This is a genomic window from Microbacterium sp. (genome assembly GCF_031180975.1).
In the GTDB taxonomy this organism is placed as follows: domain Bacteria; phylum Actinomycetota; class Actinomycetes; order Actinomycetales; family Microbacteriaceae; genus Microbacterium.
In genome coordinates this window covers 55,384-111,692 of record NZ_JAPSLI010000002.1, presented here as the reverse complement: position 1 = coordinate 111,692, position 56,309 = coordinate 55,384, and the positions used below count along the sequence as shown (strand labels likewise).

Annotated in this window: 57 protein-coding genes, 2 tRNA genes and 1 pseudogene (2 of these 60 only partly in view); 19 read left to right on the top strand and 41 right to left on the bottom strand. The window is 70.0% G+C overall.

Annotated elements, in window-relative coordinates; genetic code table 11:
• The 5 genes from ettA to RIF65_RS03635 form a co-directional block, all read right to left on the bottom strand.
• Positions 1 to 903: the 5' portion of an energy-dependent translational throttle protein EttA gene (gene ettA, locus RIF65_RS03655; RefSeq protein ID WP_309064386.1), read on the bottom strand. It extends 777 nt beyond the left edge of the window; only the first 903 of its 1,680 coding nucleotides appear in the window; it begins with the start codon at positions 901 to 903; its stop codon lies off the left edge, out of view.
• Between the two features lie 129 nt (positions 904 to 1,032).
• Entirely contained in the window at positions 1,033 to 2,025 is a 993-nt protein-coding gene (locus RIF65_RS03650; RefSeq protein WP_309064387.1) for a bile acid:sodium symporter family protein, read from the bottom strand.
• 192 nt (positions 2,026 to 2,217) lie between these two features.
• Positions 2,218 to 2,805 (bottom strand): single-stranded DNA-binding protein, encoded by a 588-nt coding sequence (locus tag RIF65_RS03645; protein WP_309064388.1) that lies wholly within the window; start codon positions 2,803 to 2,805, stop codon positions 2,218 to 2,220.
• A 157-nt stretch (positions 2,806 to 2,962) separates the two neighbouring features.
• Entirely contained in the window at positions 2,963 to 3,484 is a 522-nt protein-coding gene (gene msrA, locus RIF65_RS03640) for a peptide-methionine (S)-S-oxide reductase MsrA (protein WP_309064389.1), read from the bottom strand.
• 51 nt (positions 3,485 to 3,535) lie between these two features.
• The gene (locus RIF65_RS03635) at positions 3,536 to 4,159 is read right to left on the bottom strand and encodes a LysE family translocator (protein WP_309064390.1); all 624 of its coding nucleotides are present in this window, start codon (positions 4,157 to 4,159) and stop codon (positions 3,536 to 3,538) included.
• 84 nt (positions 4,160 to 4,243) lie between these two features.
• On the opposite strand from RIF65_RS03635, the gene RIF65_RS03630 reads away from it, so the two are divergent.
• Positions 4,244 to 4,507, top strand: coding sequence for a hypothetical protein (locus RIF65_RS03630; protein ID WP_309064391.1), 264 nt, complete (start codon positions 4,244 to 4,246; stop codon positions 4,505 to 4,507).
• A 21-nt stretch (positions 4,508 to 4,528) separates the two neighbouring features.
• On the opposite strand, the gene RIF65_RS03625 is transcribed toward RIF65_RS03630, so the two are convergent.
• Positions 4,529 to 4,601: transfer RNA gene (locus tag RIF65_RS03625), tRNA-Arg, on the bottom strand.
• A 58-nt stretch (positions 4,602 to 4,659) separates the two neighbouring features.
• On the opposite strand from RIF65_RS03625, the gene orn reads away from it, so the two are divergent.
• From orn to RIF65_RS03595, 6 genes and pseudogenes are all read left to right on the top strand, one after another.
• The gene (orn, locus tag RIF65_RS03620) at positions 4,660 to 5,286 is read left to right on the top strand and encodes an oligoribonuclease (RefSeq protein ID WP_309064392.1); all 627 of its coding nucleotides are present in this window, start codon (positions 4,660 to 4,662) and stop codon (positions 5,284 to 5,286) included.
• 36 nt (positions 5,287 to 5,322) lie between these two features.
• Positions 5,323 to 5,398, top strand: a tRNA-His gene (locus RIF65_RS03615).
• 122 nt (positions 5,399 to 5,520) lie between these two features.
• Positions 5,521 to 5,913, top strand: a pseudogene (locus RIF65_RS03610) (GNAT family N-acetyltransferase); the annotation flags it as partial.
• Positions 5,914 to 6,033: 120 nt separating this feature from the next.
• On the top strand, positions 6,034 to 6,378 hold the full coding sequence (locus RIF65_RS03605; RefSeq protein WP_309064502.1) for a metallopeptidase family protein: 345 nt from the start codon (positions 6,034 to 6,036) through the stop codon (positions 6,376 to 6,378).
• On the top strand, positions 6,375 to 6,665 hold the full coding sequence (clpS, locus tag RIF65_RS03600; protein WP_309064393.1) for an ATP-dependent Clp protease adapter ClpS: 291 nt from the start codon (positions 6,375 to 6,377) through the stop codon (positions 6,663 to 6,665). The genes RIF65_RS03605 and clpS overlap by 4 nt, the downstream gene beginning before the upstream one ends.
• A complete protein-coding gene (locus RIF65_RS03595) occupies positions 6,635 to 7,177 on the top strand; it encodes a DUF2017 family protein (RefSeq protein ID WP_309064394.1) in 543 nt (180 codons plus the stop codon). The genes clpS and RIF65_RS03595 overlap by 31 nt, the downstream gene beginning before the upstream one ends.
• Before the next feature lie 11 nt (positions 7,178 to 7,188).
• On the opposite strand, the gene RIF65_RS03590 is transcribed toward RIF65_RS03595, so the two are convergent.
• From RIF65_RS03590 to gatC, 6 genes are all read right to left on the bottom strand, one after another.
• Positions 7,189 to 7,770, bottom strand: coding sequence for a hypothetical protein (locus RIF65_RS03590; RefSeq protein ID WP_309064395.1), 582 nt, complete (start codon positions 7,768 to 7,770; stop codon positions 7,189 to 7,191).
• 12 nt (positions 7,771 to 7,782) lie between these two features.
• Positions 7,783 to 8,073 (bottom strand): hypothetical protein, encoded by a 291-nt coding sequence (locus tag RIF65_RS03585; protein WP_375142121.1) that lies wholly within the window; start codon positions 8,071 to 8,073, stop codon positions 7,783 to 7,785.
• A gap of 4 nt (positions 8,074 to 8,077) precedes the next feature.
• Positions 8,078 to 9,310, bottom strand: a complete 1,233-nt coding sequence (gene dinB, locus RIF65_RS03580; protein WP_309064396.1) for a DNA polymerase IV — start codon at positions 9,308 to 9,310, stop codon at positions 8,078 to 8,080.
• Between the two features lie 153 nt (positions 9,311 to 9,463).
• Positions 9,464 to 10,978, bottom strand: a complete 1,515-nt coding sequence (gatB, locus tag RIF65_RS03575; protein WP_309064397.1) for an Asp-tRNA(Asn)/Glu-tRNA(Gln) amidotransferase subunit GatB — start codon at positions 10,976 to 10,978, stop codon at positions 9,464 to 9,466.
• Positions 10,978 to 12,492, bottom strand: coding sequence for an Asp-tRNA(Asn)/Glu-tRNA(Gln) amidotransferase subunit GatA (gene gatA, locus RIF65_RS03570; protein WP_309064398.1), 1,515 nt, complete (start codon positions 12,490 to 12,492; stop codon positions 10,978 to 10,980). Before gatA ends, gatB begins: the two co-directional genes overlap by 1 nt.
• Complete coding sequence (gatC, locus tag RIF65_RS03565) at positions 12,489 to 12,788, bottom strand: Asp-tRNA(Asn)/Glu-tRNA(Gln) amidotransferase subunit GatC (RefSeq protein ID WP_309064399.1); 300 nt, start codon at positions 12,786 to 12,788, stop codon at positions 12,489 to 12,491. The genes gatA and gatC overlap by 4 nt, the downstream gene beginning before the upstream one ends.
• A gap of 57 nt (positions 12,789 to 12,845) precedes the next feature.
• On the opposite strand from gatC, the gene RIF65_RS03560 reads away from it, so the two are divergent.
• Both RIF65_RS03560 and RIF65_RS03555 read left to right on the top strand, forming a co-directional pair.
• Positions 12,846 to 14,546 carry a long-chain-fatty-acid--CoA ligase gene (locus tag RIF65_RS03560; protein ID WP_309064400.1) on the top strand — a complete coding sequence of 567 codons (1,701 nt, stop codon included), beginning with the start codon at positions 12,846 to 12,848 and terminating at the stop codon, positions 14,544 to 14,546.
• 43 nt (positions 14,547 to 14,589) lie between these two features.
• A complete protein-coding gene (locus RIF65_RS03555) occupies positions 14,590 to 16,431 on the top strand; it encodes a DEAD/DEAH box helicase (RefSeq protein WP_309064401.1) in 1,842 nt (613 codons plus the stop codon).
• Here RIF65_RS03555 and RIF65_RS03550 read toward each other — a convergent pair.
• The 4 genes from RIF65_RS03550 to RIF65_RS03535 form a co-directional block, all read right to left on the bottom strand.
• Positions 16,350 to 17,216, bottom strand: coding sequence for an ABC transporter permease (locus RIF65_RS03550; RefSeq protein ID WP_309064402.1), 867 nt, complete (start codon positions 17,214 to 17,216; stop codon positions 16,350 to 16,352). The genes RIF65_RS03555 and RIF65_RS03550 overlap by 82 nt on opposite strands.
• Positions 17,213 to 19,528 (bottom strand): NAD-dependent DNA ligase LigA, encoded by a 2,316-nt coding sequence (ligA, locus tag RIF65_RS03545; RefSeq protein ID WP_309064403.1) that lies wholly within the window; start codon positions 19,526 to 19,528, stop codon positions 17,213 to 17,215. Before ligA ends, RIF65_RS03550 begins: the two co-directional genes overlap by 4 nt.
• A 9-nt stretch (positions 19,529 to 19,537) precedes the next feature.
• Positions 19,538 to 20,641 carry a tRNA 2-thiouridine(34) synthase MnmA gene (gene mnmA, locus RIF65_RS03540; protein ID WP_309064404.1) on the bottom strand — a complete coding sequence of 368 codons (1,104 nt, stop codon included), beginning with the start codon at positions 20,639 to 20,641 and terminating at the stop codon, positions 19,538 to 19,540.
• 144 nt (positions 20,642 to 20,785) lie between these two features.
• On the bottom strand, positions 20,786 to 21,955 hold the full coding sequence (locus RIF65_RS03535; protein WP_309064405.1) for a cysteine desulfurase family protein: 1,170 nt from the start codon (positions 21,953 to 21,955) through the stop codon (positions 20,786 to 20,788).
• A 115-nt stretch (positions 21,956 to 22,070) separates the two neighbouring features.
• Here RIF65_RS03535 and glgX point away from each other — a divergent pair, with 115 nt between their 5' ends.
• The 3 genes from glgX (at position 22,071) to glgB (ending at position 28,486) form a co-directional block, all read left to right on the top strand.
• Positions 22,071 to 24,140 carry a glycogen debranching protein GlgX gene (glgX, locus tag RIF65_RS03530; RefSeq protein ID WP_309064406.1) on the top strand — a complete coding sequence of 690 codons (2,070 nt, stop codon included), beginning with the start codon at positions 22,071 to 22,073 and terminating at the stop codon, positions 24,138 to 24,140.
• A gap of 75 nt (positions 24,141 to 24,215) precedes the next feature.
• Positions 24,216 to 26,282: an alpha-1,4-glucan--maltose-1-phosphate maltosyltransferase gene (locus RIF65_RS03525; RefSeq protein ID WP_309064407.1), complete on the top strand. Its 2,067-nt coding sequence runs from the start codon at positions 24,216 to 24,218 to the stop codon at positions 26,280 to 26,282.
• Positions 26,279 to 28,486, top strand: coding sequence for a 1,4-alpha-glucan branching protein GlgB (gene glgB, locus RIF65_RS03520; protein ID WP_309064408.1), 2,208 nt, complete (start codon positions 26,279 to 26,281; stop codon positions 28,484 to 28,486). The genes RIF65_RS03525 and glgB overlap by 4 nt, the downstream gene beginning before the upstream one ends.
• A 43-nt stretch (positions 28,487 to 28,529) precedes the next feature.
• Here the strand turns inward: glgB and RIF65_RS03515 are convergent, their stop codons facing one another.
• Positions 28,530 to 29,471, bottom strand: coding sequence for a tetratricopeptide repeat protein (locus RIF65_RS03515; RefSeq protein ID WP_309064409.1), 942 nt, complete (start codon positions 29,469 to 29,471; stop codon positions 28,530 to 28,532).
• A complete protein-coding gene (locus RIF65_RS03510; RefSeq protein WP_309064410.1) occupies positions 29,468 to 31,291 on the bottom strand; it encodes a glycosyl transferase in 1,824 nt (607 codons plus the stop codon). Before RIF65_RS03510 ends, RIF65_RS03515 begins: the two co-directional genes overlap by 4 nt.
• Positions 31,292 to 31,474: 183 nt before the next feature.
• Between RIF65_RS03510 and RIF65_RS03505 the strand changes: the two genes are divergently transcribed.
• Positions 31,475 to 32,530 (top strand): AI-2E family transporter, encoded by a 1,056-nt coding sequence (locus RIF65_RS03505; RefSeq protein WP_309064411.1) that lies wholly within the window; start codon positions 31,475 to 31,477, stop codon positions 32,528 to 32,530.
• A gap of 2 nt (positions 32,531 to 32,532) precedes the next feature.
• Here RIF65_RS03505 and RIF65_RS03500 read toward each other — a convergent pair whose 3' ends face one another.
• The 9 genes from RIF65_RS03500 to rpsB all read right to left on the bottom strand — a co-directional run bounded on the left by RIF65_RS03500 (position 32,533) and on the right by rpsB (position 39,333).
• Positions 32,533 to 33,249, bottom strand: a complete 717-nt coding sequence (locus tag RIF65_RS03500) for an alpha/beta hydrolase (RefSeq protein WP_309064412.1) — start codon at positions 33,247 to 33,249, stop codon at positions 32,533 to 32,535.
• Positions 33,246 to 33,533, bottom strand: coding sequence for a hypothetical protein (locus RIF65_RS03495; protein ID WP_309064413.1), 288 nt, complete (start codon positions 33,531 to 33,533; stop codon positions 33,246 to 33,248). Before RIF65_RS03495 ends, RIF65_RS03500 begins: the two co-directional genes overlap by 4 nt.
• Positions 33,534 to 33,542: 9 nt before the next feature.
• Positions 33,543 to 34,211 (bottom strand): transglycosylase SLT domain-containing protein, encoded by a 669-nt coding sequence (locus RIF65_RS03490; RefSeq protein ID WP_309064414.1) that lies wholly within the window; start codon positions 34,209 to 34,211, stop codon positions 33,543 to 33,545.
• A 70-nt stretch (positions 34,212 to 34,281) separates the two neighbouring features.
• Entirely contained in the window at positions 34,282 to 34,863 is a 582-nt protein-coding gene (locus RIF65_RS03485) for a DivIVA domain-containing protein (protein WP_309064415.1), read from the bottom strand.
• Positions 34,863 to 36,152: a phosphatidate cytidylyltransferase gene (locus RIF65_RS03480; protein WP_309064416.1), complete on the bottom strand. Its 1,290-nt coding sequence runs from the start codon at positions 36,150 to 36,152 to the stop codon at positions 34,863 to 34,865. The genes RIF65_RS03485 and RIF65_RS03480 overlap by 1 nt, the downstream gene beginning before the upstream one ends.
• Before the next feature lie 4 nt (positions 36,153 to 36,156).
• Positions 36,157 to 36,711 carry a ribosome recycling factor gene (frr, locus tag RIF65_RS03475; protein WP_309064417.1) on the bottom strand — a complete coding sequence of 185 codons (555 nt, stop codon included), beginning with the start codon at positions 36,709 to 36,711 and terminating at the stop codon, positions 36,157 to 36,159.
• 74 nt (positions 36,712 to 36,785) lie between these two features.
• A complete protein-coding gene (gene pyrH / locus RIF65_RS03470) occupies positions 36,786 to 37,502 on the bottom strand; it encodes a UMP kinase (protein ID WP_309064418.1) in 717 nt (238 codons plus the stop codon).
• 91 nt (positions 37,503 to 37,593) lie between these two features.
• Entirely contained in the window at positions 37,594 to 38,421 is an 828-nt protein-coding gene (gene tsf, locus RIF65_RS03465) for a translation elongation factor Ts (RefSeq protein WP_309064419.1), read from the bottom strand.
• 45 nt (positions 38,422 to 38,466) lie between these two features.
• Positions 38,467 to 39,333 (bottom strand): 30S ribosomal protein S2, encoded by an 867-nt coding sequence (gene rpsB, locus RIF65_RS03460; RefSeq protein ID WP_309064420.1) that lies wholly within the window; start codon positions 39,331 to 39,333, stop codon positions 38,467 to 38,469.
• 327 nt (positions 39,334 to 39,660) lie between these two features.
• Between rpsB and RIF65_RS03455 the strand changes: the two genes are divergently transcribed.
• Complete coding sequence (locus tag RIF65_RS03455; protein ID WP_309064421.1) at positions 39,661 to 40,293, top strand: murein hydrolase activator EnvC family protein; 633 nt, start codon at positions 39,661 to 39,663, stop codon at positions 40,291 to 40,293.
• A 6-nt stretch (positions 40,294 to 40,299) separates the two neighbouring features.
• Here the strand turns inward: RIF65_RS03455 and RIF65_RS03450 are convergent, their stop codons facing one another.
• The 9 genes from RIF65_RS03450 to RIF65_RS03410 all read right to left on the bottom strand — a co-directional run bounded on the left by RIF65_RS03450 (position 40,300) and on the right by RIF65_RS03410 (position 47,350).
• Positions 40,300 to 41,202, bottom strand: coding sequence for a tyrosine recombinase XerC (locus RIF65_RS03450; protein WP_309064422.1), 903 nt, complete (start codon positions 41,200 to 41,202; stop codon positions 40,300 to 40,302).
• Positions 41,203 to 41,238: 36 nt separating this feature from the next.
• On the bottom strand, positions 41,239 to 42,414 hold the full coding sequence (gene dprA, locus RIF65_RS03445; protein WP_309064423.1) for a DNA-processing protein DprA: 1,176 nt from the start codon (positions 42,412 to 42,414) through the stop codon (positions 41,239 to 41,241).
• Positions 42,411 to 43,940: a YifB family Mg chelatase-like AAA ATPase gene (locus tag RIF65_RS03440; protein ID WP_309064424.1), complete on the bottom strand. Its 1,530-nt coding sequence runs from the start codon at positions 43,938 to 43,940 to the stop codon at positions 42,411 to 42,413. The genes dprA and RIF65_RS03440 overlap by 4 nt, the downstream gene beginning before the upstream one ends.
• Positions 43,937 to 44,299, bottom strand: a complete 363-nt coding sequence (locus RIF65_RS03435) for a YraN family protein (protein ID WP_309064425.1) — start codon at positions 44,297 to 44,299, stop codon at positions 43,937 to 43,939. Before RIF65_RS03435 ends, RIF65_RS03440 begins: the two co-directional genes overlap by 4 nt.
• Before the next feature lie 122 nt (positions 44,300 to 44,421).
• Positions 44,422 to 44,748, bottom strand: a complete 327-nt coding sequence (locus tag RIF65_RS03430) for a DUF2469 family protein (RefSeq protein ID WP_309064426.1) — start codon at positions 44,746 to 44,748, stop codon at positions 44,422 to 44,424.
• A 68-nt stretch (positions 44,749 to 44,816) separates the two neighbouring features.
• Entirely contained in the window at positions 44,817 to 45,476 is a 660-nt protein-coding gene (locus RIF65_RS03425; RefSeq protein ID WP_309064427.1) for a ribonuclease HII, read from the bottom strand.
• Positions 45,473 to 46,204 (bottom strand): signal peptidase I, encoded by a 732-nt coding sequence (gene lepB, locus RIF65_RS03420; protein WP_309064428.1) that lies wholly within the window; start codon positions 46,202 to 46,204, stop codon positions 45,473 to 45,475. Before lepB ends, RIF65_RS03425 begins: the two co-directional genes overlap by 4 nt.
• Positions 46,205 to 46,329: 125 nt before the next feature.
• A complete protein-coding gene (gene rplS / locus RIF65_RS03415; RefSeq protein ID WP_309064429.1) occupies positions 46,330 to 46,677 on the bottom strand; it encodes a 50S ribosomal protein L19 in 348 nt (115 codons plus the stop codon).
• 181 nt (positions 46,678 to 46,858) lie between these two features.
• Complete coding sequence (locus RIF65_RS03410; protein ID WP_309064430.1) at positions 46,859 to 47,350, bottom strand: MFS transporter permease; 492 nt, start codon at positions 47,348 to 47,350, stop codon at positions 46,859 to 46,861.
• 103 nt (positions 47,351 to 47,453) lie between these two features.
• Between RIF65_RS03410 and map the strand changes: the two genes are divergently transcribed.
• Positions 47,454 to 48,236, top strand: a complete 783-nt coding sequence (gene map / locus RIF65_RS03405; RefSeq protein ID WP_309064431.1) for a type I methionyl aminopeptidase — start codon at positions 47,454 to 47,456, stop codon at positions 48,234 to 48,236.
• Positions 48,237 to 48,365: 129 nt separating this feature from the next.
• Here map and trmD read toward each other — a convergent pair whose 3' ends face one another.
• Genes trmD through rpsP form a run of 4 tightly spaced genes read right to left on the bottom strand, consistent with a single transcriptional unit; the run spans position 48,366 to position 50,384 of the window.
• On the bottom strand, positions 48,366 to 49,076 hold the full coding sequence (gene trmD / locus RIF65_RS03400) for a tRNA (guanosine(37)-N1)-methyltransferase TrmD (protein ID WP_309064432.1): 711 nt from the start codon (positions 49,074 to 49,076) through the stop codon (positions 48,366 to 48,368).
• A gap of 11 nt (positions 49,077 to 49,087) precedes the next feature.
• Positions 49,088 to 49,750: a ribosome maturation factor RimM gene (gene rimM / locus RIF65_RS03395; RefSeq protein ID WP_309064433.1), complete on the bottom strand. Its 663-nt coding sequence runs from the start codon at positions 49,748 to 49,750 to the stop codon at positions 49,088 to 49,090.
• Entirely contained in the window at positions 49,713 to 49,943 is a 231-nt protein-coding gene (locus RIF65_RS03390) for an RNA-binding protein (protein WP_309064434.1), read from the bottom strand. The genes rimM and RIF65_RS03390 overlap by 38 nt, the downstream gene beginning before the upstream one ends.
• A gap of 6 nt (positions 49,944 to 49,949) precedes the next feature.
• On the bottom strand, positions 49,950 to 50,384 hold the full coding sequence (gene rpsP / locus RIF65_RS03385) for a 30S ribosomal protein S16 (RefSeq protein ID WP_309064435.1): 435 nt from the start codon (positions 50,382 to 50,384) through the stop codon (positions 49,950 to 49,952).
• 205 nt (positions 50,385 to 50,589) lie between these two features.
• Here rpsP and RIF65_RS03380 point away from each other — a divergent pair, with 205 nt between their 5' ends.
• On the top strand, positions 50,590 to 51,735 hold the full coding sequence (locus RIF65_RS03380; RefSeq protein ID WP_309064436.1) for a glutamate--cysteine ligase: 1,146 nt from the start codon (positions 50,590 to 50,592) through the stop codon (positions 51,733 to 51,735).
• Between the two features lie 26 nt (positions 51,736 to 51,761).
• On the opposite strand, the gene RIF65_RS03375 is transcribed toward RIF65_RS03380, so the two are convergent.
• Positions 51,762 to 52,739, bottom strand: a complete 978-nt coding sequence (locus tag RIF65_RS03375; protein WP_309064437.1) for a sugar-binding transcriptional regulator — start codon at positions 52,737 to 52,739, stop codon at positions 51,762 to 51,764.
• A gap of 105 nt (positions 52,740 to 52,844) precedes the next feature.
• Here RIF65_RS03375 and RIF65_RS03370 point away from each other — a divergent pair, with 105 nt between their 5' ends.
• The 3 genes from RIF65_RS03370 to glpK all read left to right on the top strand — a co-directional run.
• Complete coding sequence (locus tag RIF65_RS03370) at positions 52,845 to 54,554, top strand: glycerol-3-phosphate dehydrogenase/oxidase (RefSeq protein WP_309064438.1); 1,710 nt, start codon at positions 52,845 to 52,847, stop codon at positions 54,552 to 54,554.
• 84 nt (positions 54,555 to 54,638) lie between these two features.
• The gene (locus RIF65_RS03365) at positions 54,639 to 55,391 is read left to right on the top strand and encodes an MIP/aquaporin family protein (protein ID WP_309064439.1); all 753 of its coding nucleotides are present in this window, start codon (positions 54,639 to 54,641) and stop codon (positions 55,389 to 55,391) included.
• 33 nt (positions 55,392 to 55,424) lie between these two features.
• Positions 55,425 to 56,309, top strand: partial view of a glycerol kinase GlpK gene (gene glpK, locus RIF65_RS03360; RefSeq protein ID WP_309064440.1) — the 5' portion only. The gene runs 630 nt beyond the window's last position; only the first 885 of its 1,515 coding nucleotides appear in the window; the start codon lies at positions 55,425 to 55,427; the stop codon falls past the right edge of the window.

Genomic DNA, 56,309 nt, shown 5'->3' with positions numbered 1-56,309 from the left:
GCGCTCCGCCTCCGCCGCCATCTCCTCGTAGCGGGCCAGACGCGCCTTCGACTTGGTCTGACGGCCCTTGGCGCTGGAGCGCACCCACTCCAGCTCGTCCTTCAGCCGCTTGGCGAGCTTGGCGTCCTTCTTGCCCTGGATGTCGAGGCGCTCGGCCTTCTTCTCCAGGTACGTGGAGTAATTGCCCTCATAGCCGATCAGGCGGCCGCGGTCGACCTCGGCGATCCACTCGGCGACGTTGTCGAGGAAGTACCGGTCGTGGGTGATCGCGATGACCGCACCCTTGTACGACTGGAGGTGCTGCTCCAGCCACAGCACGCTCTCTGCGTCGAGGTGGTTGGTGGGCTCGTCGAGCAGCAGCAGGTCGGGCTTCTGCAGCAGCAGCTTCGCAAGCGCCACACGGCGGCGCTCGCCACCGGACAGGGGCCCGATCTCGGCATCCGCGGGCGGGGTGCGCAGCGCATCCATGGCCTGCTCGAGCTGCGAGTCGAGGTCCCACCCGTCGGCGGCGTCGATCTCCTCCTGCAGCACGCCCATCTCGGCGAGCAGGCTGTCGAAGTCGGCGTCGGGGTCGGCCATCAGCGCCGAGATCTCGTTGAACCGGTCGACCTTGGCCTTGATGGCGACGCCCTCCTGGATGTTCTCGAGCACCGTCTTCGACTCGTCCAGCTCGGGCTCCTGCATGAGGATGCCGACGCTGTAGCCGGGGGTGAGCTTCGCCTCGCCGTTGGACGGCTGGTCGAGACCGGCCATGATCTTCAGGATCGTGGACTTTCCCGCACCGTTCGGCCCGACCATGCCGATCTTCGCGCCGGGCAGGAACGCCATCGTGACGTCGTCGAGGATGAGCTTGTCGCCCACCGCCTTGCGGGCTCGCACCATGGAATAGATGTACTCGGCCACGAAGCAGCTCTCCTTCAGTCAGCAGATCAGCGATGCGGCTCCGCACGGGAGCCGACTCTCCAGCCTACCGGGATCGGCGACGGCGCCAGGCCGCGCTCGCCCCGCGACCCGACGCCGCGCGGATGCCGGTCAGGCGGCGTCGACGGACGCGGGATGACGCTCGTCGACGGGAGGACGTCGCGACCACAGGCCGGCGAGCAGCGAGCCGGAGACGTTGTGCCAGACCGAGAAGATCGCCGCGGGCAGCGCGGCCTCCGGAGTGAAGTGCACTCGGGCGAGGCCTGCGGCGAGACCGGAGTTCTGCATGCCGACTTCGATGCTGACCGCGCGGCGGGACGACTCGTCGAGTCCGACCGCCCTGGCGGCGCCGTAGCCGAGCAGCAGCCCGACGCCGTTCAGCGCGATGACGACGGCGAAGATGAGCAGGCCCGAGCTGAGGATGGTGGCGGCGCTGCCGGCGACGACCGCGAGGACGACCAGGGTGATGCCGACGACCGAGACCAGCGGCATCCATTCCACGAGCACCTCGACCACGCGCGGGAGGAACCGGCGCAGCAGCAGGCCGACCGCGATCGGAATGAGCACGATCTGCACGATCGACAGGAACAGTCCGGCGGCGTCCACCGGGAGGTAGGAGCCCGCGAGGAACAGGACGAGCAGCGGGGTGAGGATCGGTGCGAGCAGCGTCGACACGGTCGTCATCGCTACGGACAGCGCGACGTCGCCCTTGGCCAGGTAGGTCATCACGTTCGAGGCCGTGCCGCCCGGCGCGGCCGCGACGAGGATCACGCCGACGGCGATCGCGGGGTCGAGCTGCAGCAGCGTTACCAGCAGCCAGCCGGTCGCGGGCATGACGATGTACTGCGCGAGGACGCCGATCAGGAGGGCGACGGGGCGGCGGGCGACGATCGCGAAGTCCGCCCCGCGCAGGGTCATGCCCATGCCGAGCATGATGATCATCAGCAGCGGCGTGATCCAGGGTCCGAGAACGAGGAACGGCGTCGGCACGAACACCGCGAAGGCCCCCGCGGCGAGCACGATGAGCGGGAACCAGGCTCCGGCGATGCGGCCGATGCGGGCGGCGGTGGTCTCGGGCGGCGAGGTCGTTTCGTCGTTGTTCACCCCGACAGACTATCGATTGCGCGGGGCCAGGACCGGCGCGCTGCGTCCCCTGAGCTCACCGGTCCAGGCGCGGGATGTCCTCCCTGCACGGCGGCGACGGGCTCGCCGAGGGGCACGATCCGCAGTCCGGGTCGCCCCTCATCGCAGCCCGCCGCCCACCGTGGGCGCCGTCCGATGGGCGGTCGACGTGGTTCAGCGCGCGGCGAGTGCGACATCCCCCGACTCGTCCGAGTAGGAGTCGACGTCACGCGCCTCCAGCCCCGCCGCGTCCCAACCGTCGCGCTCCGCATCGGTCACCGGCACGTCGGGCAGCCCGTCCTCGACCTGCTCCTCTTCGCTCTGCGCATACGACGGCGGACGACTCTCGTCCGTGAAGGATGACTGCTCGCCCCGACCGTGGGTCGGCAGCGCCTGCATGGGCGCACGGGGCGTCCGCACGAAGGCGCTGGTGCCCCGGCGCAGGTCGTGTCCGATGGACTCAGCCGTGATCTCGGCGCTCATCCCGCGTCGGCCGTTGCTCTCCCATTCCTTGAGACGCAACGAGCCGGTGATGATCACGGGGTCGCCGCTGTGCAGCGACGCCTTGGCGTGGTCTGCGAGCTGACGGAACGCCGCGACGTCGTACCAGCTGGTGCCGGTGTCGACCCAGCTGCCGGTGCGGCGGTCCCAGTACCCCGAACTGCAGGCGACCCGGAAGTTGACCACGGACGCTCCCGCCGTGGTGGTGTTCTTCACCGGCTCGCCGCCGAGGTTCCCGTGGATGGTCACGGTGTCATGCATGTTGGTGCTCCTCTGTCCCCGGGTCCGCGCCCGGATGAGAACAGAGTGCACGCGTCCTCCCCCGCCGGAACCCGCTCGACCCAGGCAGAGTGGACAACTCGGCTGGACGCCGAATTGTGCAGGGCGAACGACGCCGAAGCGCCGGCCGTGACGACAGTCAGGCCAGGTACTCGGCGAACTTCGCCCGGACCTTGTTCACCTTCGGCACGGCGACGGCCAGGCAGTAGCCCTGGGTGGGGTTCTTCGCGAAGAAGTCCTGGTGGTAGTCCTCGGCCTCGTAGAACTCACCGAGCGGCTCGATCGTCGTCACGGGCTCACCGTCCCAGATCGTCGCCGCCCTCTGCCGTGCCTGCTCGAACAGCTCGCGCTGCCGGTCGTCGGCGGGGAACATTGCGCTGCGGTACTGCGTGCCGATGTCGTTGCCCTGGCGGTTCAGCTGGCGCGGGTCGTGCATCGTGAAGAAGGCGTCCAGGATCACGTCGGCGGGGATGACCTCCGGATCGAACGTGACGGCGACCGCCTCCGCGTGACCCGTCGCGCCGGTGCAGACCTGCTCGTAGCTGGGGTGCGGCGTGGTGCCGCCGGTGTAGCCGGAGGTCACGGCGGAGACGCCGCGGAGGGGGCGATACGCGGCGTCCAGGCACCAGAAGCAGCCGCCGGCGAGCACGAAGGTTTCCATGCCTCCACGCTACGCCCTCCGTGGCACGGCGGCTCTCAGAGTGACGATGCATCAGTGCACGAACAGCAGCAGAGCGGCCACAGCGATGAACAGCCCTCCGAACACCAGGTTCAGCACACGCTGGCCGCGCACGGTGCGCGTGAAGCGCCGGAACGACTTCGCGGCCGCGGCGAAGAAGAACCACATCACGATCACATCGACCACCACGACGGTCGCGATGAGGATGACGTACTGCGGAAGCGGGTCGCGATCGAGCCGGATGAACTGCGGCACGAAGGCGAGGAAGAAGACGACCGCCTTCGGGTTGAGCAGGTTGACCCAGAAGCCGCGCCGGAACATGCTCCATCGGGACTCGCCCACCACGGCGTCCGGGTCGTCGGCCGGTGGTTGTGGTCGGGTCAGCATCAGACGGATGCCGAGATACACCAGGTACGCCGCGCCGAGGTAGCGGATGGCGTTGAACAGCAGCGGTGAGCGCGACACCAGCAGCCCCACGCCCGCCGCCACGATGACGATGTGGACGATCAGCGCCGCCTGCTGACCGAGCACGCCCCACAACGACCGCCGCCATCCCTGTACGAGCGCGTTGCTCATCGTGTTGATGGCGCCCGCGCCTGGGGTGAGGCTGATCACCACGCAGGCCGCGAACAGGGAGAGCCAGATCGTCCAGGGCACCAGGACAGTGTAGGGAGCGCGGCGCCGGCTCCCGGCATCCGATGTCGATGGTCGTCTCTATGTTCGAACCAGGAAGGAGACGACATGACCGCACTCACCGGCACACTGCCCACGGTCCTGTGGGAGACCCCCGTCCTGCGCAGCCGCCGCGAGCACCTGGAGCGCGCCGCCGATCATCTCTGGAGGGTGATCGACGATCGCGGCAGCATCCGCGGGCATCTCCGTGTGGTGGCCGACCCGCTCGGCATCCGTTACCGCGCGGAGCGACTCCACCTGCCCTCGGGCGGCTTCCGACTCGTCGGCGAGTTCTGGGACCCCGACGATGCGGTGGCGGCACTGCGGCACTGAGGGCGGATGCCAGAATTGCGGTGCCCCCTGCAGGATTCGAACCTGCGACCAACAGATTAGAAGGCTGTCGCTCTGTCCACTGAGCTAAGAGGGCGCTGCACCCAGGCTACCGCGGACCCCGGTGGATCTTCGGCCGTCATTAGGATGTTCACATGGTTTCCCCCTCCGAGAACGATCGTCTCGTCTGGATCGATTGCGAGATGACGGGACTCGATCTCTCGGTCGACGAACTCGCCGAGATCGCCGTCGTCGTCACCGATTTCGAGTTGCGACCGCTCGACGCCGGGTTCCAGGTGGTCATCAAGCCCAGTGAACGCGCCCTCGCGCACATGAACGACTTCGTCACGGAGATGCACCGTTCCTCGGGTCTGCTCGACGAGCTGCCTTCGGGAGTCTCCGTCGAAGAGGCGGAGGCGCAGACCCTCGCGTACATCAAGCAGTTCGTGCCGCTCGAGCGGAAGGCAGCGCTGGCCGGGAACACGATCGGCACCGACCGGATGTTCCTCGCGAAGTACATGCCGCAGGTCGACCAGTATCTGCACTACCGCAACGTGGACGTCTCCAGCATCAAGGAGCTCTCCCGCCGCTGGTTCCCGCGGGCGTTCTACCAGGCGCCCGTCAAGGACGGCGGTCACCGCGCGCTCGCGGACATCCTGGAGTCGATCCGCGAGTTGCGTTACTACCGCGAGGCGGTGTTCGTACCGGAGCCTGGGCCGACCTCTGACGAAGCACGGGAGATCGCGAGTCGCACGGTGTCGGAGTTCCAGCCGAACATGTAATAGACTCGTCTGGTTGCCTGCTCCGGCAGGCACATGGTGGGTATAGCTCAGTCGGTAGAGCGCCTGGTTGTGGTCCAGGAGGTCGCGGGTTCAAGCCCCGTTACTCACCCCAACCGAACGCCCCGGGATCATGCGGATCCCGGGGCGTTCTTCCATGCGGTGGCCGGCTCCGCGGCTACGCGCGCGACACACCGGCCCGCGCCCGCCCCGTCCGCACGTGGATAGCATCGAGGTATGCCCTCGCACGTCCGTCCTGCCACCGACGCCGATCTGGACGTGCTCGCGAGCATCGAGGCGGCCGCCGACGCGGCGTTCTCAGACGTCTTCGGGCGCGTGGACTGGGGCGCTCCCCCGTCAGTGCGCGAGCGTCTGTCGGAGCCCGGCTTCATCCTCGTCGCCACGGAGGCCGAGGACGGCCCTGCCGTCGGCTTCGCGCACGTCATCGAGCACGACGGAGTCGCCCACCTCGAGCAGCTCTCCGTCCTCCCTGCTCACGGCAGGCGCGGACACGGACGCGCCCTGCTGAACGCCGCTCTCGATGAGGCCGCCGACCGAGGCGCCACGCGGATGACGCTCCGCACCTACGCCGACATCCCGTGGAACGCACCGTTCTACGCCTCCGCCGGTTTCGAGGAGCGCCCCGACCCGGACGACGACTTCCACGCAGGTCTGCTCGCCGCCGAGGTGCGGCTCGACCTGGCCAAGCACGGCCGGCGTGTGCACATGGAGCGGCGCCTCCCGCGCGGGATGCGTATGGACGCCGAGGCGTTCGAGGCACTCGTGATCGACGAGCTCGACCGCCTGCCGGACGACATGGTGGACGGCCTCGAGAACGTCGTCTTCGTCGTCGAGGACGAACCGGAGGACGGCGAGGATCTGTTCGGTCTCTACGATGGCCTCGCTCTCACCGAACGCGGACAGTACGGCATGGCCGAGCTGCCCGACCGCATCATCGTCTACCGCCGCGCACACCTGGCCGCCTGCGAGACCGAGGGCGAACTGCGCGAAGAGATCCACACCACGCTGGTGCACGAGATCGGGCACTACTACGGCATCGACGACCGTCAGCTGCACGAACTGGGGTGGGCGTGAGCACTCCGGCATCCGCACCGACCACCGATGAGCAGCTCACCGCCGCTCCCCTGCTGCCCTGGCAGCTGGTGGTGTGGGACGACCCGGTCAACCTGATGAGCTACGTGGTCCGCGTGTTCCGCACCTACTTCGGGTACTCGCTCGAGCACGCCACCGCCCTGATGCTCGCCGTGCACCACGAGGGCCACGCGGTCGTCGCGACCGGTCCCCGGGAGACGATGGAGGTGCACGCGCAGGCGATGCACGACTACGGGCTGTGGGCGACGATACGGCAGGCGCCACAGTGACCGGCGGCGGTCTGGTGCTCCCGCTGGCTCTCATCGAGGTGGGGCATCTCCTCGACCTCCTCGACGAGTTCGTGACCGTGCTGGAGGATTCCCAGCACACCGCGGATGCCGGGACCACCGCGCTCGCACCGGACCCGTACCCGGACGACCGCGAGGCCTCCGCCGCGTTCCGCGAGGCGACACAGACCGCGATCCTGGAACGCAGGCTGGCGGACGTGGGCACGGTGCGCGCCGCCCTGGCGGAGGCGGTCGGGGACGCCACCCCGGAACACGCCGGCGAGGGTCTGCAGGCCGCGCGGGTGATCATCGCCGACCCCGATCTCGACGCATGGCTGCGCACCCTCACCGCCCTCCGGCTGGTGCTCGCGTCCCGACTCGGAGTGTCGGGCGCCGACGACCACGACCCCGAGGATCCCCGGTTCGGGGTCTACGACTGGCTCGGATTCCGGCTCGATCAGCTGGTGAGGGCGGCGGATGCCAGGGACGGGCTCGACCACGAGACGTGGATCTGACCGGGCCCGAGCTAGGGGGTCTGCACCCGCACGTGCGCCAGCGAGACGGGATCGTGACGCGCGATGTGCTCTTCCTCCTGCCGCGCCCACATGTCCCAGTGCGCGCGTAAGCCGTCGCCGTCACGCTCCAGCGCGCGCTGCCTGCGCGACGCGGCGGGTCCGTCCACCCAGACCGTGACATCCGCGAGCCGTGCCGCCCGGGCGGTGAGCGCACCGCAGCCTTCCACGATGAGTGCGAGCGCGGGATCGACGGCGTGGGCCTCGGCCTCCTCTTCGCGATCCCAGTCCCACCGTCGCCAGATCCCGATCACCCCGCGGGCATGCGGCAACAGGATGCGCTCGGTGGCGGCATCCGCGCCTGCCTCCAAGCCCTCCCACCCCGGGTAGAGCGAGTCGAGTGCGACGACCTGGACGGGCCCGCTGAGCGGCCAGCCGCGCCGCAACCGGGTCGCCAGGCTGCTCTTGCCCGCGCCGCTGCGGCCGTCGATCAGGACGACCGGATTCGATGCGGCGACAGCGCGCACCGCTGCGCCGATCCGCTCCACCGCGGCCGCCAACGCGTCCGCGAACGGGTCGTCACTTCTTGAGTGCACGGATGACGCGGCTCAGGGCGCGACCGCCGTCCAGACGAACGGGATGGCGACGGCGAGCAGGGAGACGAAGTTGGGTTCGAACCGCAGACCCTCCTCGCGGCGGACGTACACGCCGAGCGGGATCGCGACGCCGCCGCCTCCTCCGCCACCCGCGCTGTCGTCCATGTTTCCGCCGCCGAAGCCGGTGAGCGTCAGAGCCACCGGAGTGAACTGGGCTCCGTCGACCTGCTGCGGCTCACCGTAGGCGGTCTGCACGCCGAAGGAGGCGGCGTTGCGTCCGAGTTCCAGTGCGATGTGAGGCATGCAGCTACGCTAGCCCACCGCCCGGACGCTCACGCGCGCCGAGGTGCCGGGCGCGGGTGATCATGGCGGCCCCGAACTTCGACCGCGCCTCATCGAGCGTGCCTTCGACCCGACGCCAGTCCTCGTCCTCGTCCCACAGCGCGATCGCCCCTCCGGCGGGCCGGAGACGCTCCGCGCGCACCCCGACCAGGCGCACAGGGTCGTGCCGCTCGATGTCGTCGAACAGGCTCCGGGCCACGTCGCCGATCCGCTGGCCGAGCGACGTGGGCTCGGGCAGCGACTGCGACCGCGTCAGCGTGGTGAAGTCCGCGAAGCGGATCTTGATCGCCACGACCCCCGCCTCCCATTCCGCGCGCCGCAGCCGCACCGCCACGCGGTCGGCGAGCCGCAGCAGCTCGGAACGCAGCAGGTCACGGTCGGTGACGTCGCGTTCGAAGGTCTCCTCGTGGCCGAGGCTCTTCTCAGCGCGGTGCGTCTCGACGGGACGCGGGTCGTGCCCGTCGGCGAGCTCGCGGATGCGTGCTGCGAGTCCCGGGCCGACGGCCCGTTCCAGCGTGGAGGCGGACGCCGCGCGGATGTCGCGGATGAGACGGATGCCGCGCGCCTCGAGCGCCTCGGCGGCCTTCGGCCCGACGCCCCACATCGCCCGCACCGGTCGCGGCGCGAGGAAGTCGGCGGTATCCGTGGCCGCGACCACCAGCATCCCGTCGGGTTTCGCGATGGTCGAGGCCATCTTCGCGACGTGCTTGGTGGCGGCGACGCCCACGCTGCAGGTGATGCCGACCTCGTCGGCCACCCGCCGTCGGATCAGCGCACCGATCTCGCGTGGACTCCCCCACAACCGCCGGGCGCCTCGGACGTCGAGGAACGCCTCGTCGATGGAGAGCGGTTCGACGAGCGGCGTGATCTGCTCGAAGATCGCCATCACCTGCGCGGAGACGGCGCGATAGCGGGTGAAGTCCGGGGGCACGATGCGTGCCGTCGGACACAGCCGGATCGCCTGCGCCACCGGCATCGCGGAGCGCACGCCGTAGCGGCGCGCCTCGTAGGACGCGCTGGAGACCACCGACCTGCCGTCCGGCGAGCCGATGATCAGGGGCAGTCCGCGCAAGGACGGGTCGTGCAGCACCTCGACGGCTGCGTAGAACGCGTCCATGTCGACGTGCAGGATCCCGGCGCCGGTGTCATCGGCATCCGCCGGCGAGACGATGCGTCCCGATCCGTCCCCGCGTCCCATCCCTCCATTCTCCCTCCCCCACCCGTTTGGGGCGGATTCTCGCGTTCGGGGCGGTTGTCGCCCGCCCCAAAGTCGAGAATCCGCCCCAAACCCGAGATGGAGGGTCTGCCGGGGCCGGGATGAGGGAGGCGGGGGATGCCGGGAGACGCGGGGCTACTGGGCGGCGCGCTCCAGGATGAGCTCGCGCACGCGGGCGGCGTCCGCCTGCCCCTTCATGGCCTTCATGACCGCGCCGATGATGGCACCCGCGGCCTGCACCTTGCCGTCCTGGATCTTGGCCAGCACGTCCGGCTGCGCGGCCAGGGCGTCGTCGATCGCAGCGACGAGCGCCCCATCGTCGGAGACGACGGCGAGTCCGCGCGCGTCGACGACCTCCTGCGGCGTGCCTTCACCGGCGATGACGCCTTCCAGCACCTGCCGGGCGAGCTTGTCGGTCAGGGTGCCGGCCGCGACGAGCTGCTGCAGCGCGGCGACGTCGGCGGGCGACACCAACAATGCGGCGTCGCGCTCCTGGGCGTTCGCGATGCGCGTGATCTCACCGGTCCACCACTTGCGCGCGGCGGCGGGCGATGCGCCGGCGGCGATGGTCGCCTCTACCTCGTCCAGCAGGCCCCCGTTGCGGACGTCCTGGAACTCCAGGTCGGTGAAGCCCCACTCCGCCATCAGGCGGCGCCGACGGGCGACGGGCTGTTCAGGCAGCGCGGCGCGCAGCTGCTCGATCAGCTCGGGCGCGGGCTGCACGGGCAGCAGGTCGGGCTCCGGAAAGTAGCGGTAGTCGTCGGCATCCGACTTCGGACGCCCCGGGGAGGTGACCCCGGTGTCCTCGTGCCAGTGCCTGGTCTCCTGCACGATGGTGCCGCCGTCCGCGAGGATCTGCGCCTGACGCTGGATCTCGTAGCGCACAGCCCGCTCGACGGAGCGCATGGAGTTGACGTTCTTCGTCTCGGTGCGGGTGCCGAGCTTCTCCTGCCCGCGGGGGCGCAGCGACACGTTGGCGTCGCAGCGAAGGTTGCCGCGCTCCAGGCGCGCTTCGGAGATGCCCAGCGCGCGCACGATGTCGCGGATGGTCTGCACGTACGCCTTGGCGACCTCCGGCGCGCGATGCTCGGTGCCGAAGATCGGCTTGGTGACGATCTCGACCAGCGGCACACCGGCGCGGTTGTAGTCCACCAGCGAGTACTCGGCGCCCTGGATGCGGCCGGTCGCGCCACCCATGTGGGTGAGCTTCCCGGCGTCCTCCTCCATGTGGGCGCGCTCGATCGGAATGGTCACCAGAGTGCCGTCCTCGAGCTCCACCTCGACCGAGCCCTCGAAAGCGATGGGCTCGTCGTACTGGGAGATCTGGTAGTTCTTGCCCAGGTCGGGGTAGAAGTAGTTCTTCCTGGCGAACCGACTGGACGGGGCGATCGAGCATCCCAGCGCCAGCCCGAGGCTGATCGAAGAGCGCACGGCGGTCTCGTTCACCACCGGAAGAGACCCGGGAAGGCCCAGGTCGACGGGGGCGATCAGCGTGTTCGGCTCGGCACCGTGGAACTCGTCATTGGCGGGATTCGGCGCGTCGGAGAACATCTTGGTGCGGGTGTTCAGCTCGACGTGCACCTCGAAGCCGAGGACGGGCTCGAACAGTTCGAGAGCCTTGTCGTAGTCCATGAGCTTGGCAGCGGCCATCAGCGGTCTCCTCCCAGGGCGGGGGCCTTGTCGAGCAGTGGTCCGCCCCACGAGTCGAGAAGCGCAGCCTCCAGGGCCGCACCGACGCGGTACAGGCGGGCGTCCTCGCGCGCGGGGGCGAGGAACTGGATGCCGACCGGCAGCCCGTCCTCGTCGGCGAGACCCGACGGGATCGAGATGCCGGGGACGCCCGCGAGGTTCGCCGGGATCGTCGTGAGGTCGTTGAGGTACATCTGCAGGGGATCGTCGATCTTCTCACCGATGCGGAACGCCGTCGTCGGGGCCGACGGAGTGGCGATCACGTCGACCTCACCGAACGCGGCGTCGAAGTCGCGCTGGATGAGCGTGCGCACCTTCTGGGCGCTGCCGTAGTAAGCGTCGTAGTACCCGGCCGACAGCGCATAGGTGCCCAGGATGATGCGGCGCTTCACCTCGGGTCCGAACCCCGCCTCACGGGTGGCGGACATGACGTCCTCGACCGTCGGGGCGCCGGACGGCGTGACGCGCATGCCGAAACGCACCGAGTCGAACTTGGCCAGGTTGCTGGACGCCTCCGCGGGGAGGATGAGGTAGTAGGCGGCGACGCCGTACTCGAAGTGCGGTGCCGAGATCTCGACGATCTCCGCGCCGTGCTTCTGCATCAGTTCGAGCGAGGCGTGGAAGGATGCCGCGACGCCGGCCTGGAATCCGGAGTCGGGCAGCTCGCGGATCACACCGACCTTGAGCCCCTTCAGCACCTCGCCGGAGGCGCCCTCGCGGGCGGCGGCAGCGAAAGAGGGCCACTCGTCGGTGAGCGAGGTGGAGTCCTTCGGGTCGTGGCCGCCGATCACGTCGTGCAGCAGACCCGAGTCCAGGACAGTGCGGGTCACGGGACCCACCTGGTCGAGGCTGGATGCCAGCGCGATGGCACCGTAGCGGCTGACGCCGCCGTAGGTCGGCTTGATGCCGACGGTGCCCGTCACGTGCGCGGGCTGGCGGATCGAGCCGCCGGTGTCGGAGCCGAGCGCCAGCGGGGCCTCGAAGGCGGCGACGGCCGCGGCCGACCCACCCCCGGATCCACCCGGGATGCGGTCGAGGTCCCACGGGTTGCGGGTGGGCCCGTACGCGGAGTGCTCGGTGGAGGAGCCCATGGCGAACTCGTCCATGTTGGTCTTGCCGAGCGGGACGAGCCCCGCTGCGCGCGAGCGCGCCACGACCGTGGCGTCGAACGGCGACATGTACCCTTCGAGGATCTTGGAGCCGCTCGTGGAGGGCTGGTCGGTGGTGACCAGCACATCCTTGATCGCAAGCGGGACGCCCGCGATCGGGCCGAGCTGTTCGCCTGCGGCACGGCGTGCGTCCACCTCAGCGGCCGCCGCGAGGGCGTGCTCGTTCACGTGCAGGAAGGCGTGCACGTCGCCGTCGACGGCGGCGATGCGGTCCAGGTGCGCCTGCGTCGCGTCGACGCTGGAGAGTTCGCCGGCGGCGATCTTCTCGCCGAGTTCGGCGGCGCTGAGCCGAATGATGTCGCTCACTGCTCTTCTCCCAGGATGGCGGTGACACGGAAGCGCCCGTCGGCGGCATCCGGTGCATTCTTCAGCGTCTGCTCGAGCGTCAGCGTCTGCCCGACCTCGTCGGGGCGGAACACGTTGCTCAGCGCGATCGGGTGGCTGGTCGCCGGCACCTCGGGCGTTGCGACTTCGGACACCTTGGCGATGTTGTCGACGATGGCGTCGAGCTGGCCGGTGAGGCTGGTCACCTCGTCGTCGGTGAGCTGGATGCGCGCGAGCACGCCGAGATGGCGTACGAGATCGGGGGTGATTTCAGACACCACCCCAGTCTAGGAGAGCGCGCCGGCCGCGCCGACCGGCCCGCGTAGGGTGGAACGGTGACGACGTTCGATCCTCCGCGCCCGTGGACCGCCAGCTACGCCGAGGGCGTGCCGGAGGATTTGGACCAGGTCTCCGGCTCACTGGTCGACATCGTGGCGGCATCCGCACGCGACTACCCCGATGCACCCGCGCTGCAGTTCTTCGGCAGGGAGACCACGTACCGCGACCTGCAGGCCGCCATCGATCGCGCCGCCGCGGGGCTGCGCGACCTGGGCGTCAAGGCCGGCGACCCGGTGGCGATCGTGCTGCCGAACTGCCCGCAGCACATCGTCGCGTTCTACGCGGTGCTGCGCATCGGCGCAGTGGTCGTCGAACACAACCCGCTGTACACCGCCCGGGAGCTGCGCAAGCAGTTCGAGGACCACGGCGCGAGAACCGCGATCGTGTGGAGCAAGGTCGTCGCGACCGTGCATGACTTCCCCGCCGACCTCGCCGTGACGAACCTCATCTCTGTCGACGTCACCCGCGCGATGCCGCTGCCGACCCGTCTGGCGCTGAGGCTTCCCGTCGCGAAGGCGCGCGAGGCGCGCGACGCGCTCACCGCCAGCGTGAAGGGCGCGATCTCGTGGGACGACGTGGCGTCCGCAGCCCCGCTTTCGGCATCCCATCCCCTGCCAGGGACCGATGATCTCGCGATCATTCAATACACGTCGGGCACCACCGGCACGCCGAAGGGCGCCGCGCTGACGCACCGCAACCTGCTCGCGAACGCCGCGCAGGCGCGCGCCTGGGTGCCGTCCATCCGCCGCGGCGAGGGCTGCGTGGTGTACGCGGTGCTGCCCATGTTCCACGCCTACGGGCTGACGTTGTGCCTCACGTTCGCGATGTCGATGGGCGCGCGGCTCGTGCTGTTCCCGAAGTTCGACCCCGACCTGGTACTCGAGGTGACGAAGAAGCATCCCGCGACCTTCCTGCCGCTCGTGCCGCCCATCGCGGAGCGCCTGCTCGCCGCCGCGAAGCAGAAGGGCGTCTCCCTCGCCGGCACCGACGTCGCGATCTCCGGCGCCATGGCGCTCGCACACGAGCTGGTGGTGCCGTTCGAGGAGGAGACCGGCGGCTATCTCGTGGAGGGCTACGGCCTGAGCGAGTGCTCCCCGGTCCTGATGGCGAACCCGGTTGCAGAGAACCGCGTGGCCGGCACCGTCGGCCTGCCGCTGCCCGGGACGGAGTGCCGGGTCGTCGACCCGGAGGACCCGACCGTCGACGTGCCGGCCGGATCCGCCGGCGAGCTGGTGGTGCGCGGCCCGCAGGTGTTCTCCGGGTACTACGGCAAGCCGGAGGAGACCGAGACGGTGTTCGTGGACGGCTGGTTCCGCACCGGTGACATCGTCACGATCGACGAGGCCGGGTTCGTTCGGATCGTCGACCGCATCAAGGAACTCATCATCACCGGCGGTTTCAATGTCGCTCCGACCGAGGTGGAGAGCGCGCTGCGACAGCATCCCGATGTCGCCGACGCCGCCGTCGTCGGTCTGCCCAGCGACCACTCCGGTGAGGAAGTGGTGGCCGCGATCGTCGTGGACGGCGCTCGGGACGTCGACGTCGAGGCGGTCCGCGAGTTCGCCCGCGGCATCCTCACCCCGTACAAGGTCCCCAGGCGTGTCTTCGTGGTGGACGAGCTGCCGAAGTCGCTGATCGGCAAGGTGCTGCGCCTGCAGGTGAAGGAGCGGCTGCTCACGCTGACCGGCGGGGAGTGAGCGCGGACAGCACCTGTCCAGGCGCACGCACTATCGTGGGCAAGTGACTGCTGACCAGACCACCCCCGCCGAGACCGCCGCCGACACCCCCGCCACGCCCGGATTCGAGGAGCTCGGCATCACCGGTCCGGTGCTGAAGGCGATCCGCGACCTCGGGTACGAGTCGCCGTCGCCGATCCAGTCGGCGACGATCCCGACCCTGCTCGCCGGGCGCGACGTGGTCGGCATGGCGCAGACCGGAACCGGCAAGACCGCCGCCTTCGCCCTTCCTGTGCTGGAACGTCTGGACGTGTCGCAGAAGTCGCCGCAGGCGCTGGTGCTGGCGCCGACCCGCGAGCTGGCGCTGCAGGTCTGCGAGGCGTTCGAGTCGTACGCGTCGAAGATGAAGGGCGTGCACGTGCTGCCCGTCTACGGCGGCCAGGGCTACGGCGTGCAACTGTCGGCGCTGCGGCGCGGCGTGCACATCGTGGTCGGCACGCCCGGCCGGATCATGGACCACCTCGCCAAGGGCACCCTCGATCTGTCCGAGCTGACGTACCTCGTCCTCGACGAGGCCGACGAGATGCTCAAGATGGGCTTCGCCGAGGACGTCGAGCAGATCCTCGCCCAGACGCCTGAGGAGAAGCAGGTCGCACTGTTCTCCGCGACGATGCCCGCCGCGATCCGCCGCCTGGCGCAGAAGTACCTGCGCGACCCCGAAGAGATCAGCATCAAGTCGAAGACCGCGACGGGTACGAACATCACCCAGCGCTACCTGGTTGTGTCCTACGCGCAGAAGGTCGACGCGCTCACGCGCATCCTCGAGGTGGAGAACTTCGACGGGATGATCGTGTTCGTCCGCACCAAGAACGAGACCGAGACGCTCGCGGAGAAGCTGCGCGCCCGCGGCTACTCGGCGGCCGCGATCAATGGCGACGTGCCGCAGGTGCAGCGCGAGCGAAGCGTGAACCAGCTCAAGGATGGCAAGCTCGACATCCTCGTCGCCACGGATGTCGCGGCGCGTGGTCTCGACGTGGAGCGCATCAGCCATGTCATCAACTTCGACATCCCTACCGACACCGAGTCGTACGTGCACCGCATCGGCCGCACCGGCCGCGCCGGCCGCACCGGCGACGCGATCAGCTTCATCACCCCGCGCGAGCGCTATCTGCTGAAGCACATCGAGAAGGCCACGCGTCAGCAGCCGACGCAGATGCAGCTGCCCAGCACGGAGGATGTGAACTCGACGCGTCTTGCCCGCTTCGACGACGCGATCACCGCCGCGCTGCAGGAGACGCACCGCATCGAGGGGTTCCGCGACATCATCGCGCACTACGTCCGCAACCACGACGTGCCCGAGGCCGATGTGGCCGCAGCACTGGCTGTGGTCGCCCAGGGCGAGACGCCCCTGCTCCTGGACGCCGAGAACGACGAGTTGTCCCGCGCCGTCGAGCGCGACAACCGGCCGCCGCGCGAGCGGAGCGACCGCGACCGCCCCGAGCGCGACTCACGCGGACCCCGCCGGGGTCGCGGAGACTACGCCCCGTACCGTATCGAGGTCGGCCGCCGGCACCGGGTCGAGCCGCGCCAGATCGTCGGCGCTCTCGCGAACGAGGGCGGCCTGGGCCGCGACGACTTCGGCGCGATCACCATCCGCCCCGACTTCTCGATCGTGGAGCTGCCGGCCAACCTCGACCCGTCGGTCCTCGACAGGCTGCGCGACACGCGCGTGTCCGGACGGCTGATCGAGATCAAGCCGGACCGCGCGCCGGGTCGCCGCACCGAGGGCCGCGACGGCGGGCGGGATGCCGGCGGCCGAGGCGGCTACGAGCGCCGGGACCGCGACGACCGTCCGCGCACCGACCGCGGCGACCGCCCGTTCCGGAAGCCCCGCCACCAGGACTGACGATCCGCCCGGCGCCGCCGCCCTGGCTCGGTCAGGGCACGCGCGGGACGAGTGCTTACCGCGCCGAGGCCGGACGCGACGCAGACGGCGGTGACGGCGCCCGCCGCGATCAGCGCGGCGAGCACGACGATCTGGAAGCGTCCCGCCTCCAACGGAGACAGCCCGCCGAAGATCGCCCCGACGAAGGCGCCAGGCAACACCACCAGCCCGGTCGTCTTCGTCTGATCGATGGTGGGGATGAGCGCCTCATGCACGGCGCGCCGTGCGAGGTGCACGGTCGCACGACGCGGCCTCGCCCCGAGCGCCAGCCACCCCTCCACCTGATCCCAGTGGTCGTGCACCGAGCCGACGAAGAGGCGCCCGGTGAGAGAGGCGGTGTTCATGGTGTTGCCGATGATGATCGCGCCGATGGCGAGCACGTAGCGCGGGGTCAGCTCCAGCGCGCCGCTGCCGAACACACCGAAGCCGGCGACGATCACCCCGGCCGCGATGGATGCGGTGATCAGCAGCGCTGAGCGCCCGCTCCAGCCGACGCGACCGATCCCCACGAGCGACGCGATGGCGAACATCACCACCAGCGCGACCGCGATCCACAGCGGCTGCGCGATGATGCCGCCCAGGATCAGGCTGATGGCAGCGAGTTGCACCGCGCCGCGCAGCACCGCGACCGCCGGCCCCCACGCGCCCGGGACGCCGAAGAGCAGCAGCGGGACGGTCGCGAATGCGATGAGCACGCCGATGCCGAGCAGGGTCGGCACGAGTTCGGGAAGGACCGCCGCGGTCACCCCAGCGCGTCCGGACCCTGCGTGACGAGGATGTGGAACTGCGCCGCGTCGAGGATGCGGATGCCGAGTTCCTCGGCCTTCGCCAGCTTCGACCCGGCCCCGGGACCGGCCGCGACGAAGTCGGTCTTCTTGGACACGCTGGACGCCGCCTTCCCGCCGGCCTTGATGATCGCCTCCTGCGCGCCCTCACGCGTATAGCCCTCGAGGGATCCGGTCGCGACGACGGTCAGTCCGTCGAGCACTCCCCCGCCCGCGGCGGCGGCACCAGGACCGGGGTGTCCCGGGGTCCACCACCGCACACCGGCATCCGCCCACCGCTGCACGATGTCCTGATGCCAGTCGACCGCGAACCAGTCCAGCAGCGAGTCGGCGATGATGCCGCCCACCCCCTCCACGGCGGCGAGTTCGTCGCGCGAAGCGGCGCGAATGGCGTCCAGCGATCCGAACCACTGCGCCAGCGCCCGCGCGGCGACCGGCCCGACGTGCCGGATGTTCAGGCTGACCAGCAGCCGCCACAGGTCCTTCGTCTTGGCTTTCTCCAGTTCGTCGAGCAGCTTCAGCGCCTGCGACGACGGTTGCGGCCCCTCGAGACCGGACTTGCGCTCCGCCGCGCTCGGGTTGCGGCGGAACGGCGCACGCGTCTTGGCGATGCCGTCGTCGTCCACTCGGGGCAGCCCGGTCTCGGCGTCCTTGACCACGACCTCGATGGGCACCAGGTCGTCGAGGGTCAGATCGAACAGCCCCGCCTCGGTCTGCAGCGGCGGGATTTCGGGCACGCTGGGCTGCGTCAGCGCCGCGGCGGTCACCTCGCCCAGCGCCTCGATGTCGAGCGCACCGCGCGAGCCGATGTGCTCGACCCGCCCGCGCACCTGCGCCGGGCAGGAGCGGGCGTTCGGGCAGCGCAGGTCGATGTCGCCCTCCTTCATGGGGCGCAGCGGCGTGCCGCACTCGGGGCAGTTCTCGGGCATCACGAACTCGCGCTCCGACCCGTCGCGGCGTTCGACGACGGGCCCGAGCACCTCGGGGATGACGTCGCCGGCCTTGCGGAGGACGACGGTGTCGCCGATCAGCACACCCTTCGCCTTGACGACGTCCTTGTTGTGCAGGGTGGCCTGGCGCACGACCGACCCGGCGACGTGCGCCGGCTCCATGACGGCGAACGGCGTGGCGCGGCCGGTGCGACCGACCGACACGACGATGTCGAGCAGCCTGGTCTGCACCTCCTCCGGCGGGTACTTGTAGGCGATCGCCCACCGCGGCGCCCGGCTGGTGGCACCGAGCTCGTCGTGCAGGGCGAGCTCGTCGATCTTGACGACGATGCCGTCCAGTTCGTGCTCGATGTCGTGCCGGTGCTCGCCGAAGTGCTCGACGAAAGCCACCACCTCGTCGATGTCGCGGCACACCTCGGTGTGCGGGCTGGTCGGCAGACCCCACTGGGCGAGCAGGTCGTACACCTCGCTCTGCGCCGCGACCGGAGGGTCGGGCCAGGCGCCGATGCCGTGCACGTACAGCGACAGGGAGTTCGTGCGCAGCAGGCCGGCTTCCAGTTCCAGCCCGCTCTTCTTGTCCAGCTGCTGCCGCAGTCCGCCGCTCGCGGCGTTGCGGGGGTTGGCGAACGCCGGGAACCGGCGGGCCGCCGCGGCCTTCGCCTTGTCCTCGTCGAACGCCCGCTTCGCCCCCGTCCGTGTCTCCCAGCGCGCCTTGGCGTCGGCGAACGCCCGGTCGCGGAACTCGGCCTGCGCGGCGTTGAGCCGCTCGAACGCCGCCACGGGGATGAACACCTCGCCGCGGACCTCGACGATCGCCGGGTGCCCGCCGCCGGACAGCCTCTCGGGGATGTCGGCGAGCCGCAGAGCGTTCTCGGTGACGATCTCGCCCACCCGGCCGTCGCCGCGGGTGGCCGCCGAGGTGAGCACGCCGTTCTCGTAACGCAGGTTGATGGCGAGCCCGTCGATCTTCAACTCGGTCAGCCAGGCGACGTCGCGTCCGGCGGAGGCGCGCGTCTTGGCCGCCCAGTCGCGCAGCTCGTCGACCGAGAACACGTTGTCGAGGCTCAGCATCCGCTCGGCGTGCTCGATCGTCGCGAGCACCGTTCCCTCGGCCGCCCCGACCATCTGGGTCGGCGAGTCCTGCCCCTGCAGCTCGGGGTGCAGCCGCTCCAGCTCCTCCAGCCGGCGCATCCAGGCGTCGTACGTGGCGTCGTCGACGAGCGAGGTGTCCCGCCCGTAGTACGCGTCCTTCGCCTCCAGGATGCGGGTGGTCAGCTCCCCTGCCTCGGCACGGGCGTCTTCCAGCGAGATGTTCTCCGGCACCCGGCCAGTCTATGAGGGGGCGCCGACAGGGACCGCCGAGACGGTGCGGTCGATCGTGAACTGACCGAGCACGCGGGTGCCGACGTAGAGCACGGCGCTCTGTCCGGGGGCGACGCCGTCCAGGGGCGCGTCCGGGAGGACCCGCACACCGGCATCCGTCACGAAGGCGGTCGCCGGCACCGGCTCGGCATGAGCGCGGATCTGCACCTCGCAGGGGAACTCGGATGCCGTCGGCGCGGCGCCGGCCCAGCTGAACCGCTCGCCGGAGATCTCGGCGGTGGCCAGTGCCGCCTTCGGGCCGACCACCACCGTGTTCGACACCGGACGCACCTCGAGGACGAACCGCGGCTTGCCGTCGGGGGCGGGGACGCCGAGCTTCAGCCCCCGGCGCTGCCCCACCGTGAACGCATGCGCACCGTCGTGCGATCCGACGACGGCACCGGAACGGTCGACGATGTCGCCCGGCGCGGTGCCCACCTTCTCGGCGAGCCAGCCGCGGGTGTCGCCGTCCGGGATGAAGCAGATGTCGTGGCTGTCCGGTTTCTGCGCCACGCTCAGACCGCGCTCCTCCGCCTCGGCACGCACCAGCGCCTTGGACGGGGTCGACCCGAGCGGGAAGTAGGTGTGCGCGAGCTGATCGGCGTTCAGCACGCCGAGCACGTATGACTGGTCCTTCGCCGAATCGGAGGCCCGGTGCAGCTCCAGCCCGTCCGGCCCCTCGACGAGCGTGGCGTAGTGGCCGGTGCACACCGCGTCGAAGCCCAGCTCGATGGCGCGCTCCAGCAGCGCGGCGAACTTGATCTTCTCGTTGCAGCGCAGGCACGGGTTGGGGGTGCGGCCCGCCTTGTACTCGGAGACGAAGTCCTCGATCACGTCGTCGCGGAAGCGCTCGGAGAAGTCCCACACGTAGAACGGGATGCCGAGCCGGTCGGCCGCGCGGCGGGCATCCATGGCGTCCTCGATCGTGCAGCAGCCGCGACTGCCGGTGCGGAGGGTGCCGCCGGCGCGGGACAGGGCGAGGTGCACGCCGACGACGTCGTGCCCTGCCTCGACGGCGCGCGCAGCGGCCACCGCAGAGTCGACTCCCCCGCTCATCGCCGCCAGAATGCGCATGGGGTCCAGTCTACGAGCGGGTGGCTGGCAGCGGGCCGGATGGGGCGTTTCGTCTCGCTCGCTGCGCTCGCTCGCTCAACGACCGAGGAACGGGCTCGCTGCGCTCGCTCAACGACCGGGGAACGGACTGCTGCGCTCGCTCGCTCAACGACCGGGGGACGGGTGCGAAGCGCGCGCGTAGACGTCGGCGATCACCGCGAGGACGGCGTCCACGTCGGCGTCGGTGGACGTGCGCCCGAGCGTGAACCGCAGCACGCTGTGGGCGTCGCGTTCGCTGCGCCCCATCGCCATCACGACATGCGACGGTTCGGCGACCCCGGCCTGGCACGCCGAACCGGTGGACGCCGCCACGCCGGCCATATCGAGCAGGAACAGCAGGCTCTCCCCCACCGCCCCGGGGAACAGCACGTGCGCGTTGCCGGGGAGCCGGTCCACCGGGTCACCCAGCAGCTGCGCCTGGGGCACTGCCCGCCGGATACCGTCGATCAGCCGGTCGCGCAGGCGGCGCAGCCGTGCTGCCTCGCTGTCCCGCTCGGCCTCGGCGGCGTCCAGCGCGGCCGCGAACGCGGCGGCTCCCGCGACATCCTGGGTGCCGGCGCGCAGGCCGCGCTGCTGCGACCCGCCGTGCAGCAGCGGCGCGATTCGTGCGGTGCGGGCGACGACGAGCGCACCAATCCCGACCGGCGCGCCGATCTTGTGGCCGGCGACGCTCATCGCGACCAGCCCGGCGCCTGCCGGCGCGTCGCCGCGCAGCCCACGGAACGACAGCGGCAGATGCCCGAGCGCCGCGACCGCGTCCAGGTGCAGTGGCACGCTCGCCGTCGCCGCGTGACGTGCCAGCCCGGGTGCGTCGTTGATGGTGCCCGACTCGTTCCCCGCGATCAGAGCGGTGGCCAGGGCTGCACCGGGCAGCGCTGCGCTGAACTGCCCGGCATCGATGCGTCCGACGTCGTCGACGCGCACCGGACGCACGACGGCGCCCTCCGCGGCGAGGGCGGCGACGGCGTCCATGGTCGCGTGGTGTTCGGCATCCGGCAGCACCACGGCATCGGAACCCGCCGGCCGCGACCGCCACAGGCCGTACAGCGCGGTGTTGATCGCTTCGGTGCCGCCGGAGGTGAACACCACCTCGATGGGGTCGCACCCGAGCACGGCCGCGGCACGTTCGCGCGCATCCTCCAGCATCCGCCTGGCGTCCTGCCCCGCACCGTGCGTCGACGACGCGTTGCCGATCAGGTCGGACGCAGCCAGCCAAGCCCTGCGCGCCTCGGGACGCAACGGCGTCGTCGCCGCATGGTCGAGGTAGAACCGCATCCGTCCATTCTCCCACTCCGCCGTTGCCGACGGCCGAGCGCCGACGACACTCGGGCTCGACCGAGGTGAGACGCGGATTCACCGGAAGCCCCTTTCGCCCTCTATCCTGTTCCTCATGTTCCTGCCGTCCGCGACCGCCCCTGGAGGGGACGTCTTGAACGACCTCGGAGTGCGGCTGCACGACGGCGTCGGCACCCTCCGCGTCTGGTCGACGAACGCGTCGTCGATGGAGCTCGTGGTCTTCGACACCGACGACCTCGACTGGGAGATCGCGCAGACCCCGCTGGAGCGCCGCCCCGGAGGCGTCTGGGAGGTGACGAGCGATCTGCTGCAGCCGGGCGCCCGCTACGCGCTGCGCGTCAACGGCCCGCACGGCCCTGGGCACGTCTTCAACCCGGAGACCCTGCTGCTCGATCCGTACTCGCGTGGCCTCGCCCAGGGCGACGGCTACGAGGAGTGGCGCTCCGTGGTCATCGAGGACGGTTTCGACTGGGGCGGCGTGCGCAAGCCGAAGACTCCCCTCGACCGCACGGTCATCTACGAGGGGCACATCAAGGGGCTCACCAAGCGGCATCCCGACGTCACCCCGGCACTGCACGGCACGTACGCCGGGCTGGCTCACCCCGCGATGATCGACTACCTCCACTCGCTCGGCGTGACCGCCGTCGAGCTGCTGCCTGTCCACGCCTTCGTGCCCGAGCCGCGACTGCTCGAGCGTGGACTCACCAACTACTGGGGTTACAACACCCTGAACTTCTTCACCCCGCACACCGCCTATGCCACGGAGGCGGCCCGCCGGCGCGGTCCGGAGGCGGTGCTCGCCGAGTTCAAGGGCATGGTGAAGCTGCTGCACGAGGCAGGACTCGAAGTCATCCTCGACGTGGTCTACAACCACACCAGCGAGGAGGGCATCGGCGGGCCCCGCTCGAGCCTGCGCGGCATCGACAACGCCTCGTACTACCGGCAGCTGGAGGACGGTGCGTACGTCGACACCACCGGGTGCGGGAACACCCTGGACACCTCGGTGGACGCGGTGGCGCGCCTGGTGCTCGACTCGCTGCGGTACTGGGCGACCGAGATGCAGATCGACGGCTTCCGCTTCGACCTGGCCACCGCACTCGGTCGCAACGCCCAGCACGAGTACGACCGCGAGCATCCGCTGCTGCGCGCGATCACCGACGATCCCGTGCTGCAGGACGTGAAGCTGATCGCCGAACCGTGGGATGTGGGGCTCGGCGGCTGGCACACCGGCAACTTCCCGGTCGGCTGGAGCGAGTGGAACGACCGCTACCGCGATCGTGTCCGCAACTTCTGGCTCAGCGACATCGACTACGCCCGGCGCGCGTCGCCCCCGGTCGGCGTCGGCGGTTTCGCGAACCGGCTCGCCGGGTCCGCCAACACGTACTGCGAGGAGCGCGGACCGCTCGCGAGCATCAACTTCATCACCGCGCACGACGGTTTCACGCTGCACGACCTCGTGTCGTACGACGCGAAGCACAACGAGGCCAACGGCGAGCACAACCGTGACGGCGCGGACACGAACCGTTCGTTCAATCACGGCGTCGAGGGTGAGACGGCCGACGTGGTGATCCTCGAGACCCGCCGCAAGGCGATGCGGAATCTGCTCGGCACGCTGTTGCTGTCCGCCGGCATCCCGATGCTGACGGCGGGCGACGAGTTCGGGCGCACCCAGCGCGGCAACAACAACGCGTACTGCCACGACTCGCCCCTCACCTGGCTGAACTGGGAGCACGAGCAGTGGCAGAAGGACCTGTCCGCGCACGTGTCCCTGCTCACCCGTCTCCGCGCCGAGAACAGGGCGCTCCGCCCCAGCAGGTACGCGCGGCTGGGCGAGCACATCCCGGAGGCGTCCGTCATGGACTGGTTCGACCAGAACGGCGACACCATGGAGGCGGAGCGGTGGAACGACCCCCGCAACCGCACGCTGCAGTACGTCGCGGAGGCCGCCCCCGAGGACGGCGAGACCAACCGCATCCTGCTGATCGTGCACGGCACCGAGGCGCCGATCGACGTGCGGCTTCCGGAGACCCTCGACGGCGCCACGGCGTTCGTGTCGCTGTGGTCGAGCGCCGACGAGGTGCCGAGCACCGAGAACCTGCGGTACGAGCCCGGCGCGGTGCTGCCGATCCCTGGCACCTCGATGCACCTGTTCCGGGTGGAGTGAACGGGCAGAGCCGGCATGTGACACACCGGCTTCCGAGGGTGTCACCGGCCGTCGCCCGCGCTGTACATTCAAGGTGTGGCAGCACGAACCGCTCAAGCACCTGCGGCGCTGAGAAGCCCCGCGCAGATCCCACTGCGGCCTGCCGTCGAGACGAGGCCGCGTGCGCGCGCGGGCCGGATCCCGCTCACCGACGCCTCGCCCCGAGTGCCCGGCGGCTACCCGGCGAAGGCGTTCGCCGGCGAGGTGGTGCCGTTCCGTGTCGTCGCCTTCCGTGAGGGGCACGACAGGATCGGGGTGCACCTGCGCCTGACCGGCCCCTCCGGTGAGGAGAGCCTGCACCGTCTCACCGCGCTGAAGGACGGCACCGACGGCTGGGTCGCCGAGGTCGCGATCGACCTTCCCGGGGTGTGGAAGTACCGGTTCGAGGCGTTCGCCGACGACTTCGCCACGTGGGCGCACGCGGCCGAGGTCAAAGCGGACGCAGGCGTCGACATCCCGGTGATGTGCGCGCTCGGCGCGCAGCTGCTCACCGCCGCCGCGGCGGAGCCGGACCGCTCCGCCGCGGAGCGTCGCGCGTTGAAGGCCGCGGCGAAGCGGCTGAAGACGCCGGATGCCGATGAACTGCACGCCGTGTCCACCGACGAGACGCTGCTCCGGGCCTTCGCCGCCCGCCCCGCAGCATCCCTCGGCTCGGTCGGCGAGTGGATGACGCTCACGGTCGAGCGCCCGCTCGCCGGCGTCGGCGCATGGTACGAGTTCTTCCCTCGGTCGGAGGGTGCTGTGCGCCGCAAGGACGGCACGGTCAAGAGCGGCACCTTCCGCACCGCTGCGAAGCGCCTGCCGGGCGTCGCCGGCATGGGTTTCGACGTCATCTACATCGTCCCAGTGCATCCGATCGGCACGACCAACCGCAAGGGCCGCAACAACACCCTGACGGCCGAGCCCGGCGACCCCGGCTCGCCGTACGCCATCGGTGCGCCGGAGGGCGGCCACGACGCGATCCACCCGGAGCTCGGCACGCTGAAGGACTTCCGCGCGTTCGTGCGCGCCGCCAAGGCGCAGAACCTGGAGGTGGCCATGGACCTGGCCCTGCAGGCCTCCCCCGACCACCCCTGGGTGACCGAGCATCCGGAATGGTTCACCACCCTCCCTGATGGGACGATCGCGTACGCCGAGAACCCGCCGAAGAAGTACCAGGACATCTACCCGCTCAACTTCGACAACGACCCCGACGGCATCTACGCCGAGATGCTGCGGGTGGTGCGGCACTGGGTCGCTCAGGGCGTGAAGATCTTCCGGGTCGACAACCCGCACACCAAGCCGCTGGAGTTCTGGGAGTGGCTGATCGCGGAGATCAACGCCGAGGACCCGGACGTGATCTTCCTCGCCGAGGCGTTCACGCGTCCGGCGGTGATGCGCGCGCTGGCGGCGGTCGGGTTCCAGCAGAGCTACTCGTACTTCACGTGGCGCAACACGAAGGCGGAGCTGGAGGAGTTCCTCACCTCGGTGTCGCACGAGACCAGCGACTACATGCGCCCGAACCTGTTCGTCAACACGCACGACATCCTCACCGAGTATCTGCAGTACGGCGGACGGGCCGCGTACCGCATCCGCGCCTGCATCGCCGCCACCGCCGGGCCGGTGTACGGCGTGTACGCCGGCTACGAACTCGTCGAGAACGTGGCGCGTCCCGGCTCCGAGGAGAACATCGACAACGAGAAGTACGAGTTCAAGTTCCGAGACTGGGAGGGTGCGGAAGAGCGCGGCGAGTCGCTCGCGCCGCTGCTGCGTCGCCTCAACGAGATCCGCCGCCAACACCCCGCGCTGCGGCAGCTGCGCAACATCTCGTTCCACTGGAGCGACGACGACGCCGTGCTGGTGTACTCGAAGCATCTGGATGCCGCCTTCACCGGAACCGGCCGGCCGGACACGCTCATCGTGGTCGCCAACGTCGACCCGCACTCGGTGCGGGAGACCACCGTCCATCTCGACACCCGCATCTGGGGCGTCACGCCGGGAGACGAGTACGAGGTGGAGGATCTCCTCACCGGTGCGACCTGGACGTGGAAGGATCACAACTACGTGCGACTCGACGCTTTCGCCGAGCCGGTGCACATCCTGAGGGTGAAGGAGCCATCATGAGCTACATCGAGGACGTCACAGCCTCCCCTGACTGGGTCCGCGTCGCGCATGCGTCCCACCACGATCCGCATTCGGTGCTCGGGGCGCACCCGGGCACGGATGCCGTCGGGCGCACGACCACGACCATCCGCGCCCGACGACCGCTGGCGCAGTCCGTCGCCGCGGTGTTCGACGACGGCACGCGGCTGGATCTCGAGCACGTCGCCCACGGCATCTGGGAGGGCCGCCACGACGGCCCCCCGGTCTCGTACCGGCTCGCCACCGCGTACGAGGGCGCCGGCGAGACCGTCTCCGGCGACCCGTACCGTCACCTCGCGGCGCTCGGCGACATGGACCTGCACCTGATCGGCGAGGGTCGGCACGAGCGGCTGTGGGAGGTGCTCGGCTCGCACCTGCGGATGCTGGACGGCGAGACCGGGGTGGACTTCGCGGTCTGGGCGCCGAACGCCCAGGCGGTACGCGTGGTCGGCGATTTCAACGGCTGGAACGGCGAGGGCCACGCCATGCGGTCGATGGGTGTAAGCGGGGTGTGGGAGCTGTTCATCCCCGATCTCGGCGCCGGCACGCGCTACAAGTACGAGATCCTCACCGCCGACGGTCGATGGATCCTGAAGGCCGATCCGATGGCGCAGCAGGCCGAGGTTCCGCCCGCCACGGCATCCGTCGTCACCCTCAGCGCCTACACCTGGAACGACGGCGCTTGGCTGACGCGACGCGCGGCCACCCACGCCGTGTCGCATCCGATGTCGGTGTACGAGGTGCATCTCGGGTCGTGGCGTGGCGGGCTGGGCTACCGAGAGGCCGCCGACCCGCTCATCGAGCACGTGCTGTCGACCGGGTTCACCCACGTCGAGTTCATGCCGCTCGCCGAGCACCCGTTCGGCGGATCGTGGGGGTACCAGGTCTCCGGCTACTACGCGGCGACCAGCCGGTTCGGTTCGCCCGACGACCTGCGCTACCTGATCGACCGGCTGCATCAGGCGGGCATCGGCGTGATCATGGACTGGGTGCCGGGGCACTTCCCGAAGGACTCGTTCGCGCTGGCCCGCTTCGACGGCCAGGCGCTGTACGAGCACCCCGACCCGCGGCGCGGCGAGCACCAGGACTGGGGCACGCTGATCTTCGACTACGGGCGCAACGAGGTGCGCAACTTCCTCGTCGCCAACGCGCTGTATTGGTTCAGCGAGTTCCACGTGGACGGCCTGCGCGTGGACGCCGTCGCGTCGATGCTGTACCTGGACTACTCCCGGCGCGACGGCGAGTGGGAGCCGAACATCCACGGCGGCCGGGAGAACCTGGAGGCGATCCGGTTCCTGCAGGAGGTGAACGCCACCGCGTACCGGCTGCACAAGGGGATCGTGATGATCGCGGAGGAGTCCACCGCCTTCCCCGGGGTGACGGCACCGACCTCCCACGCGGGTCTCGGATTCGGCTTCAAATGGAACATGGGGTGGATGAACGACTCCCTCGTGTACATGAAGCGCGACCCGATCCACCGCTCGCACCACGAGGGCGAGATCACGTTCTCGTTCGTGTACGCGTTCGGTGAGAACTACATGCTGCCCATCAGTCACGACGAGGTGGTGCACGGCAAGGGAAGTCTGATCTCGCGGATGCCGGGAGACCACGCCCACAAGCTCGCCAACGTGCGCGCCTACCTGGGGTTCATGTGGGGTCACCCCGGCAAGAAGCTGCTGTTCATGGGTCAGGAGTTCGGCCAGATCGGCGAGTGGTCGGTGGACCGCGAGCTGGACTGGTGGCTGCTCGACCAGCCGTCGCACGCCCAGCTGAAGGAATTCGTCGGCTCTATGAACGCCGTGTACCGCGCCCAGGCGCCGCTGTGGGAGCGCGACAACGACGGCTCGTCGTTCTCGCGTCTCGGCGCGCCGACCTGGGACCCCAGCATCGTGGCGTTCGAGCGTCGCGACGCGCACGGGGGGCGTCTGGTGGTGGTGTCGAACTTCGCCGGCGCCACACGGACCGGGTACCGATTGGCGATGCCCGTGGAGGGCACCTGGCTCGAGGTGCTCAACACGGATGCCGCGGAGTTCGGCGGCGCGGGGGCCGGCAACTACGGCATGGTGACGGCGCATCCGGATGCCGATGACGCCCCGCCGGTCGCCACCATGACGATCCCCGCGCTGTCGACGCTGTGGTTCCGCTACCAGGCGGACCCGCACGTGCCCACGCCCACCCGGGGCTGAGGGTGCGACCGCGCGGCCGTGCAACGGCCGCACGGTCCGAGGTTCAGAACAGCAACGACGCCAGTCGCGTGCGCGCGGAGGCGACACGCGGGTCCGCGGAGCCGACCAGGTCGAACAGTTCCACCAGGCGCTCCCGCACCGGCGTGCGCTGCTCGGCGGGAAGCGCGGCGAACAGGTCGAGCAGCCGACCGAACGCGTCGTCGACGTGCCCGCCGGCGAGGTCGAGATCCGCCACGGCGAACTGTGCGTCGACGTCGAGCGGAGCGGAGGCCGCCGCCTCGCGGGCCTTCTGCAGATCGAGTCCCTGCACGCGGTGCAACAGCTTCACCTGACCGAGGCCCGCCTTGGCGTCCTCGTCGCGGGGGTTCTCGGCGAGAGCGCGCTCGTACGCCTCGATCGCCTTCGCGTAGTCACCGGCCTCGATCGCCTGGTACGCCTCGGCGTGCAGCGGGGGAAGCGGCGCCTCGACCGGCTGCTCCGCCGCGGCGCTCTCGCCATCGGCCGGGACCGTGCCGGTGATGCCGTTCTGCGCAGCGACCTCGAGAAGACGGGTGAACACCTCACGCACGTTCTCCTCCGGCACAGCGCCGGTGAACATGGGCACCGGCTGCCCGCCCAGCAGCGCCACCACCATCGGGATCGACTGGGCCCGGAACGCCTGCGCGATCTGCGGGTTGGCGTCCACATCCACCTTCGCGAGGACGACACGACCGGCCAGCTCGCGCGTCACCTTCTCGATGATCGGGCTCAGCTGCTTGCACGGGCCGCACCATTCCGCCCACAGGTCGACCACGACCGGGACGGTGCGCGACAGCTCGAGGATCTCACCGAACGACGCGTCCGTGACATCGACCACGACGCCCCCGGCCGGAGCGGCCGGCTGCGCGCCGCCGTCCTGCGGCTGCTGCGGCGCCGGCTGCGGGCGGTTGCGGAGAGAGGAGAGGTCGACCGCACCCCGAAGTGCGGCGGCAGAGATGTCGCTCACTTGATCACCTTCACGCTGAGGATGTCCTGATGTGCTGCCAGCAGACGGATCTGCTCCGTGGAACCCTGTGCGGGAACCGCGAAGAACAGCTGAAGACCGTACGTCGTGACGACGCCCTTCGCCGATTCGGAGGCGCCCGTCAGCGCCTTCGCGTCGGCGTTGTCGCCGAACCGGATGACGGCGTCGGCCGTGGTCGGGGCGACCGTCTCCGAGTCCGTGACGCTGATCGCGACGACGGCGCCGCTGTCCAACGTCGCCATGGACACCGGCTCGGCGTCCGTGGGGGCCATGTCGAAGCTCACCTTGGACGTCTTCGACGCTCCCTTGTCGGCAAGCCCCTTCACCACGCTCTCGCGGCTCTGCCTGATGTTCGCGGCCAGCTTCTGAGCCACCTCGTCGAAACGACCGGCGAACGCGCTCTTGTCACCGGCGTCCACGAAGTCGGCGAAGCCGTCGGCGAGCTCGGCAGGGGTCAGGGCGAGGAACGGGGACTCCGCCGGGATGCGCGTCGCGCCGAGCCAGACCGGAGCGACTTCCGGGAACTCGCCGGATGCCGGCATCTCGGCCATGTACGACACCTTGTAGTTCGACCACGGGTCCGCCTGCGTCATGGTGAGCATCACCGGAGGGACCGTCTCGTCGTCCTCGACGACCGTGAGCGCCAGCACGGTGCGCGGCCACGTCTCGGTTGCCTCGGGGAGCACGACCTTGACCTTGTCGCGCGGCGAGATCGTCGCACTCTTGCGGTCGGGGATCTTCGCCCGCAGGGCGTAGTCGGTGCGGCGCGCCTCCAGCGCCGCCCCCTCCAGACGCGTGGCGGCCATGTCGGCGTCGAGATCGGCATCCGCCTGTGCCACCGTCTCGGTGATCTGAGCGACGATGCGCGCAGCCTGCTTCTCCCCCACGGCGGGCGGCTTCTGGTTCTCGGGAGCCACGACCGTGGGCGACGGTGTCGGCGAGGGGGTGGCGGCGTCGAACCGCGGCCAGGAGTCCGCTGAGCAGCCGGTCGCGAGGGCGGCCGTCACAGCCAGCGCCGGCACGGCCAGGCCGAGGCGGCGCCGCAGGGAACGACGCTCGGCGCGGCCCGGGTTCGGCACCGTTCCGGCATCCGTTCCCGGCTCGATCGCGGCGCGCTCCGGCGCGGGATCCAGCATGATCGGTTCGGTGGGCGGCAGAGGACCAGGGCCCTTCCGACGAGGACCGCGACCGCGGCGCTGGTGGCGGATCGCGAGGATGTACAGCACCAGGCCGACCGCGAGGAGGATGCCGCCCGCCACCATCAGCGGGCCCGCCAGCGGCGTGCGCGTGTCGAGCGGCCAGGACACCAGCATGTCGGAGGGCGCGTCCTCGACCCCGTCGCGCGCGATCAGCACGCTGTTGCCCTCGGTGAGCTGCAGCTTGGCGACGAGGGAATCCTCGTCGACGAACGAGTCGAGCCACAGGTCGGAACCGCGCGGGTCCCGTCCGGAGGTCTCGGCGCCGTCCTCGCGCGGCACGGCCGCCTCGACGTGCTCGGATTTCGCCGTGCCCTTCTTCGTCAGGGACACATGGTTGTAGGCCGTGTCCGACAGCCAGGCGGTGAGGTCGGGGGTGCGACCGTAGGCGACGAAGATCTCGCCCTCGCCTCGCACGACGAGCGTCTGCAGACCGGGGTTGGCGCGGAGGACGTCCGCGTCGACGAGCACGTACGGCTCCGGCTCGGTGACGCTCAGCTCCATCCGCTGCTCGGACGGCCCCATGAAGACGGTGCGCTGAGCGATCCCGGCTCCTATCAGAACCGTGGCCAGCACGAAGGCCACGACGGCCCATACGAAACGCACGAAATGACTCCTTACGTGACCTCGGGCATCCGCCGACGGTCTCCGCTCGACGTTTCAGACTAGCGAAAGCACCTGTGCATTGCCCACGAGCACCCGCGTCGTGCCATCGGGACGCGCCGTGGAGCCGTGACACGACCGCGTCACCGGCAGGAACTAGGCTGGCGAGCGAACGTCAGGAGGAGCATGAAGATCCACAACCCGTTCCGGACAGCACTGGTGGCGACGCTCGGCGTGGGGCTGGGGATTCTCCTGATCGGCAGCCTGCAGACGCTCTCCACGGTGCTGCTCTACGTCGGCACCGCGTTGTTCCTCAGCCTCGGCCTCGATCCGCTGGTGACCTTCCTCGAGCGGCGCGGGCTGCCCCGCTGGGCGGCGGTGCTGACCACGATCATCGGGGTGCTCGCCATCTTCGCCGGCATCGTGCTGATGGTGGTGCCGATCCTGATCGACCAGATCAGTCAGCTGGTGAGCCAGATCACCGTCTTCCTGCAGGGTTCCACCATCGGCGACGTCAAGGAGTGGATCCTGTCGGTGTTCCCCGGGCTGCAGGAGAGCTTCGTGGACGACGCGTTCGCGAACGCGAACGGCTGGCTGCTGGACAACTGGACGCAGATCACCGAGAGCGTCGTCGTCGTGGGCTCGGCGATCGTCACCGGCCTGTTCGGCGCGTTCATCGTCCTGATCCTCACGATCTACCTGACCGCGTCCACCCCGTCGCTGAAGCGCGCGGTGTATCAGCTGGTGCCGGCATCCAAGCGCGAACGCTTCATCGACCTCGCCGACCAGATCACCGACTCGGTGGGCTACTACGTCATGGGACAGGTGACGCTGGGCGTCATCAACGGCGTGCTGAGCGCGATCTTCCTCACGATCATCCAGGCGCCGTTCCCGGCGGTGCTCGCGGTGGTCGCCTTCTTCTTCTCACTGATCCCGCTGGTGGGCACGCTCACCGGCTCCACCATCATCGTCCTGACCTGCCTGGTACCAGGGCTGGGGTCGCCTGCGACGGCGATCGCCGCGGGCATCTACTACCTGGTGTACATGCAGGTGGAGGCGTACTTCATCAACCCGCGCATCATGAGCCGCGCGGTCGCCGTGCCCGGCGCCGTGGTCGTGGTCGCCGCTCTGGCCGGCGGGTCGCTGCTCGGGCTGCTCGGGGCCCTCATCGCGATCCCGGTCGCGGCCAGCATCCTGATCATCTACCGCCAGGTGCTGATACCGCGGATGAACGAGCGCTGAACTCAGTCGGCCCAGTGCGTGGCCAGCGGCAGTGCGTCCGGGTTGACGGCGGCCACGATCTCGGTGAGGACGCGCCTGGTCTGGTTCTCGCCCACCCATAGGTGCTTCCCGCCGTCCACGGCGATGAGCCGCGCGTGCGGCACCGAGGCGAACCGCTTGCGGGCCTCGTCGGGACGAAGGTAGTCGTCGAACTCCGGCACCAGCACGACCATCTCGCGGGGGTCGTCCGCCCAGGCCGCCACTTCGCTCGGGGTGGCCCTGTGTAGCGGGGGCGAGAGCAGGATGACGCCCTCGACGTCATGGTCGCGCCCGTACTTCAGCGCCAACTCCGTTCCGAACGACCAGCCGACCAGCCAGGGGTGCGGCAGCCCGCGCGCCCGCACGAAGTCCATCGCGGCGGCCACGTCGAACTGCTCGGCCTCGCCGCCGTCGAAGGATCCTTCGCTCGTGCCGCGCGGCGAACTGGTGCCGCGGGTGTTGAAGCGCAGGACGGCGAGCTTCGCCTGCGCGGGCAGCCGAGCTGCCGCCTTGCGGATGATGTGCGAGTCCATGAACCCGCCCGCCGTCGGCAGCGGATGCAGCGTGACGAGTGTCGCGACGGGACGGCCCGACTCGGGCAGGGCGAGCTCGCCGACGAGCGTGAGTCCATCGGCGGTGTCCAGCTCGATGTCCTCGCGCAACGCCGGCAGCTCCACCGGGCCTCGGATCTCGTACGTCATGCGATCCTCCAACAGTGGGTGTGCCAATGCCGGCGGGCCGCCAGATCGGCTGCTTCTCCGAGCACGCCGTCGGCGCGCCAGGCGACCAGATGCGCGGTGCCCGCCTCGATGGAACGGCCGCACCCAGGGCACACGTAGTCCTTGATCGCCTGCGCACCGGAGACGGGTTGCACGGTCCACTCGTGTCCGCGCTTGGTCTCGGAGCGCTTCCATCCGGCCAGCAGGCGCTCGAAGGAGTCCTCGTCGCGGGCTGGCTCAGGTCGTCGTCGGCGTGAACGCGGCATGACGGCGGGTTACCACCAGTGGTTGCGCGTCCAGAACGAGTACGCTCCGGCCCAGCTTCCGTAGCGTCCCACGGCGTACCCGTTGCCCCAACGGAGGTTGTCGACCGGGTTGTATCCGTTACCGGGCACCTTGCTGCACGGCAGCGCCTGCACCAGACCGCAGGCACCCGACGACGGATTGGTCGCGTTCGGGTTCCAGCCGCTCTCCTTGGAGACGATGTAGTCGACATAGGCCCAGTCGCTCTGCGCGATGCCGGCCGCCGCCATCCAGTCCTCTTTGGACCCGCCGCCGCTGTAGCGCGGGCGTGCCGGGGCCGAGGATCCCGACGACTTCGACGTCGTGGTCGCGACCGGAGCGGGCTTCGGCTTGGGCTTAGGCTTCGGCTTGACGTAGACCTCGAATCCGGCGCGGGCGACGGGCTCCATGGAGCCGCCTTCGACCGTCACGGTGAGATCCTGGGTGTCCTCGGCCGCGAGAGAGTACGCCGTGACCGGCGCGTCTTCCGCCGGCGCCTCCGCGATGGCGACACCAGTGGGGGCGATCAGGGCCGCCGAGAAGCCGACGACGGCGAAGCCCGCCACGATCGCGCTGACGCGCCGACGTGCCGGCTTCGGACCCTTGGGTGCCGAGGGTGCGGCACCGCGGGCGGCTGAGATCAATTCGTTATCGGGAGTCACGATGGCCCCCAGTTTACGCAGAAGCGGCTGAATCCTCCATGAGAACCGCCGTCGTGACGGCGCGCGACGCTCAACGGACGGCCAGCATGACCTCGACGGTCGCGTCCAGGAGGGCATCCACCTGCTCCTCGCGATACCCGCCGCGCTGCATGCGGAAGGCGGCGGAGCGCACCTGCTCCACGGTGAGCGGAGCGCCGTCCCGCAGGTAGGCGGCGATGCGATCGGCGACGTGATCGACCTCGTCGATGCGATAGCCGAAGGTGAGGATGCCGGTCCGCGCGAACCGATGATGCGGCTCCCGGGCCAGGTGATCGAGGATCACCTGCGCCTCCGCGCGCGCCTGGGCCACCCACTTCTCCACGCCCAGCGACCGCACGGCGCGTTCCCTGGCTCGCGCGGCGAACGCATCCTCCACCCGCCCGAGCGCAGCGTCGACCTCGGGGATCGAGTATCCGTTGCGCACCAACGGGAACGATGCCACGCGCACGTCCTCGGCTGCGAAGTCGTCGCGGTCGTCCTCGAAGGCGGCTCGGGCGGACTCCAGGAAGGTGTCCACCGCGACCCGGTGATAGCCCTTCTCACGTCCGGTGACGAGAGGGAACGCGGGGGGACGCTCGTCCTCCGCGCCGGCGCGGACGTCTGATTCGGGCATCACGACACCATCCAGGGAGCGAGCAGGAACGACAGCGCCAGCGCCGGCACCGTGGAGGGCAGGATGCTGTCGAGCCGGTCCAGGAGACCGCCGTGCCCCGGCAGCCACGAGCTCATGTCCTTGATGCCGAGGTCGCGCTTGAGCATGGACTCCCCCAGGTCGCCCAGCGTGGCCGACGCGAGCACCGCCGCGCCGAGGATGAGCCCGCACCACCACGGCAGGCCGAGCAGGAAGGCTGCCAGGAGCGCGCCGGCCGCGAGCGATCCGGCCACGGCGCCGACGAAGCCCTCCCACGTCTTCTTGGGGCTGATGCGCGGCGCCATGGGGTGCTTGCCGAAAGCGAGCCCGGCGGCGTACGCACAGGTGTCTGCTGCGACGGCGACGACGATGAACGACAGCACCCACCACTCGCCGTCCTCGCGGCTGAGCAGCACGAGCGCGAGGGATGCCAGGAACGGCACGTACACCTGCATGAATCCGCCGACGACGACGTCCGCCAGCACGTCGCCGTACGTGCGCCCGTCCTGCGCGATCATCTGCGCGACCATGCGCCACACGCTCACGAAGGCCACCGCCGCGATCAGCATGACCCACGACAGCCACATCTCCGCGAAGTATCCGGAGAGGGCGAGCAGACCGCCGGCGACCAGCTGCGGCGCGGTGTCGACGCGGCGTCCACCGCTTCGCAAGGCGCGGCCGAGCTCGTACACGCCGAGCAGGGCGGCGGCGACGGCGATCGGCACGAACAGCCACTTGAAGAACAACAGGGAGGCGAGCAGCACGCCCCCGAACACCACACCGATGAGGGTGGCAACGATCAGGTCGCGACCCGTGCGCTGCTTGATGCGTTCGTTGGCCTGCTCGAAGTGGTCCTTGGCGTGCGAGACCCGGTGCTCGAACTCGCCGCGGGCGTGGGCGACCTGGCTGCCGAGCTCGTCCCGCGCCGCGCGCCACTGGTCGCGGATCGCGCCGTGGTCCGCGGTGTCCAGCGGATCTCCGGGGCGGCGGCCCCGGTCGGACGCGCCGACCTGCGGGGGAAGCGGCGCCGGCGACGGAAGCGGCGGGCGCGGAGGAACCACCGACTCGTCGAACGCGGGGAACGCGTCGTCGGTCAGCGGCTTGCCGGAGGCCGGTGCCTCCGACGGCGGGCCGACGACCGGTACACCCCGGACCGGGGTGGTCTCGTCGTGCGGATCGGGCTCGGCGCGGTCGGCGGCCGACGCGGCGTCGCCGTCCTGGAGATGGGGGCGCAGCGGCGGTCGATCCTCGTCACCGGTATCGCGAGGCATCGTGTCAGACCTCGAGGAGCTCAGCCTCTTTGCGCTTGAGCGCTTCGTCGATGAGGTCGACGTGCTGGCGGGTCAGAGCGTCGAGCTCCTTCTCGCCGCGCGCGATCTCGTCCTCGCCGATGTCCGCCTTGAGCGCGTCCAGCTCGTCCTTCGCCTTGCGACGGATGCCGCGGACGTGCACCTTGGCGTCCTCACCCTTGGAGCGCACCAGCTTGACGTACTCCTTGCGGCGCTCCTGGGTGAGCTCGGGCATGGTGACCCGGATGATGTTGCCGTCGTTGCTCGGGTTCGCCCCGAGGTTCGGCATGTCGCGGATCGCCTGCTCGATGGCCTTCAGCGCAGACTTGTCGTAGGGGGTCACCACGAGCGTGCGCGCCTCGGGGTTCGCGAGGGAGGCGAGCTGAGCGAGCGGGGTGGGCGTGCCGTAGTAGTCCACGAGCAGCTTCTGGAACATCTGCGGGTTGGCGCGCCCGGTGCGGACCGTGGCGAAGTCCTCCTTGGCGGCTTCGACCGCGCGCGACATGCGTGCGGTGGTTTCTGCGAGGACATCCGCGATCACGGGGTCTCCTTACGTCGTGGGTTTCCAGCAATTCTATCCGGGGCCCTGGCCGGGACCCGCGCACACAGGGCCGGTCAGGCGGTGACGAGGGTGCCGATCTGCTCGCCGAGCAGGGCACGGGTGACGTTGCCCGCGGGCTCCATGCCGAACACGCGCATATCCATGTTGTTGTCCATGCACAGGCTGAACGCGGTCGAGTCGACGACCCGCAGCCCCTGCTGCAGGGCGTCCCGGTAGGTGACCCGCTCGATGCGCTCGGCGGTGGCGTCCTTGTTCGGGTCGGCGGTGTAGATCGCGTCGACGCCGTTCTTCGCGACGAGCACCTCCTGCGCACCGATCTCGAGTGCGCGCTGAGCGGCGACGGTGTCGGTGGAGAAGTACGGCAGACCGGCGCCGGCGCCGAAGATGACGACGCGACCCTTCTCCATGTGCCGCTCCGCGCGCAGCGGGATGTACGGCTCGGCGACCTGCGTCATCGAAATGGCGGACTGCACACGGGTGGCGGCGCCTGCCTGCTCGAGGAAGTCCTGCAGGGCGAGGGCGTTCATCACCGTACCGAGCATGCCCATGTAGTCGGCGCGTCCACGGTCCATACCGCGCTGGCTGAGCTCCGCACCGCGGAAGAAGTTCCCCCCGCCGACGACCACGGCGATCTCAACACGATCGACCGCAGCGGCGATGTCGCGCGCGATCTGGCTCACCACGTCGGGGTTGACCCCCAGCTGTCCTGCCCCGAATGCTTCTCCGGAGAGCTTGAGCAGGACGCGGCGGCGTCCGGTGCGTGCGGTCATGGATGATGTCCTCTCGTCCCGATTCAAGATAGTGCCTTCTGGGCACGAAGAAGGGGGTCCGGATCTGACGATCCGAACCCCCTCGTTGTCGTTACGCGCCGACCTTGAAGCGCGCGAAGTCGGTCACCGTGATGCCGGCGTCCTTCGCGACCTGCGCCACGGACAGCTTGTTGTCCTTCGCGTAGTCCTGCTCCAGCAGGGCGACCTGCTTGAAGAACGCGGACACACGGCCCTCGACGATCTTCGGCAGGGCGGCCTCGGGCTTGCCCTCGTTGCGGGAGATCTCGGTGACGATCTCGCGCTCCTTCTCCACCTCGTCCGCGGGGACGTCCTCGCGGGAGAGGTAGGACGGGTTCGCGAACGAGATGTGCTGCGCGATGCTGCGCGCGGTCTCGGCGTCGTCACCCGTGTAGGCGACGACGACGCCGATCTGCGGCGGCAGGTCCTTGCTGGTGCGGTGCAGGTAGACCGAGAGGCCCTCGCCCTTGACGGTGCGGACGCGGCGGAGCTCGACCTTCTCGCCGATGATCGCGGCTTCGTCCGAGATCAGCTGCTCGACGGTCTGCTCGCCGGCCGGAGCGGCCAGCGCAGCCTCGACCGAGTCGGCGCCGACCGCTGCGACAGCGTCGGCGACCTTCTCAGCCAGGGAGATGAAGCGCTCGTTCTTGGCGACGAAGTCGGTCTCGCAGGCGAGCTCGATCAGCGTCACGGCGCCGTCCTGCTCGCGCGCGACGACCAGGCCCTCGCTGGTGGAGCGGTCGGCACGCTTCGCGTTGCCCTTCGCACCCTTCAGACGGAGGATCTCGGTGGCCTTGGCGACGTCTCCGTCGGCCTCCTCGAGCGCCTTCTTCGTGTCGACCATTCCGGTGCCGAGCTGCTCACGCAGCGCCTTGATGTCGGCGATGGTGAAGTTGGCCATGTGTGGTGGCTCCTTGCTTCGTGTCTGTGCGTGTGTGCGGGGGGCTTACTTGGCGTCGGCCTCGGCCGGAGCCTCCGCGGGAGCCTCATCGGCTGCCGGAGCCTCATCGGCTGCCGGAGCCTCCTCGGCGGCCGGTGCCTCAGCAGCCGGCGCCTCGGCGCCGCCCTCGAGGAGCTCGCGCTCCCACTCGGCCAGCGGCTCGGCGTCGCCGGCCTCGGGGTTGTGCTTCTGCTGCAGGCCCTCGGCCGCGGCATCCGCGATGATGCGGGTCAGCAGCGAGACGGAGCGGATGGCGTCGTCGTTGCCGGGGATCGGGTACTGGAAGTCGTCCGGGTCGGCGTTGGTGTCGAGGATGCCGATCACCGGAATGCCGAGCTTCTTCGCCTCGTCGATGGCGAGGTGCTCGCGCTTGGCGTCGACGACCCACAGGGCCGACGGGGTCTTCGACAGGTTGCGGATGCCGCCCAGCGACTTGTGCAGCTTGTCGAGCTCGCGCTTCTTGAGCAGCAGCTCCTTCTTGGTGAAGCCCGAGGCGGCCGGGTCGTCGTAGTTGAGCTCCTCGAGCTCCTTCATGCGAGCGAGGCGCTTCGACACGGTCGAGAAGTTGGTCAGCAGACCGCCCAGCCAGCGCTGGTTCACGTAGGGCTGGCCCACGCGCGCAGCCTGCTCGGCGAGGATCTCCTGCGCCTGCTTCTTGGTGCCGACGAAGAGGATGGTGCCGCCGCGTGCGACGGTCTCCTTCACGAAGTCGTAGGCGCGGTCGATGTAGGCCAGCGACTGCTGAAGGTCGATGATGTGGATGCCGCTGCGCTCGGTGAGGATGAAGCGCTTGACCTTCGGGTTCCACCGACGGGTCTGGTGTCCGAAGTGCACGCCGCTGTCGAGCAGCTGGCGGATGGTGACCACAGCCATGGTCGTCTCCTTGTTCTGGCGCTCACGCGCCGTTGAGGTTTGTCATCGTCGTCCGGATGGACGGCCGATCCTGGCGCCCGGCGCACACCCGCCCTGCGGAGAGGGACCTGTGGGAGTGGATGCCACGACCGAAGTCGCTGTGGGCACGCGTAGTCACCTCGAAGAGAGGTGCTCGTCCAGCATACAGGATGGCCGTCGGCGCACACACGCCTGCGCGGCGCACGCGGGCGCGCGTTTCGCTCTGCACATCGACGTCTTTCCGCGGGTTCTCCCCCACTGTCGGGAAAGCGGACGACCCCGCCGACCGAACCGTGCGAGAGTCGCCGGATGAGCGGGAACACAGCGACTGCTGGTGGCCGGCCCGACGCGCGTCGGCGCGCCTTCCGGGCATGCGCGGTGATCGGCGCGGTCGTGTTGCTGGCCGGGTCGGCATCGTCGGATGCCGTGGGCGCGGCGGCACCGCCGCCGCTCGCCGCGTCAGGGACTCTCACGCCGCAGGGTGCCGCCAGTGGCAAGGAGGACTCCGGCGCATCCTCGGCGCCCGGCTTTCCGTGGACGTGGCCGGTCGGCGGTCCACGCACGGTGATCTCGCCGTTCCGCGCACCGGCGCACGACTACGGCCCCGGGCACCGGGGCATGGATGTCGCCGCCTCCGCGGGCGCCACCGTGCGGGCTCCGGCCGATGGCATCGTGGCGTTCCGCGGGGTCGTGGTGGACCGTCCGCTGATCACGATCGAGCACGGCCGCGGGTATGTCACGACGCTGGAGCCGGTCTCCTCGGAGCTGTCACCGGGCGAGGCGGTCGCCGCGGGTGAGGAGGTCGGGCGGGTCGCCACCGGTGGGCACGCCGCCGCGGGCACGCTGCACGTCGGTGTGCGGATCGACGGGGACTACGTCAACCCCCGCGGCCTGTTCGGCGACATCCCGCGGGCCGTGCTGCTCCCCTGCTGCGCGGGGTGAATGTTGTCAGGCGCGGGGGTGGGCGAGGCGGTAGGTGGAGACGAGTCGCTCCGAGGAGACGTGCGTGTAGATCTGGGTCGTGCCGAGACTGGCGTGGCCGAGGATCTCCTGCACCGCGCGCAGGTCGGCGCCGCCGTCGAGCAGGTGCGTGGCGGCGGAGTGCCGGAGCGCGTGCGGGCCGACGGTGTCCGCCCCGACCACGGGCCCGAGGACGCGAGCGACGACGGCGTAGACCGTGCGAGGCCCGATCCGCGCGCCGCGCGCCCCGAGCAGGAGCGCGGGCGTCGCGGTTTCCGCCCGTGCCTGCAGTGCGGGTCGTCCGCGCGTGAGGTAGGCCCCGACGGCATCCGCGGCGGGAGCCCCGAAGGGGACGACGCGTTCCTTCGATCCCTTGCCGAGCACTCGCGCCGTCCGGCGGTCCAGGTCGACGTCGTCGCGGTCGAGCCCGCACATCTCCGATACGCGCATGCCGGCGCCGTACAGCAGTTCGAGGGCGGCGTGGTCGCGCAGAGCGATCGGGTCGCCGGATGCCGCGACGGCGCGCTGCTCGTCGAGCAGCGACCGCACCCCGTCCTGCGACGCCACGACCGGCAGTGTCCTGGACCGTTTCGGCGCCACGAGTCGCAGGCTCGGGTCGACGGCGATCAGATCGGTCTCCCTGGCCCAGCCGAAGAACGATCGTGCGGCGGCGGCCCTCCGGGCCAGGGTGGAGCGGGCATCGCCGCGCTGCGTGGCGCGCCACAGCCATTCGCGGAGAGTCTCCAGGTCGATGTCGGCGACATCGGCGTGCGTCGCGACCTCGCCCAGGTCGTTGAGGTCCGAGCGGTAGGCCCGAACCGTCGCGGGTGACAGCCGGCGCACCTGCTCCAGGTGCGCCAGGAAGTCCGCCACCGCGTCGCGATACCGCATGCGTCCAGCATGCCCGCCCGAGCGCCTGGACGATCGTCAGCCGCGCCGGATCCAACCGTGCTCCCGCTGCTCCGCACTGCCCGCGAGTGCCAGCAGCCCGAGCAGAGCACGCGTGCGCTCCACCGACAGGCCGGACCGGCGAGCGAGCTCGGCCGCCGACCGTGCCCCGCGTGAGCTCATCGCGTCGAGCAGCCGGGTCTCGTCCGGGTCGGTGCGCGCGGTCGCGACCTGCGACGGACCGTCGCCCCACAGTTCGCGGACGTCCTGGGCGCAGGTGATGCACACCGCGTCGTACTCGCGCAGCAGGCGGTGGCATCCCGCCGACGCCGGTGAGGTCACCGGGCCGGGAACAGCACCCAGCGGCCGACCCAGCGCAGAGGCGTGACCGGCGGTGTTCAGGGAACCGCTTCGCCAGCCGGCTTCCACGACCACGGTCGCGAGTCCGGCGGCGCTGATCAGGCGATTGCGTTGCAGAAACCGCCACTTCGTCGGGGCGGACCCGCACGGGACCTCGCTGATGACCGCACCCTCGGCGCGAATGCGGTCGAACAGCTGCTGATGACCGATCGGATAGGCACGGTCCACACCACCGGCGAGGAACGCGACCGTCGGCGCACCAGTGCCGAGCGCCGCCCGGTGCGCAGTACCGTCGATCCCATACGCGCCGCCGGAGACGACGACGGCGCCGGTTGCCGCGAGATCCCCGGCCAGCTCCCCTGCCACCGCCTCGCCGTACGCGCTGGCGGCGCGGGCGCCCACGATCGACACCGTCGGCCCGGCGTGGAGTACGCCGGCATCACCGCGCGCCCAGAGCACCAGCGGGGCATGCACGCCGAGATCGTCGAACCCCGCAGGCCAGTCGGGGTCGCCGGGAAGCAGCATCCGGCCTCCGACGTCGTGACACGACGTCAACGCATCGGCGGCAGCCCGCGGATCGGCGCGCGGCATCCAGCGTGCGAGTGCGTCCGTGAGGGCGCGGGGATCGACGACCGATCGGTCCAGCAGCGCTCCCCCGCCGGCGGCGAGGTCGAGCGCGGCGGCCGCACCGTATGCGGCGATCAGCGCGCCGGCCACACCGTCGCCGGGCTCGACGAGCACCGACCAGGCCGCCCGCGCGGCGACCTCCATCGGATCCAGGTCTGGTCTCGCGCGCTCGGCCGCTCGGAGCACGTGCACGTCGTGGACCAAGTCGGTCAGGTTCTTCGTCCTCATGCCAGCAGCCCCCTCTTCAGGAAGAGCGCCCGACCGATCTCGTCCGTGCCGGGGCGCTCGAGGCCGGCCAGGTCCGCCATCGTCCATGCCAGGCGCAGCACGCGATCGTAGGCGCGGAGGGTGAGGACACCGCGTTCCAGGGCGCGGTCCAGCGGAGTCCGCACCGCCGGAGGGAGTCGCAGCGCCCCCTGGCGCAGTCTCGCGCCGGGCACCTCGCCGTTGAGTCGCCACGGTGCGCCGCGCCAGCGCTCCTCGGCGGCCGCCCGCGCGTCGCGGACCCGTGCGGCGGCCACCGCTGTGGTCAGCTCGGAGCGTTCACCGGAGGTCGCCCGGGACGCAGCGACGCGCGCCACTTGGAGCTCGATGTCGATCCGGTCGCGCAGCGGGCCGGAGATCCGCGACGCGTAGCGGCGGATCGCGATGGGCGGGCAGGTGCACTCCGCTCCGCGGACACCGTAGTTGCCGCACGGGCAGGGGTTCATCGCCATGACCAGTTGGAAGCGGGCGGGGAACGTCACGTGGAATCCGGCCCGGTGCACCTCGATGCACCCGGATTCCAGCGGCTGCCGCAGCGCGTCCAGTGCCACCCGAGCGAACTCGGGTGTCTCGTCGAGGAACAGCACACCGCGATGCGCGCGCACGATCGCCCCCGGTCTGGCCACCCGCGACCCGCCGCCGACCAGCGCGACCGCGGACGCGCTGTGGTGCGGCGCCTCGAACGGTGCGACCGGGTCGAGCCCCAGCACCTGTTCGCCGGACAGCGATCGGATCGCGGCGACTTCGAGCGCCTGCTGCTCGTCCAGCCGCGGCAGGATGCCGGGGAGCCGGCGTGCGAGCATGGTCTTCCCTGCGCCCGGCGGCCCGCTCAGCATCATGTGGTGCCCGCCGGCGGCGGCCACCACGAGGGCCTCGACGGCTTCGTCCTGTCCGACCACGTCGGCCAGGTCGAGCTCCTCTCTGACCGGAGCCGGCCCCTCGGCAGCACGGACGGGCTCCACGTCCTGCACCACCACGTCCGCGCCGTGTGCGGCCGCGACTTCGGCGAGCGACGCCGCGGCGTGCACCTCGATCCCGGGCACGAGACGCGCCTCTGCGGCATTGGCGTAGGGCACCACGACTCGTTCGAATCCGGCACGGGCGGCGGCGTACGCGGCGGGCAGCACCCCCACGACGGGGCGCAGCCGGCCGTCGAGCCCGAGTTCTCCGATGTGCACCGTGGCGTGGATCGCTCGGACCGGCAGTATGCCAGCGGCCGCCAGCGTCGCCACGGCGATCCCCAGGTCGAACGCCGAGCCGTGCTTGGGCAGGCTCGCCGGCGACAGGTTGACGGTGAGCCGGCGGCGCGGCATGCTCAGCCCGGAGTTCGCGCACGCGTTGTGCACGCGCTGCACCGCCTCGCCGAGCGATTTGTCAGGCAGTCCGATGATCTTGAACTCCGGCGTCTGGTTGGACAGGTCGGCTTCCACCTCGACCATGTGGCCGTCGACGCCGGTCAGGGCGACCGCCCAGGTGCGCGCCGTCTTCACAGCAGGTCCACGAGGTGCTCGAGACGCGCGGTGACGGCGTCCGGACCGATCAGGCCGATCGCCTCCAGCCGGATCCGGCGTCGTGCCGACATCTCGGGATGCGCGTGCGCCCACGCATAGGCGAGCTGCCACAGCCGTCGGCGTTTGCGCTCGTCGATGGCCTCGAACGGATGCCCGAACAGCTCGGTGCGGCGCGTCTTGACCTCGACGAAGCACAGTTCGCCGTCGATCTGCGCGACGATGTCGATCTCGCCCTGCGGGCACCGCCAGTTGCGGTCGAGGATCTCGTAGCCGCGCGCGGTCAGATGCGCTGCCGCACGCGCCTCGCCTGCCCGCCCCAACTCATCTTTCGCTGCCATGCCGACAGCCTGAAGCACCCCGCGGACGCGCGAGCGGCCGAATCCCGGGCGCTGTGGAGAGTCGGCCGAAACGGCCTGTTGTGCAGGGGGAACGTCAGCGAACGGAAACCGCCTGCGTCAGCTCACTTGCCGTCGAGCGACAGCTCCTCGGGCAGTTCGAACTCACGGCGCTGCAGCTCCTCGACGTTGACGTCCTTGAAGGTGAGCACCCGCACCGCTTTGACGAACCGGTCGGCGCGGTAGATGTCCCACACCCAGACGTCCTTCATGGAGATCTCGAAGTAGAAGTCGTGCTCGGTGTCGCGGCGCACGACGTTGACCTCGTTGGCGAGGTAGAACCGCCGCTCGGTCTCCACGACGTACTGGAACTGCGAGACGACGTCGCGGTATTCGCGGAACAGCGCGAGCTCGAGTTCTCGGTCGTAGTCGTCGAAGGCATCCTCATCCATGATGTCTCCATCCTAGAGTCGGAAGACCTGCCGCCGTGCCGCGGGTCGACGCCGGCGCGCGATCGCGTTCAGAAAAGCGTCGGCGCGTCGGCGATCGCCCACGACGCGCGGTGGAACGGCGAGAGTCCGCATTCGCGGATCGCGTTGCGGTGCTCCGGGCTCGCGTAGCCCTTGTTGCGCACCCAGTGGTAGTCGGGATGCTCGTCGTGCAGCGTCACCATGTGGGCATCCCTCGCCACCTTCGCGATCACCGACGCGACCGACACCGACGCGCAGTCGCGGTCGGCCTTGATGACGGGCCGCACGGTGAGCGGCTCCGGGTGCACGACGGAGACGTAGTCGTGGTTGCCGTCCAGGATCACCAGAGCGCGCTCGAGCGTGACGCCCTGATCAACGAGCGAGGAGATCGCGCGCGACGCCGCCATTCCGAGCGCGCGCATGATGCCGATCTCGTCGATCTCGGCGGCGCTCGCCCAGCCGACGGCGGATGCCGGCACCCACGCCCTGGCCCGTTCGGCGACCTCGGCCCGCCGGTGCTCGACGATCAGCTTCGAGTCACGCAGGCCCTCCGGCACACGGCGGCGCGCCCCTCTGGCATCCATCACCGCCGCGCCGACCGCGACCGGCCCCGCGAGCGCACCACGACCGACTTCGTCGAGCGCGACGATCAGCTCGTACTCCTTGAGCACCGAGCGTTCCAGGGTGAGGCGAGGCCCGACGACCGTCATTCCGGCTCCGGGATGGCTCGGTACACCTCGTCGTGGGTGTCGATGAGACCGAATCGGTCCAGCGGCCAGGTCGTCAGGAAGGCGCGGCCCACGACGTTCTCCAGCGGCACGAATCCGCCGCCGGGGAGGTCCTGGTGGGCGCGGGAGTCCTGCGAGCGGTCGCGGTTGTCGCCCATCACCCAGAGCGAGTCCTCGGGAACTGTCACGTCGAAGTCCATGCCGGAGGCGGCGGTGTCGCCCTGCGGCAGGTTGAGGTACGACGTCTCGTCGATCGGCGCGTCGTTGACGGTGATCTGCCCCAGTGCGTTGCAGCACACCACGTGGTCGCCCGGCGTCCCGATCACGCGCTTCACGAGGTGGTCCTGCGCGTCCGAGGTGGAGATACCCACGAACGTGAGCAGCCAGTCGGCCGCCTCCACGAGCGCGGGTCGGGGCGCGCGCTGCGGCTGAGGCGGCAGCCAGCCCCCGGGGTCCTTGAACACGACGACGTCGCCGTGCTCATAGCCGGCCCAGCGCGGGGTGAGCTCATCGACCAGGATCCGGTCGTTGACGAGGAGGGTGCGCTCCATCGAACCGGAGGGGATGTAGAACGAGCGCACCACGAACGTCTTGACGACGAAGGACACCAGCGCGGCGATGACGATGATCACCAGCACATCGCGGAGGAACAGCGCGAGACCCCGGCGCCGCTGCGGCTTGGTGGCTGCGTGAGCGCCTTCAGTCGACATGTACTTCCTCTGCGTGTGGCCGGCCGTCCGGAAGACGGCACATACAAGGTTCGCACACCCTGCCGCGAACGACGGAACCCCGGGACGCCATGTCCCGGGGTTCCGTTTCGCAGGGTCGCCGCGCGTCAGTTGTCGCGCTTCTCCTTGATCTTCGCCTTCTTGCCGCGGAGGTTGCGGAGGTAGTAGAGCTTGGCGCGGCGCACGTCACCACGCGTGACGACCTCGATGTGGTCGATCACCGGCGAGTGCACCGGGAAGGTCCGCTCGACGCCGACCTGGAAGCTGATCTTGCGGACGGTGAACGTCTCGCGCACGCCGTCACCCTGGCGGGCGATGACGACGCCCTGGAAGACCTGGATGCGGGAGCGGTTGCCCTCGGTGATGTTGACGTGCACCTTGACGGTGTCACCGGGGTTGAAGACAGGGATGTCGGAACGGAGCGAAGCCGCGTCGACGGCGTCGAGGATCTGCATGATCGTCTCTCTCTGCACTCGCCACAGGTCGGATGCATGATGGAAGGAACAGGAACGGGTTCGTGCCGAACGGCGCACTGGGCGACCGCGGGCTCCCCTGAGGCAGAGCCGGGTCACGGCACAAGAGTCCATTCTGCCATGAACGGATCAGCCCACCAAAACGGGCGTCGGCGCGCGACGCTCAGTCCTGCGGTCGCTTCTCCTCGATGACGACCACGTCGGGACGAGCGCGGTCCTGCCGCGGCTCACCCGAGGCGCGCACCGACTCCCACGTGATCGTCTCGCGGATCCGTGCGCCGGTGCCCTTGGCCTCGCTCCACAGCTGCCAGAGCTGCAACCAGAACAGCCCGAGGCCGACGAGGATCGCAAGAGTGAGCAGCCAGCCGAACGCGCCGTCGATGAAGCATCCCACGGCGATCGTGAGTCCGTGCCAGGCGGCGAAGCCAGCGACGTCCCACCAGGACAGCGCGCGCTCGGCGCGGACCGACGGCCGAGACCGTGTCAGCAGCGTCAGAACGAGCTGTCCGACAAACAGCGACGGCACGGCCATCAGCAGCACCCACAACAGACCGGCGCCGCTCTGCCCGAAGAACGCCCAGCCGACGATCATCCACAACGGCAGCACGACCGCCGCCGGCAGCAGCCAGCGGAAGAGGGCGCGTCGCAAGAGCATGTTCCGATGGTACGTGCGTCGCGGTCGTGTGTGGGCCGCCTTTCGCTGTGAGCGTTCCGTTGCCGACACATCGGGGAGAATGGATGCGGACGAGAGGACCCCCATGATCGAACTGCGCACCCCTGCCGAGATCGACGAGATGCGCGCGGCCGGCCGATTCGTGGCCGAGACCCTGGCGACCCTGCGGGAGGAGACGAAGGTGGGGACGAACCTGCTGTCGATCGACCGTCACGCGCACGACCTCATCCGCAAGGCCGGTGCCGAGTCGTGCTACATCGACTACGCGCCGTCGTTCGGCAACGGACCGTTCGGCAAGGTGATCTGCACGTCGGTGAACGACGCCGTGCTGCACGGCCTTCCCCACGACTACACGCTGCGGGACGGCGATCTGGTCTCCCTCGACTTCGCCGTGTCGGTCGACGGTTGGGTGGCGGACTCGGCCGTGTCGTTCGTGGTGGGGACACCCCGCGACGAGGACCTGCGGCTCATCGAGACGACCGAGCGGGCACTGGATGCCGCCATTGCGGCATCCGTCGTCGGCAACCGCATCGGCGACATCTCCGCCGCGATCGCGGCCGTCGCGCACGGTGAGGGCTACTCGATCAACACCGACTTCGGCGGCCACGGCGTCGGCCGGATCATGCACGGCGACCCGCACGTGCCCAACGACGGCCGCGCCGGCCGCGGGTTCCCGCTGCGCGCGGGCCTGGTGTTCGCGCTGGAGCCGTGGTTCCTGGCCACCACCGACGAGCTCATCACCGACCCCGACGGTTGGACGCTGCGCAGCGCCGACGGCTCCCGCGGCGCGCATTCCGAGCACACCGTGGCGGTCACCGAGGACGGCCCGATCGTCCTCACCGACCGCTCGTTCCTGGGCGTCGACTGACGGCGCTCCCCTGCCTCCCCTCCTCGAGTGCACGGGAACTCGCCGAGTGGACGGGCAACCCGCGCGGGCAGGGCGTGCACTCGACGGGATGCCGTGCATTCGGCGAACCGGCGAAGAAGGGGCGAGGGGCTACTCGCCGAGCAGGTCGGGGCGCCGGGCGCGGGTGCGCTCGAGCTGCTGCTCGCGACGCCACGCGGCGATCGCGCCGTGGTTGCCGCTCAGCAGCACGTCCGGCACGGCGCGGTCCCTCCAGACGGAGGGCTTGGTGTAGGACGGGTACTCGAGGAGCCCGTCCTCGTGCGATTCCTCGACCAGGCTCTCCGGGTTGCCGACCACGCCGGGGATCAGCCGGCCGATGGCCTCGACCATCGCCATCACGGCGACCTCTCCGCCGTTCAGCACGTAGTCGCCGAGGCTGATGAGGCGCACCTCGCCGAGCTCGGCCGCGTATTCGAAGACCCGCTCGTCGATGCCCTCGTAGCGGCCGCAGCCGAACACCAGATGCTCACGCATGGCGAGTTCGCGCGCGGTCCGCTGCGTGAACAACTCGCCGGCGGGTGACGGGAAGATGATGGTGGGGCGCTCGCCGGTCACGGCGGGCGCATCCGCGGACACGCCTACGAGCTCGTCGAGCGCGAGACCCCACGGTTCCGGCTTCATCACCATGCCGGCGCCGCCGCCGTAGGGTGTGTCGTCGACGGTGCGGTGCCGGTCGTGCGTCCAGTCGCGCAGGTCGTGGACGCGGAGGTCGAGGATGCCGGCGTCCCGCGCCTTGCCGAGCAGCGAGAGCGCGAGTCCGTCGAAGTACGACGGGAAGATCGAGACGACGTCGACGCGCATGATGCGTGGCCTCACTGGGAGGCGGGGCGCCCCTCGTCCGTGTCGGCGCTGCCGGCGTCCGCACCGGGGGCGGCATCCGCGGCATCCGGCTCCGCGACGTCGTCGCCGGAGATCTCCTCGAAGAGCCCGGCAGGGGGCGTGACGACGATGCGGCCGGCCACCGGATCGACGGTCGGGACGATCGCCTCGACGAACGGGACCATCACCTCGCGGTCCCCGGATTTGACGATCAGCAGGTCCTGCGCGGGCAGGTGCTCGACGCGCACCACCCGCCCGACCGGGACGTCGTCGCGGACGACCTCCAGGCCGACCAGCTGATGGTCGTACCAGGCGTTGTCCTCCGGCTCGTCGTCCTGGTCGATCCACAGGATGGCGCGGACCAGCGACTCGGCCGCGGTGCGGTCCTCGACGCCCTCCAGGAACACCACCGGGTTGCCGTTCATGACCCGGTACTCGCGCACGGTCACGGTCTTGCCGTGCCAGGCGGACGCCTCGGGCACCTGCAAGGTGAACTCGGCGCCGGGGACGAAACGCCGCTCCGGGTTGTCGGTGTACAGCTCGAGCTTCAACGCGCCCTTGAGGCCGTGCGCCTTGAGCAGGCGGCCGACGCGGAGCTGGTTCTTCTCGGCCGCCACGTCAGTCGTCCGCGACGTCGACGCGGACGCGACGGCCATCGGCGAGGGCGGCGATGAGGGTGCGCAGCGCTTTGGCGGTGCGGCCGCCGCGCCCGATCACGCGACCACGGTCATCCGGGTGCACATGCACCTCGAGGAGGTCGCCACGGGGCGACGCGGATGCGGTGATGCGGACGTCGTCCGGGTGATCGACGATCCCCTTGACGACGTGTTCGAGCGCGGCGGCGAGCACGACGGATTACTCGGAGTCGGCCGCAGCCTCGGCTGCGTCCTCGGCGGGAGCGTCGGCGGGGGCCTCCGCAGCGGGAGCCTCCTCCTTCTTCTCCGCCTTCGGCTTGATGACCGACTTCTTTGCGGAGTCGATCTCGAAGGCCGGCTTCGGCTCGGCGGTCTTCAGGGTGGACTTGGCGTCCTTGTCACCCTTGAACTTGCCCCAGTCGCCGGTGATCTTCAGCAGCGCGGTGACCTGCTCGGTCGGCTGGGCACCGACGGAGAGCCAGTACTGCGCACGCTCGGAGTCGACCTCGATGAACGAGGGCTCCTCGGTGGGGTGGTACTTGCCGATCTCCTCGATCACGCGACCATCGCGCTTGGTGCGCGAGTCGGCGACGACGATGCGGTAGTAGGGCGCACGGATCTTGCCCATGCGCTTGAGACGGATCTTGACAGCCACGATTCTCCTGAGTGGTGTGGAAGGAAACGAACCGGTCGCCTGGAGCGTGGGGTGCACACCCGGCGGAAGCTCTGAGGGTGGACGGATGCTGGATAGAGGGTCGAGCATGTCGTCCGACCCTCCATTCTGCCAGATGCCGGGTCACGGCGCGAAATGAGACACGCGCCCCGTGCGTGGGCGGGATCGCGCGTGTCAGACTGAGCGCGTGCCGCTGGAATTCGCGCCCTCCGCCCGCTCCACCGTCGGGCTCGAGTGGGAGATCATGCTCGCCGACCCCGCCACCGGTGATCTCGTCGGCCGCGCACCCGAGCTGCTGGCGGCGCTCGAGCCGCAGAGCGCCGACGAGCGCTACACCGTCACCGGCGAGCTGTTGACGAACACGATCGAGGTGACCAGCGGCGTGGGCGCCACCGTCGCAGAGGCCGTCGGCGACGTGGCATCCGCCATCGCCGCGGTGCGGGCGGCGACCGACCCCGCCGGAATCGAGCTGCTGTCCGCCGGCAGCCACCCGTTCGCGCAGTGGTTCAATCAGCGCGTCACCGACAAGACCCGCTATCGCACCCTCATCGAGCGCACCCAGTGGTGGGGTCGCAACATGATGATCTGGGGCATCCACGTGCACATCGGCGTCGAGGACCGCGACAAGGTGCTGCCGATCATCGGTGCCCTGTCGGACTTCCTGCCGCATCTGCAGGCGCTGTCGGCGTCCAGCCCGTACTGGGCGGGTGAGCGGACCGGCTACGCGTCGAACCGTGCGCTGGTGTTCCAGCAGCTGCCCACTGCCGGACTGCCGTGGGCGCTGCACACCTGGGCCGATTTCGAGCGCTACCTCGACGACATGGTCCGCACCGGGGTCATGGCCGACGTCTCCGAGGTGCGCTGGGACATCCGGCCCGCACCACGGTGGGGGACGGTCGAGGTTCGCGCCTGCGACGGCATGTCGACCCTCACCGAACTGGCCTCGATCGCCGCGTTCACGCAGTGCCTGGTGGAGCATTTCTCCCGCGAGATGGACCAGGGGCGCACACTGGCGACGATGCCGCCCTGGTTCCATCGCGAGAACAAGTGGCGGGCCGCCCGGTACGGCCTCGACGCGCGGGTGATCGTCGACGCCGCGGGGTCGCAGGTGCCGGTGCGCGACCACATCGCCGCCGCCGTGGAGGACCTCTCCCCCATCGCCGGCGAACTGGACTGCTCCGCCGAGCTCGCTGGCATCTCGGACATCCTCGCCGGCGGGGCGAGCTATGCCCGGCAGGTGGCCGCGGCGGACGCGGCCGACGGCGACCTGCGCCAGGTCGTGCAGCACCTCATCCGGGAGTTCCGCGAGGGTCCGGCGTCGTCCGCCCGGTGAGCCCCAGCTGAGGCTCGCGGCCGCGTTCAGGGCTGCTCTGCCAGCATCCTCGCCAGGTTCTCGTCGAGGACGACATCGGTTATCGCGTCCGCTGCGATCGCCGCGCGCAGGGACGGCAGCTTGGCCGCGCCCGAGACGATGCACACCCGGCGCGGCACCCGTCGCAGGCGGTCGAGGTCGGGCCCGGTGGCACGGGCGTTCAGGCGGATGTCGCGCCAGCTGCCGTCGGCCCGGAAGAACACGGTGGCGACGTCACCGATCGCGCCGTCCTCGTTGAGGCTGCGGTAGTCCTCACGGCTGAGGTACCCGCCCACGTACACGCGGCTCGGCACCTCCGCGGACGGCGAGCCGAGACTGAACACCGCGATGTCCATCTTCGCCTGGAAGGACAGCACACGCAGCGTGCTGCGTTCGCGCCACATCGCCTCACGCGTGTCCGGGTTGTCGAAGAACGCCGGCACCGGGAACTGCTCGACCTGCGCGCCGAACGCCTGGCCGAAGCGCTGCAGGATGTCGCTGGAGTACTCCACTCCGCTGGTCTGCGTGTTTCCCGCGCCATTGAGCTGCACGAATGTGGTGTTGTGGGTGTCCTTCTGCACCAGCGACCGACTCACCATGCTCAGCGTCGAGCCCCAGGCGATGCCGACGACCATGTTCGAGTCGATGAACTGTGACAGCAGCCGGCCGGCCGTGAGCGCCACCCGCTCCATCCGCTCGACCTCGTTCACGACCGCGGGCATCGGGACGACGTGCGCGACGATCCGGAATCGCTCGCGGATGCGCTGTTCGATAGATCCCGCCCGATCGAACGGCGAGTTGACCCGGATGTCCACCAGCCCCGTGTCGCGGGCGTAGGACAGCAGCCGTGACACCGACGACCGCGACGTGCCGAGCTCGCGCGCGATCGCCTCCATGGTCATGTCCTGCATGTAGTAGAGCTTCGCCGCCGTCAGCGCCGCGATGACCTTTCCGTCACGCACCCGGCGTTCATCGTGCTCAGACATCCCCGACCTCCCCGCTCCACAGCCTTGCACATATGTGCACTGTGCTTGCGCACCACACTCGGTCGGGTCGAGTCTGGTGCCGGGAACGAAAGGGAGGGGTCGATGATGATCGATTCGACACGAACCTCGCGCCGGGACGCGCAGCTGGCAGCAGTGAAGGATGCCGGAAGGACGACAGTCCTCATCATCGGCGGCGGCATCAACGGCATCTCCCTGTTCCGCGATCTGTCCCTGCAGGGCGTCGACGCCGTGCTCGTGGAACGCAACGATTTCGCCTCCGGCGCCTCGGCCGCGTCGAGCCACATGATCCACGGCGGCATCCGCTATCTGGAGAACGGCGAGTTCCGCCTGGTGCGGGAATCGGTGCAGGAGCGCAACGGGCTGCTGCGCATCGCACCGCACTACGTCAAGCCGCTGCAGACGACCATTCCGATCTACTCCACCTTCTCCGGCATCCTCGCCGCCCCGCTGCGCTTCCTCACCCACCGCAGCGGCAAGCCGCAGGAGCGCGGGGCGGTGCTCATCAAGGCCGGCCTCGTGCTGTACGACACCTTCTCGCGCGACGGCGGGTCGGTGCCGCGGCACCGCTTCCTGGGTCGCCGGAGGTCGCTGGCGGAGCTTCCCGCGCTCGACACCGACATCAAGTACACCGCCACGTACTACGACGCCTCCATGCACGATCCGGAGCGGCTCGCCCTGGACGTGCTGCAGGACGGGCGCTCCGCGAACGAGGACTCCTACGCGGTCAACTACGTCGAGGCCATCGGCCGACGCGGCCGGGAGATCGTGCTGCGCGACCGCCAGTCGGGCGACGAGTTCACCGTCGCCGCCGACGTGGTGGTGAACACCTCCGGCCCGTGGACCGACCTCACGAACGAGGCGCTCGGCACCGAGACCCGTTTCATGGGCGGCACCAAGGGTTCGCACATCGTCCTGGATCACCCCGAGCTGCTCGCCGCGACGCAGGGCAGGGAGATCTTCTTCGAGCACTCCGACGGTCGCATCGTGCTGATCTACCCGCTCAAGGGCCGCGTGCTCGTCGGAACCACAGACATCGACGCCGACCCCCGTCAGCCGGCCCGCTGCACCGAGGAGGAGATCGACTACTTCTTCGACCTCATCCACCACGTCTTCCCGAAGATCCCGGTGTCCCGCGAGCAGATCGTGTTCCGCTTCTCCGGCATCCGCCCGCTCCCCCGCCACGAGGACACCGCGCCCGGCTTCGTCTCCCGCGACTACCGCGTCGAACTCGACGACAGCGGCGAGGTGCCGCTGCTCAGCCTGGTCGGGGGCAAGTGGACGACCTTCCGCGCGCTCGGCGAGGCGCTCTCCGACCGCGTGCTGGGTCTGCTCGACCGCCCGCGGAAGACGTCCACCGCCGGGATGCCGATCGGCGGCGGGCACGGGTTCCCCCGGACCGTCCGCGCCAGGGAGGCGTGGAAGAAGAGCAACCTCCCCGGCGCCGCGGAGCGGGGCGACCAGCTGCTGGTCCGCTACGGCACGCGCGCCGCCGAGGTGTGGGACTTCGTCCGGCAGGGTGAGGACCGCCCGCTCGCCGGCGGAGCGCTGTCGACGCGCGAACTGCAGTGGATGGTCGACCACGAGCTGGTGGTCCGGCTCGCTGACATCGTGCTGCGCCGCACCAGCATCGCGTTCGTCGGAGACGCCGACGGGGCGGTGCTCGAGGAGATCGCAGACGCGCTCGGCGAGATCCTCGGCTGGTCGGCCGAGCAGCGCGCATCCGAGCTGCGCACCACGATCGAACTGCTGAACGACGCCCACGGGCTGTCGATCCCCCTGCCTGCCCGCCCCTGAGCGGCGCAGTCCGTCCTACCGGGCGGATCCTGTTGAAGATGCTCCGGCGACACCCGCCGCGAGCGAAGAAAGGTCAATGAAGACATGACTGACGTCAATCTCGGTCTCTACTTCCTCTCCGAGATGGTGGGCACCGCGATGCTCATCCTGCTCGGTTGCGGCGTGGTGGCCAATGTCGCGCTGGCGAAGAACAAGGGCTTCGGCGGCGGGTTCCTGATGGTCAACTGGGGATGGGGCCTGGCGGTCTTCGTCGGTGTCCTCGTCTCCGCCTACTCCGGAGCGATCCTCAACCCCGCCGTCGGCATCGGCCTGCTGATCGCCGGCAAGATCACTTTCACGATGTTCCTCGTGGCGTTCGCCGCGGAGATGGTCGGAGCGATTCTCGGCGCGGTGCTCACCTGGGCCGCGTATCGCCAGCACTTCGACGTCGAGGCGGACCCTGCCAACAAGCTGGGCGTCTTCTCGACCGGACCGGCGATCCGCTCCTACGGCCACAACCTGATCACCGAGATCATCGGCACCTTCGTGCTGGTGTTCGCGATCTTCGCGTTCGCCGACTACGGCGACATCGAGGTCGGCACCCCCGGCGGCCTCGGCCCGCTGACCGCGCTGCCTGTCGCGCTCGTCGTGGTCGGCATCGGCGCCTCGCTCGGTGGCCCCACCGGATACGCCATCAACCCCGCGCGTGACCTCGGGCCCCGCATCGCGCACGCCATCCTGCCGATCAAGGGCAAGGGCTCGAGCGATTGGGCGTACTCCTGGGTCCCCGTGGTCGGCCCGCTCGTCGGCGGAGCTCTCGCCGCTCTCGCCGCGCCCGCGCTGCTTTCGCTGGCCTGATCCGCACCGAAGCCGAATTCAAAGGAGAAGAACATGGCCGACTACGTCATCGCCATCGACCAGGGCACGACCTCCAGCCGCGCGATCATCTTCGATCGCAAGGGCAGCATCGTCGCCACGGGACAGAAGGAGCACGAGCAGATCCTGCCGAAGGCCGGCTGGGTGGAGCACGACCCGCTGGAGATCTGGCGGAACGTGCAGGAGGTGATCGGGCTGGCCCTCAGCCGCGCCGATCTGACCCGGCACGACATCGCGGCGGTGGGCATCACCAACCAGCGCGAGACCGCCGTCGTCTGGGACAAGACGACCGGCAAACCGGTCTACAACGCGATCGTCTGGCAGGACACGCGCACGCAGGAGATCGTCGACCGCCTCGCGGCGGACGGCGGCGGCGACCGGTTCAAGGATGTCGTCGGCCTGCCGCTGGCGACGTACTTCTCGGGCACCAAGATCACCTGGATCCTGGAGAACGTGGAGGGCGCCAGAGAGAAGGCGGAGGCCGGGGACCTGCTGTTCGGCACGACCGACTGCTGGGTGCTGTGGAACCTGACCGGCGGCATCGAGGGCGGCGTGCACGCCACGGACGTGACCAACGCGTCGCGCACCATGTTCATGGACCTCGAGACCCTGGAGTGGCGTGACGACATCCTGGAGGCGTTCGGCGTGCCGCGCTCGATGATGCCGGAGATCCGCTCCTCGTCGGAGGTCTACGGCGCCGCGGAGAGCTCCTCCCTGCTGCGGGAGACCCCCATCGCCGGCATCCTGGGAGACCAGCAGGCGGCGACATTCGGACAGGCGGCGTTCAACACCGGCGAGAGCAAGAACACGTACGGCACGGGCTGCTTCCTGATCTTCAACACCGGCGAGGAGATCGTGCGGTCGAAGAACGGCCTGCTCACCACGGTGGGCTACAAGCTG

Coding starts and splice junctions, on each gene's coding strand:
- msrA (WP_309064389.1), bottom strand. CDS start 3,484: ATGGAAACCTTCGTGCTCGCCGGCGGCTGCTTCTGGTGCCTGGACGCC.
- rplS (WP_309064429.1), bottom strand. CDS start 46,677: ATGCAGATCCTCGACGCCGTCGACGCGGCTTCGCTCCGTTCCGACATC.
- trmD (WP_309064432.1), bottom strand. CDS start 49,076: ATGCGCGTCGACGTCGTCTCGATCTTCCCGTCGTACTTCGACGGACTC.
- RIF65_RS03410 (WP_309064430.1), bottom strand. CDS start 47,350: ATGCTCTTGCGACGCGCCCTCTTCCGCTGGCTGCTGCCGGCGGCGGTC.
- RIF65_RS03435 (WP_309064425.1), bottom strand. CDS start 44,299: ATGGCAGCGAAAGATGAGTTGGGGCGGGCAGGCGAGGCGCGTGCGGCA.
- RIF65_RS03480 (WP_309064416.1), bottom strand. CDS start 36,152: ATGCCTCGCGATACCGGTGACGAGGATCGACCGCCGCTGCGCCCCCAT.
- rimM (WP_309064433.1), bottom strand. CDS start 49,750: ATGGCCGTCGCGTCCGCGTCGACGTCGCGGACGACTGACGTGGCGGCC.
- pyrH (WP_309064418.1), bottom strand. CDS start 37,502: ATGACCGCACGCACCGGACGCCGCCGCGTCCTGCTCAAGCTCTCCGGA.
- lepB (WP_309064428.1), bottom strand. CDS start 46,204: ATGTCGACTGAAGGCGCTCACGCAGCCACCAAGCCGCAGCGGCGCCGG.
- map (WP_309064431.1), top strand. CDS start 47,454: ATGATCGAACTGCGCACCCCTGCCGAGATCGACGAGATGCGCGCGGCC.
- RIF65_RS03495 (WP_309064413.1), bottom strand. CDS start 33,533: ATGCCGCGTTCACGCCGACGACGACCTGAGCCAGCCCGCGACGAGGAC.
- gatB (WP_309064397.1), bottom strand. CDS start 10,978: ATGGCCGCTGCCAAGCTCATGGACTACGACAAGGCTCTCGAACTGTTC.
- RIF65_RS03375 (WP_309064437.1), bottom strand. CDS start 52,739: ATGTCTGAGCACGATGAACGCCGGGTGCGTGACGGAAAGGTCATCGCG.
- RIF65_RS03430 (WP_309064426.1), bottom strand. CDS start 44,748: ATGGATGAGGATGCCTTCGACGACTACGACCGAGAACTCGAGCTCGCG.
- RIF65_RS03605 (WP_309064502.1), top strand. CDS start 6,034: ATGCGTATGGACGCCGAGGCGTTCGAGGCACTCGTGATCGACGAGCTC.
- rpsB (WP_309064420.1), bottom strand. CDS start 39,333: ATGGCTGTGGTCACCATCCGCCAGCTGCTCGACAGCGGCGTGCACTTC.
- glgB (WP_309064408.1), top strand. CDS start 26,279: ATGAGCTACATCGAGGACGTCACAGCCTCCCCTGACTGGGTCCGCGTC.
- RIF65_RS03485 (WP_309064415.1), bottom strand. CDS start 34,863: ATGCCCGAATCAGACGTCCGCGCCGGCGCGGAGGACGAGCGTCCCCCC.
- tsf (WP_309064419.1), bottom strand. CDS start 38,421: ATGGCCAACTTCACCATCGCCGACATCAAGGCGCTGCGTGAGCAGCTC.
- mnmA (WP_309064404.1), bottom strand. CDS start 20,641: ATGCGCATTCTGGCGGCGATGAGCGGGGGAGTCGACTCTGCGGTGGCC.
- RIF65_RS03365 (WP_309064439.1), top strand. CDS start 54,639: ATGACTGACGTCAATCTCGGTCTCTACTTCCTCTCCGAGATGGTGGGC.
- RIF65_RS03450 (WP_309064422.1), bottom strand. CDS start 41,202: ATGCGGTATCGCGACGCGGTGGCGGACTTCCTGGCGCACCTGGAGCAG.
- dprA (WP_309064423.1), bottom strand. CDS start 42,414: ATGAGGACGAAGAACCTGACCGACTTGGTCCACGACGTGCACGTGCTC.
- orn (WP_309064392.1), top strand. CDS start 4,660: ATGGTTTCCCCCTCCGAGAACGATCGTCTCGTCTGGATCGATTGCGAG.
- glgX (WP_309064406.1), top strand. CDS start 22,071: ATGTTCCTGCCGTCCGCGACCGCCCCTGGAGGGGACGTCTTGAACGAC.
- RIF65_RS03370 (WP_309064438.1), top strand. CDS start 52,845: ATGATCGATTCGACACGAACCTCGCGCCGGGACGCGCAGCTGGCAGCA.
- dinB (WP_309064396.1), bottom strand. CDS start 9,310: ATGGGACGCGGGGACGGATCGGGACGCATCGTCTCGCCGGCGGATGCC.
- RIF65_RS03585 (WP_375142121.1), bottom strand. CDS start 8,073: ATGCCTCACATCGCACTGGAACTCGGACGCAACGCCGCCTCCTTCGGC.
- RIF65_RS03455 (WP_309064421.1), top strand. CDS start 39,661: ATGAGCGGGAACACAGCGACTGCTGGTGGCCGGCCCGACGCGCGTCGG.
- RIF65_RS03645 (WP_309064388.1), bottom strand. CDS start 2,805: ATGCATGACACCGTGACCATCCACGGGAACCTCGGCGGCGAGCCGGTG.
- RIF65_RS03500 (WP_309064412.1), bottom strand. CDS start 33,249: ATGACGTACGAGATCCGAGGCCCGGTGGAGCTGCCGGCGTTGCGCGAG.
- RIF65_RS03425 (WP_309064427.1), bottom strand. CDS start 45,476: ATGACGGTCGTCGGGCCTCGCCTCACCCTGGAACGCTCGGTGCTCAAG.
- RIF65_RS03535 (WP_309064405.1), bottom strand. CDS start 21,955: ATGCGGTTCTACCTCGACCATGCGGCGACGACGCCGTTGCGTCCCGAG.
- RIF65_RS03505 (WP_309064411.1), top strand. CDS start 31,475: ATGAAGATCCACAACCCGTTCCGGACAGCACTGGTGGCGACGCTCGGC.
- RIF65_RS03630 (WP_309064391.1), top strand. CDS start 4,244: ATGACCGCACTCACCGGCACACTGCCCACGGTCCTGTGGGAGACCCCC.